A 44,046-nucleotide genomic window follows, 5' to 3' on the forward strand; every position below is an offset into this window, starting at 1 on the left:
ATCCTTACTACTCTTTTATTAAAGCAAATATTTTTACGATTGTCAAGCTTTTTTTATTTTAAGTTTCAATCCGTTAAAAACTTTACTTTCTGACTACTTTTATATTAAAGCAGTTTTTAATTTGTTTGTCAAATCTTTTTTTCAAAAATCTTTTTGCCGTTTCTAGCGGCTACATATATTATTAAAACATTTTTATAAAAAAATGTCAACACATTTTTTTTATTTGCCCGGCCGCTTGATCCGGCTCTCTGTTTTACTTATATATATGATACATTATTTTTTAAGGTTGCGGCGATATTTTTCCCCCCATGCGGCCATTTCACCCAATACCGGCTGCAAAGAAAGCCCCGTCTTGGTGAGCGTATATTCCACCCTCGGTGGAACCTCGGCAAATACTTTGCGCGAAAGAAGTTTGCTTTCTTCTAATTCCTTTAAGTTGCTTGTAAGCACTTTTTGGGAACACCCCACGCTTTTTTTTAATTCCCCAAAGCGTTTGGTGCCTGTCAGCAAATCCCTTATAATAAGGATTTTCCACTTATTGCCGATTAATTTGAGCAACACCGCCACCGGGCATGGCGGCAAATTCTTTTTTGTAATCATATTATTTATTATACTCTATTAGTTTCTTTTTGGCTACTAGCATACAAAAAAGTGCCTACTTTACAAAAGATACTAATAAAACGCAAAATAATAATGTCAGCCGGGCAAACAAACCGCCCGCTTATGTATAAGGAGATACAACATGAAAAAATTGGATATTAAAAATTATCAAAAAGAAAAAGGCCAGTTTGTAAACGCCAACGGGGCCGAATTTACCGTTAAGCCGGTCATCGCGCAAGAGGACGTTTCTACCTTGCACGCCAACTTTGTGGAAGTGGAACCCGGCCACTTTGCCTATGGCTACCACTGGCACGAAAGAAACGAAGAAGTGTTTTATATTATTTCCGGCACGGCCGCCGTGCAAACCAAAGATAAGGAAATTACCTTGCACGCGGGAGATGCCATTACATTCCCCACCGGGCCGGAGGGCGCGCACGTTATCCGCAACGCTTCCGACAAGGAAAAACTGGTTTATTTGGATTTTGGCAGTGAACACCTGCCGGAAATTTGCCACTTCCCCCAAATCAACAAAATGTTGGTGGTCCGCCAAAACGGCCTTACTTTTTACGACGAACCCGCTAAATAAAACCTTAAAACCCCGCCCGGCAAAGCGGGGTTTATTTTGCTTGCCAATAGGGTAGAAATCGGGCATAATAATAAAGATAAACACGGAGATAAAAAATGAAAATTAAAATTCAAGACCCGAACCTTTCCATCATCAGCCATTTGTGGATTTTCTATCTATATATCTTTATTTTTTCACTTATTTTTATTCCGCTGTTTTTGAAAGATGCGCTTTCTTGGGCCGCATACAACCAGGTTGCCCGGGAAATTTGCGAAGGGAACGGCATGATTTGCTTACTGGCCGCCAAAGCGTTCCCCTGGGCGGCGCTGGCCCTTTTGGGCGTGAGCTTTCACCTTATATATAAGGCGTTTTTTTCTGCCGACGCCAAACGCAACCGGGTCCGCACGCTGGAACTGCGGCCCGAAGGCGTAAAATTGGAATACACCAAACAAACAATGCCCGTCTTACTACCGTACGCGGAAACACAATTTGTATTAACGGTAAAGTGTGCCACGGTATCCACCCGACACGGCACTTTTCCGATAGTCCGCTTTTGTGATTTTTCTTTTTCACAAGGCACTCAAACTTACTCGTTCCGGCACGCCCGGATAAACCCCTTTTCCGCTATCACTAAACTGCTAGGAGCAGAACACGCTTTCAAAAAGTTTGAGCTGAAAGTGGAGCCGCTTTCGGAAAAATACGCGCACTTGCCGGAGGACAACCCGCTCCTTGCCAAGGTGGAACAGATGAATCCTTTTTCGGATAACCGCGCGGCGGAGATTATCCGCACCCGCCTGGAAGACTTCCGCAAATACGGGCTTATTTGCCGGTTTTCCGACGAAAACCGCTCTTTGTTGATGTATTTTTCCTTTATTTTTTTGTTTGCCTGGGGTTCCCTGGCGGTGCTTGCTTATGTACTCCGAGATTTCATTATGTTTTGTTGTTTTTTGCCGTTTTTGGTTTTGGCGCTTTGTTTCTTTATCCCGTGGTATAAAGATAACCGAATTGCCAAACAACTGGCCCGCTTGAAAGGGAAAAAATAATTTTTCCGTTTCCGGCGCTCCACGCCCTAATCAACCCTAAAACAGGGCGGGCGGAAAATTTTGTGCAGGATTTACAAACAGGAGATAAGAATGAAAATCAAAATCAAAGACCCCTCCACCTTATTTGGTGCCCACTCTTGGATTGCCTTGCTATATATTATTTTTTTTATGCTCGCGCTCAGCCCTTTAATGTGGGAAAAAGGTTCCTTTTCCTGGGCCGCGTACAACCAATTAGCTTTGGAATTTTGCGAAGGGAGCGGGATTGTTTGCTTGCTGGCATTCAAAATATTCCCCTGGTTGGCGTTAGCCTTGGTGGGTTTAACGATTTACCGTATCTATACAATATTTTTTTCGCCGAAGCGGCCCAAAAATAAAATCCGCACCGTGGAATTTTTGCCCGAAGGCGTACAGTTGACCTACACCAAACAACCGCGGCCCGTTCTGCTACCGTACGGGGAAACACAATTTATATTAGCGGCAAAATGTGCAACGGTGGCTAACAAGTTCTGTTCTTTTCCAAAGGTTATATTCTGTGAATTTACTTTTTTACAAGAAAATAAAACCATTTCGTTTCTGCACTACGAAAAGAATGCTATAAAAATGATTATCAACCTATTGAAAAAAGAAAATGCTTTCAAAAAGTTTGAACTAAAAGTAGACGCCGCTTCGGACCTTTCCAAGTATACTACTAAGGTTAATCGTTCCCAAGCCTCCAAAGGAATTATTGGCGCCATATTTGAAGAACAAGCGGCAGATTCTATCCGTGCCACGTTGGAAGATTACCGCAAATATGGCCTGATTTGCCGGTTTAGCAAAGAAGAACGCGAAACACTTGTGTATTTCTTCTTTGCACATCTTATTTTGAGCGGCATGATTGGATACGAGTTATATAAACAACCAAGTGTTACGCGTATTGTATTTGTGGCCCTTTTTCTATCTACTGGTTTATTGTTTATCTACCTTTGGTACCGAGATAACCAAATTGCCAAACAACTGGCCCGCTTGAAAGGAAAAAAATAACCCCTTTTAGGCTTTTACTGGGCGCACAATTTATTTATAATATAGGAAAGCAAACACCGTTTGCCACCGCCCGCACGGGCACAAGGGGGAACCATGGATATTAACACCTTAAATAAACAAGTTCAGCAAGAGAGCCTTTTTCTGCAAGACTTAAAACGCGAAGTAGGCAAGGTAATTGTAGGGCAGGAAGATTTACTGGAAAAAATGCTCGTGGCCCTGTTGGCCGACGGACACATTTTAATTGAAGGCGTGCCGGGTTTGGCTAAAACCCTGGCCGTAAAAACGCTTGCGCAAGCCATCCACGCGCAGTTCCAGCGCATCCAGTTCACGCCGGATTTACTGCCGGCCGATATTACGGGCACGCTGATTTTCAACCCCAAAGACGGTGTTTTTTATCCCAAACGCGGGCCGGTGTTTTCCAACTTTGTGTTGGCGGACGAAATTAACCGTTCCCCGGCCAAAGTGCAAAGCGCTTTACTGGAAGCCATGCAGGAACGCCAAGTGACCATTGGCGAAAAAACGTATGCGCTCCCGGCGCCGTTTATGGTGATGGCAACCCAAAACCCGGTAGAGCAGGAAGGCACTTACCCCCTGCCGGAAGCGCAAGTGGACCGCTTTATGCTTAAAGTGTTGGTGTCTTACCCCACGCGCGAAGAAGAAAAACTGATTTTGGAACGCATGGCCTCCCACCAAAAGTTGGCCGTTAATACCAACGTGACGCCGGAAATGATTATGCGCGCCCGCCAGGTGACCGACGGAATTTATGTGGACGAAAAAATCAAAAATTACATTGTAAATTTGGTTTTTGCCACCCGCGAACCCAAAGAGGCGGGGCTTGAAAAATTATCCTCTTTTATTGCCTACGGGGCCAGCCCGCGCGCAACTATTTTCTTAACGCAGGCGGCCAAGGCGTATGCGTTCTTAAACGGGCGCGGCTACGTCACGCCGGAAGACATCAAAGCCATCGGGTTAGATGTACTGCGCCACCGCGTATTGCTCACTTACGAAGCCGAAGCCGAAAACGTGACGGCGGACCAAATCGTCAAACAGATTTTTGAAGCCGTAGACGTGCCGTAAACGGTGCCTGGGGGCAGTATGGATACCGCGGAAATCCTAAAAAAGGTACGCCAAATAGAAATTCAGACCAATAAACTGGTGTCTGAAACCTTTGCCGGGGAATATTTAAGCGCATTTAAGGGGCAGGGTATTGAATTTGCCGAAGTGCGCGAATACACCCCGGGGGACGACGTGCGCGCCATTGATTGGAACGTGACGGCCCGCACCGGCGTACCGTTCATCAAAAAATACAACGAAACCCGCGAACTGACCCTGGTTATCGCCTGCGACGTTTCCGCCTCCCAGCGTTTTGGCTCGGTAGATAAACTAAAACAGGAAACCGCCGCCGAACTGGCCGCGCTGTTTGCCTTTTCCGCCATGCGCAATAACGATAAAGTGGGTCTGCTTTTATTTTCTGACAAAATAGAGCTGTTCGTGCCCCCTAAAAAAGGCAAAAAACATATTTTGCGCTTAATACGCGAATTGGTAGCCTTTGAGCCGCAGGGCCGCGGTACGGATATGGCGCTTGCACTAAAAACACTGGTGCAGGTGTTGCGCCGGCAAGGGATTTTGGTACTGATTTCGGACTATTTGTCCCCCCTGGAACAATTTGAAAAACCGCTGAAACTGGCGGCTAAAAAGTTTGATTTAATCCCGGTAGTCGTCACGGATAAACTGGAGCGCGGCCTGCCCGCGTGTGCGGCGTGCATGACGGTAGTAGACCCGGAAACCGGGCAAGAGGGCACCCTGGCTTTAACCGCCGCCATGAACGAGCGCTTGCAGGAAGATGCCCGGCAACGCACGGAAAATTTGACGAAACTTTTTAATCCCTTAAAAGTGGAGCCGATTACCGTGGACACCGCCCAACCGGCGGCCGACCCGGTAATTGCGTTTTTCCGCCGCCGCACCCGGCAATTAAAGAGGTAGCATGAAAAAATATATCACTTTAGTTTTGCTTTTTATGGCAGCAGTAGCCGGGTGGAGCCAAACGGCCGCCAAACAAGGGGCCGCCCAACCGCAAACGGCTCCGCAAGCCGCCGCGCCCGCCGGGGCACTTACGCCGGGGCAGGCCCCGCAAACAAGCCCGCAAGCCACCGCGGCGCCGGGGGTGGAATTTGCCCTTACGGAGCAAAAAATGCCCACGCAAGGGGTCTTTGCCGCGCCGCAAGAGGTGGTGTTTTCTTTTGCCTACACGCCGGATTACCACATTGTGCTGGACGAAACCTCCCTGCCAAAGGACTTTGGTTTTACCGCCAAACAGGGCGAAAGCAATTCCCCGGGCACTTATACATTCACTTTAACGGCGTTGCCGTTTACCTTAAAAGAGGCGCACTTTACCCCCCTTACTTTTCTTTTGCAAAACCAAGAGGGCAAAACGGTGGCCCGCCTGCAAACGGACGAAGCCACCTGGAACATCTCTAACGCCCAAACATTTAAGAAGAAAGACTTAAAAGAAATCCGCGACCCGCGCGCCCCGTGGAACTGGCTGTTGTGGGTGGCTGTTTTCATGGGCCTGGCCCTGGTGGCGGCGCTTATTATTTGGCTCGTTCTGCGCCGCAAAAACAAGGCTCTGCACATAGCTTTGCCGCAGGATAACCGCCCTTGTGACGTAATTGCCCTTTCTAAATTAGATGCGCTGGTGCAAAGCGGGCTGTGGGAACGCCAAGCCTACAAAACCTTTTATTTAACGCTAACGGATATTCTGCGTGAATACCTACTCAAACGCTTTGGGTTGGATACTTCGGCGGATACGTCTTTGGAAATGTTGCGCCGTTTGAAAAACAGCCACCAGGAACTCATTACGCCTTTGCTACCCCAACTGCGCCAGTTTTTAAGCTCCAGTGATTTGGTAAAATTCGCCCGCGCCGTACCGCCGGAACAGTACCGCAACCGGGACGTGCAAACCGTGCGGGAAGTGGTACAAAAAACACTCCCCCCTAAACCGGAGGCCCACTAATGCTTACTTTATTTTTAATTTCCTGCGGCGCATTAATTGCGGTATTGTTAAGCTCGCTACTAATCAAAACACCCGCCAAATGGTTTCACGCCCTCCTGGCCGGGGTAGCGGCCTGTATGGTTTTCTTTTTAATTGCGTTGTGTTTACAGCGCGTTTTTAAGGGCATAGCGGATTTTGTAAACCCGTGGGCGCTTTTGTTGGTTATCTTGCCGGCCGGCCTGCTGATTGCCAAAACCCTTTGGAAACAATCCTTCACCCCGCGCCTGGTTTATTCCCGCACCGCCGTATTGGCCGGAGGAAAAAACCTGCGCGCGGCACTGACCGAATGGCTCCCCAACCTGTTGTATGCCTTGGCGCTCACCCTGCTTGTGGTGGCATTGGCGCGGCCCGTATCCGTGGACCGCACCATTCTGCCGCCGACGGAAGGGATTGATATTATTTTGTTAATGGACGTTTCCGCCTCTATGCAACGGCAGGATTTCTACCCCAACCGCTTTACGGCGGCTATCCGCACGGCCGATAATTTTGTGCAAAAACGCTTAAATGACCGGATTGGCCTGGTGGTTTTCTCCCGCGCGGCTATGTTGCAGGCCCCGCTAACCCTGGACCACGAAGCCATCCGGGAACTTTTAGGCGCGCTCCATTTGGGAATTATTGACCCCAACTACACCGCCATTGGGGACGGTTTAGGGGTGGCAACCGCCCACTTAAAAGACAGCCAAGCCAAAAGCAAAGTGATTATTTTGCTGACGGACGGCGCCAATAACGCGGGCTCCATTGACCCGCGTTTAGCCGCCAAAGCCGCCCAGGCGTACGGTATAAAAGTGTATACGGTGGCTACCGCCAGCCCGCCGGGGAGCGGCATTTTTTCCAGTAATGAAGAAGAAATTGACGAAAGCCTGCTGTTGGAAATTGCCAACGAAACAGGCGGCAAATTCTACCGCGCTAAAAACGAAATGGAGCTTTCCAAAATTTACAATACCATTAATGAATTGGAAAAGACGGAATTTGCCCAAAGCATACAAACCAGCCAAAGCGATTTTTACTTGCCTTTTGTATTGGCGGGACTGTTGTGTTTGGGGTTGGGAATTCTGCTGGAAAAATTAATTTTAATCCGGGTGCCTTAATATGGAATTATTCGGTAAACCTATCTTTTTTATTTATTTTTTATTGGCCGCCGGGCTGACGGCCGCGGTGCTAGCGTTGGGAAAAGCGCGTAAAAACCGCATTATCAGCGCTTTGTTCGGGGCGGGAGCGTATCAAAAATTAACGCACGCGCTCCGGCTCAACCATACGGTAAATACCTGCTTTTTATTTGCCGGGCTGTTCTTTTTATTTGCGGCACTGGCGCGCCCCCAATGGGGAACGGAAATCGTACAGGCCCAAGGCCAATTTGCCCAAACCGTCATAGCGGTAGATGTGTCTGCCTCCATGAAAGCGCGCGATTTAACGCCCGACCGTTTGGCTAATGCTAAAAGTATGCTTTCTATGTTGGTTTCCAACTTAAAAGAAGAAAGAATCGGCATTATTGCGTTTACGTCGCAAGCGTTTATCCAATGCCCGGTGACGACTGACGAAGAAGCCTTAAAATACTTTATATCTTCCCTGCGGGCGGATATGCTGCCCGTGCCCGGCACCGCGCTTGCCAAACCGGTGGAATTAGCCGCGCGGATGTTAGCCAAATATCCCGGGCAAAAAGCGTTAATTTTGCTGACCGACGGCGAAGACCACGAAAAAGAGCAACTAAAAGCGGCCATTACGGCGGCGCAGAAAAACGGTTTGCGCGTAATTACTATCGGCATCGGCACGCAAGACGGAGAGCTGATACCGGATAAAGTGGATGCTACCGGCAAAGTGTTGGAATATAAAAAGGATAAATCCGGCAAAACGGTGGTCAGCAAATTGGACGAAAACGCCCTGATTGAACTGGCCCGCGCCACCAGCGGGGCGTACATTCACTATTCCACCCCCGCCCAAGTAGCCGCGCAGGTGGAAAAGAACTTAAAAGATTTAGATAAATCCACCGTTTCCGCCGGAGGACGGGCCCGCTATAAAGACCGCTACCAAATCCCGCTGGCGTTGGCTATTTTATGCTTTACCCTTTGGTTAGCCTGGCCGGCGCGCCGCCAAACCGGGGCGGTGGCGGCCGTAAAAAAGGTACAATAAAACTATGAAAAAGATTTTTTATACTTGCCTGACCCTTTTATTCAGCTCCGCCGCCATGGCCGGGGCCGCCGGGGATTTGGCTTCCGGCGGGCGCTTGTATAAAAAACAAAAATACGGGCAAGCGCTCCGGGCGTTCCAACAAGCGTTGCGCCGCCAACCGGGCAACCAGGAAGCCTTATTTAATATCGGCGCCGCCCATTACCGCTTAAAAGAATACCAATCTGCGCAAAGCGCCTGGAGAGCCGCCACCAAACAAAACGGCAAATTCACGCAAGACGCCCAATTTAATTTAGGCAACGCCTTTTACCGCGCCGACGATATGGATGGCGCTATTGCCGCGTACCGCCAGGCCGTTTTACTTAATCCGCAAGATAAAGAGGCCGTACACAACTTACAACTGGCGTTGGAAAAGAAACAGCAACAATCGGACTCCAAAAACCAGCAGAATCAAAACCCGCAAAACGATTCCCAAAACAAAGGCCAAAGCGGGCAAGGGGAACAGAACGAGCAAGGCCCGGCCCAACAAGACCCGCAACAACCGCAACCCCGCCCCGACCAAATGAAACAAGAAGAAGCCGACCGCGTGACCCAAATGGCTAAAGAAAACGAATACCGCCGCCCTATGCAAGCCACGTCCGCCGGGGGAGCCACGGTAGAAAAGGATTGGTAAAAAGATATGCGTAAACTTTTATTTTTTCTTTGGTGTTTTACCGCTACCGCCCTGGGGGCCGTCACGCTGACGGCTACGGTAGACAAAACCAATTTATCGTTAGATGACGAGCTGACCTTAACGGTGGAAATACGCGGGGCGGATATGAACTCCGCACCGCAGTTGCCCAGCCTGCCCGCTTTTAATGTCTATTCGCGGGATGTTTCCGCCATTAACATCAACGGACAGCAAACCAACACGTACCGCTATGTAATGTTGCCGCGTTTCCCCGCCAAAGCCACAATTGGCCCGGTCCGCTTTTTATATAACGGGCAAGAGTATCAAACGCAACCTATCAGCGTGAACATTTACCGCCGGATGCCCGCCGGGAAAACCGCCGGGGGCTCCGCACAAACCGGGGGCACCGCGCACACCGGGGGAATCCGTTTTGTTTCCGGCACCAACGCCAATAGCGGGCGCCGGGCTTTCGCGCCGGACCCGTCCCTTCCCCCCGCCTTAAATGCCGTTAATATGCAGGCGGAAGAGCGGGCCGGAAAAGGCTTTTTTATGGCGGCCGGGGTAAGCAGTTTATCGCCGTATGTCAACCAACCGGTAGAATTAATCGTGCGGTTTTATTATGCCGAGGCGTTTATAGACCAAGCGCCGTACAGCTCCCCCACCGTCAATAATATCTTTATGGAGCCGGTGGGCGCACAAACGGAAGGCACCCAAATTTTACGCGGGCGGATGTACCGCTATGTGGAACAAAAATATGCGCTTTCCGGCGTGAGCGCGGGCAAAGCCGTTATCGGCCCGGCCATGGTAAAATACCGCCTGGGCACCAACAATATGTTTTCCGCCTTTGACCGCCTGTTCGGCGGCGCCGCGGTGAGCGAAGAAAAAGTAGTCCAAACCGACCCCATTACCTTGCAAGTGCGCGCCGTGCCCGAAGCCGGCAAACCGGGCAGTTTCTATGGGGCGGTAGGCTCCGGCTTTACGTTAGCCGCCCAGGCAGACCGCACCCAGGTAGAAGCCGGCGAAGCCGTCAACCTGACCATTACCGTACGCGGGCCCGGCAACTTAAAACCCACCGCCGACTTAAAAATGCCGCCCATACGCGGGTTTAAGGTATATGATGTGGCGTCTAATTCCGTGGCGGTACCTACTGCCAACGGCACCCAAAGCGTAAAAACATTCACCACGGTTTTGGTGCCCGCGGCCGCCGGAATTTACACCATTGACCCGATTGAATGGAGCTATTTTAATCCGCGCACCCGGAAATATGTGACCCTGCGCACCCAACCGCTTTCCATACAAGTATCCCCGGCCACCCGCCAAAATACAGGCTACAATTTTGCCGGGGGCCCCTCCGATAATAACGGCATTAAACGCCTGGGAACGGACATACGCTACTTAAAAACTTCCCCGTTTGAACCGGCATACACGGGGCTCGCTACGCTAGGGAAAGCCAAATTTTGGCCGGTTGTATTTTTATTGGCCCCGGTTTTGTGCTTGTTGGGAGCCACCTTGGGTAAAAAATCCCTGCGGGCCAAACGCCCCTTATTAACGGCGCATGCGGCCCTTAAAAAAGCCACCACGGAAGCACAAATTTCGGAAGCGGTATCCGCTTTCTTGTTGCAACGCTTTAAGCTAAATACCGGCAGTTTGCAACTGCGGGAAATGATGCAAGCCCTGCAAAAACGCGGGGCGGATAAAGCTACGTTGCAGGCATTTTTGGCCCTGTGGCAACGCTTGGATGCGGCCCGGTTTGCCCCCCAACAATTAGGGCAAAACGAAACACAAGCCTTGGCCGCGCAAACGTGGGCTTTACTCAAACAATTAGACGGGGAGGCGCGCGCATGAAAAAATGGATATTGGCACTGGTAATCAGCATGGGGGCGCCGCTTTTTATATGGGCCCAAAATGCGGACAGCGCGGAAGAATACTACCGCCAAGGCCGCTACTCCGCCGCCCTGGGCGCGTACGAGGAACAACTGAAAAATGCCCCAAACAGCCCCTATCTTTACTACAATATAGGTAATTGCTATTTCAAAATGGGCAGTACCGGGTTGGCCGTAGCCAACTATTACCGGGCGTTCCGCCTGGACCCGCGGGATGAGGACATCCGCCATAACTTAAATTTGGCGTTGGAATCTGCCGGAGAAAAATTAGTGCCCGGCGGTGTGCCGGAAGTTTTGCATAAAGTTTATTTTTATTTTTCCGCGGCGGAACTGAAAGGGTTAAGCGTGCTGGCACTGGGGGTCTTTTCCTTACTGGCGTGCATTTGGCTGCTCAAACGCCGTTTGGGCCGCACCACGCTGGTTATGCTGGCCGTTTGGGTGGTAATAGCCGCCTGGGCCGGGAGCGTAAAGCGCCTGGAACAGGAAAACTGGGCGGTAGTAGCCGTGCCCGCGGCCGAACTGCGCAGTGGCCCGGGAATGAACTTCCCGGCCAGTGCCAATTTGTCGCAAGGGCATTTGGTCGTGGTGCAGGATACCCGCAACGCCTGGCAGGAAGTAGTAGTAAAATCCCAGGGGTTGCAAGGTTGGATGCCGGCAGACAGCCTGGAAAAAATTTAACATATTATAAAGAGGTGCTTATGTTTCTGGAACAAGAAGCGGACGAACTGATTAAAGCCGTAAACTATGTGAAAGAAAACCTGGCTAAACAGACGGAAGACTTAGCCGCCGAAATTATTAAATGTTTCAAAAACGGCGGAAAAGTAATTTTAATGGGGAACGGCGGGAGCGCGGGGGATGCCCAGCATATCGCCGCGGAATTTGTGGGCAGATTTAAGAAAGAACGCCCCTCTCTGCCGGCGTTGGCGTTAAATACCAACACTTCCACCTTAACCGCTATCGGCAACGACTATTCCTATGATGTAGTCTTTTCCCGCCAGATTGACGGGTTTGCCAAACCGGGGGATGTGGTTATCGGTATTTCCACTTCCGGCAACAGCCGCAACGTCTATTTGGCGTTGGCGCTGGCCAAACAAAAAGGGTGCTTTACCGCCGCGTTATTAGGTAAGGACGGCGGCACCATTAAAAACATAGCCGATTTACCGTTAGTAGTAAAATGGCCCAACACGCCCCGCGTGCAGGAGTGCCATATCTTTATAGGACACAGCGTGTGTGAATTAGTAGACCGCGCTTTTTAACCGTTTATGAAAATAGCTGTTGGAAATGACCATGCCGGTTTCCCGTTGAGAGAAACCGTTATCTCTAAGATAAAAGCTCTGGGCCACGAAGTGCTGGATTGCGGAACTACCGTACCCCAACGCGTGGATTACCCGGATTTTGCCTTCAAAACCGCCGCGTTGGTGGCTGAAGGTAAGGCGGACCGTGCCGTACTCATCTGCGGCAGTGGGATTGGTATGTGCGTAAGCGCCAACAAAATAAAAGGTATTCGCGCCTGCGTCTGCCATGACGACTACTCCGCCCGGCAAGGCGTAGAGCATGACAACCTGAATGTGCTTTGCCTGGGGGCAAGGGTAATCGGCCCCAGCGTGGCCGAAACCGTACTGGAACACTTTTTGGGCGCCGCTTTTATGGCGGGAACCCGCCACGAAGAACGCTTAAATAAAGTGCTAGCGGTTGAAGAACAAAATTTTAAGTAATCTAAAAAAAGGAATAACACGATATATGAATACAAAAGAAACACCGATGGCCGAAGGTATCATTCGCGAGGGCCTGATTAAACTGGACGGACTAAACTTTAACACCAAATTTTGGGCTAAAGATGCGTCCTTGTGGAAGCAAGATAAAGAATCCCAGGAATTTATCGTCAAATTCCTCGGGTGGCAAAAAGTATACAACTGGACCTTGGAACGCGCGGAAGAAATTTTGGCGTTCGCGGCCGACGTAAAACAAAATTTTAACCATGTGGTAGTAATGGGTATGGGGGGTTCCTCCCTGGCGCCGGAAGTTATCCGCACCGTATTCGGCAAACAAGCCGGCTACCCGGAACTGATTGTATTGGATACCACCAATGCGGATTGGATTAGCGCCGCCCGCGCCAAAATTGACCCGGCCAAAACGCTGTTCATTTTTGCCAGCAAATCCGGCGGCACGGTGGAGCCGTCTTCCCAATATGCGTTTTTTAATGACGAAGTTAAAAAAGCCGGCGTAAAAGACCCGGGCCAAAACTTCTGTGCCATTACCGATGCAGGCACCGGCCTGGAAGCATTAGCCAAGAAAAACAAATTCCGCAAAACGTTCATCAACCCTTCCGATATCGGCGGGCGCTTTTCCGCCCTGTCTATGTTTGGTATGGTGCCGGCGGCCTTAATGGGTGTGGACATTGTAAAACTGTTGGAAACCGCCAAAAAAGCGGCCGAAACCTTCGGCCCGGAAGCGGAAATGAAAAACAACGCGGCTTTACAGTTAGGCGCCTTTATGGGGGCCAGCTATGCCAACCACTCCAAAGATAAACTGACCATTTTGGCCCCGAAAGAATTAGCCGCCTTCGGCTTATGGGCCGAACAGTTGGTGGCGGAATCCACCGGCAAAGAAGGCAAGGGCGTGGTGCCCGTGGTGGGCGAAGGAATTGCCTTGCATTTTGACTACCGCGAAGACCGCATTTTTGTACATATTTCCTTGGATACGGAAGATGACAAGCGGGTGCGCGGCGTGACGGCGGATTTGGCCGAACGCGGCTACCCCGTTATGACGATTACCATGAACGACGTGTACGAACTGGGCGCCCAATTCCTGCTGTGGGAAATTGCCACGGCGGCGGCGGGAGCCATTATGGCTATCAACCCGTTTGACCAGCCCAACGTGCAAGCGGCAAAAACGCTCACCAAACAAATTTTGGGCAAATTGGAATCGCACGAAATCACGGACGAAGAACTCTACAAACCGTTTATGGTTGCCAAAGATTTGGAAGCCGAAGTAAAGGCAGACAATATCGCCCAAGATGTATTCTCCATTTTGGAAAGCAACGATTATATCGCCATTTTGCCGTATGTGTATCCGTCGGCGGAAGTGGAAAAAGCCTTGCTAGCACTGCGCGATAAAATTTTATCCCGCACCAAACGCGCCGTATTGTTTGGCTATGGCCCGCGCTATTTGCACTCCACCGGCCAGTTGCACAAAGGCGACGGCAACAACGGGGTGTTTATTATCCTGTCGGCCGACCCGGAAAACGACATCCAAATCCCGGGCCAGCATTACACCTTCGGGCAACTGTGCGCCGCACAAGCCTTGGGTGACTTCCGCGCCTTGGAAGAAAAAGGCCGCCGCGTAATTAAAATCCACCTCACGAAACCCGTGTTGGATGCGATTAACAACTTAAGCGCCAAATTCTAACTAAAACCCACAGAAAAGGCGGTCTTAACAGGGCCGCCTTTTCTTTTGAGCCCATGACACAAAAAGTATTTTTGCAAACCTTTGGTTGCCAAATGAATTTGGCCGACTCCGACGAAATGTTCAACCACCTGCGGGCACGCGGCGCCCAAAAGGCCCAAACGCCCGAGGAGGCGGACATCATTTTGGTAAATACCTGCACCGTGCGGGAACACGCCGAACACCGCGCCGTATCCTTTTTAGGGCGCCTGGCTAAATGGAAAAAAGAGCGCCCGGGCCGCATTATTATTTTTGCCGGATGCGCGGCCCAACGGTTGGGAAACCAATTAAAAAAAGAATTTCCGTTTTTGGATATTGTCGCCGGGGCCAAAAGTATGGATACTTTTTCCGCCCTGCTGGATAAAAGCGGACTCTTTCCCCCCGCCCAAGAAGTTTTGCCCCCGCAAACGGAAGGCTTAACCGGCTATGTGACCATTATGCGCGGGTGTGATTTCCGCTGTACTTACTGCATTGTGCCGTATGTGCGCGGCGGCGTAAAATGCTTACCGCACGAACAAATTTTGCAGGAAGCGGCCCAAAAAGCCGCGCAAGGCGCCAAAGAAATTATGCTTTTGGGCCAAACGGTAAACGCATACCGGGACGGCAACGTCAGCTTTGCGGATTTATTAAACCGCGTCAGCCAAGTGCCCGGCGTGGAGCGCGTGCGGTTTATGAGCCCGCACCCGGCCTATATCACGCCGGATTTTTTGGCGGCCGTGCGGGATAACCCCAAAATTGCCAAACACATCCACCTGCCTATCCAAAGCGGCTCCACCGCCGTTTTGCAGGCGATGAAACGCGGCTACACGCGGGAAATTCTGCTTGAAAAACTAGCCGCCTTAAAAGCGTGCGGCATGACGGTATCCACGGATATTATCGTCGGTTTCCCCACGGAAACGGAGCAGGACTTTCAAGACACGCTAACCCTGGTGGATGAAGCCCGGTTTTTTGCCGCCTATTGTTTTAAGTATTCCCCGCGCCAAGGCACTCCGGCCGCCCAAATGGAACTCCTGCCGGAACAAACACTGGAAGAACGCCTGGATATTTTGTTAAATAAAGTAAGGGATTTAAGCGCACGCGCTTACACTGCCCAAGTGGGCACGCACCAACAGGTGCTTATGGAAACCGAAAACAAGGGCCGTACCTCTAACAATTTTTGGGTAAAGACCACAAAAAATTATAAAATAGGCAGTGTGGTACCCGTGGAAATTACCCGCGCGGACGGCACCCTTTTATTTGCCAAGGAGTAAATATGAATAAGAAAAATTTTTCCGAAAAAAGACGTCACCCCCGCATGCCGGTCATCAGCAATTTGATTGAACCCGTCAACCTGTTTTACAAAACGCAAGACGGAAAAGAAACCAGCCTGGTGGCCATACTGGCGGATTTATCCGCTTCCGGCATGCGGATGATTAGCTTTTTGGGCGCTCCGTTGGCGGACCATTTTTCCATCAGCCTGCAGTTGCCAGGCACGGATAAAATGGAAATTGATGCCAAACTGGCGTGGGTAAAACAACGCGAAAACGTATACACCATTGGTATTGAGTTTACCAAAATCAATGACAAATACGCCAAGATGATTAGCGAAATGGCCGACGATTTTAACGATTGCGACACCCGCATTTTGTTAAAACTGCCGGATGTGTGCGTGCCTACCTGCAAATGCTGGCAGATTTGCAACAAAATCCAAAAAGACGAATCTTTATTTGAAAAATAAGGCGTTTTTATTAAACAGGGCCGGAGGGAACTAAAACTCCCCCGGCCCTTTTTGCTTTATATTTATTAAAATATGTGTATGAAACCCATTGTTATTTGCGGCCCCACCGCCTCCGGCAAGACGGAACTGGCCCTGTTTTTAGCCCGCCGCTTGGGCGGAGAAATTATCTCGGCCGACTCCCGCCAAACCTACAAATACCTGACCGCCGGAACCGCCAAACCCGCCGGGCAGTGGCAGGCGGGGCGTTATTTGGTGGAAGAAACCCCCTATCACTTAGTAGATTTTTTAGAGCCGCAAGAAGTTTTTAATGCGGGCGCTTTCGTGCAAAAAGCCCGGCAGTTATGGCTGGAAAATCCGCAAACGCCGTTTATTTTTGCCGGGGGAACCGGGATGTGGTTGCAAGCCTATTTTGTGGGTATGGATAATCTGCCCCCCTCCACTCCGCAAACCCGCCAACGGTTGGAAGATTTACTGGCCCGGCAAGGCAAAGAGGGCGTACACCGCGTGCTGGAAACCTTGGACCCCCAAAGCGCGGCGCAAATTCCCGCAGGCAACATTCAGCGCACCATGCGCGCGGTGGAGCTTTGTTGGCTGACGGGCAAAAAAGCCAGCCAAGTCCGCTCGGGCAAATTCCACACGTTGCCGGACCCGCAAAAAGCGGCGTTTGTGTACTTGAATTGGGATAAAACCGCCCTGGACGAACGTATCCGCCTGCGCACGCAAGCCATTTTTGAACCGATGTGCCGGGAGGCCCAAGCGCTCCTCGCGCAAGGCGTGCCCCCGGAGGCCCCGGCCCTAAAAAGTTTGGGCTATCCGCAAGCCCTGGCCTATTTGGAAGGCCGCCTGAACGCACAAGAAGCGCAAGAGCAAATCCGCCTGCTCACCCGCCAATACGCCAAACGCCAACGCACTTGGTTCAACCGCTACACCAACGCGTTGCGGCTAGACTTGCAAACCGTGCCCGATTTTAACCTGCCCGAACTGGCGGAAAAAATCTGCCGTTTTGCCGGGATATAAAGAGATAAAACGCCCCGGGTTTTCGCCCGGGGTTTAGGGTGCGCCGTATATAAAAAATCCACCCGCCGTACAGGCCGGGCGGATAAATCTGTTTCTTTTTTATTTTTCCCAATACTGGTCGCCGGACTTGGTCCAGCCGAAAGATTTACAAATTTTAGTGCCCAAAGTGTCATTACACCCTTGGCCGGTGGCCACCCAACAAAAGCCTTTGCCGGCATTGGTATCCCCGGAATAATCCAACATGATTTCATAATTATTACACATTTTACTGCGGTTGGACGCCGCCACACGGTTTCCGCCGTGCAACAGCAAATAACTGTTTCCGGTATTGGCATAAGAAATGCTTGCATTATCCGCCGCGGCAGTGCCGCCGGCAGGCATTTCTATATCCAATTCATCAAACCGGGTAGCATAGCGCCCATTGGCTAAATAAAATGTTTCCTGCGCATTTTTAATACTGCGGGAAAGCGTTATCATTTCCGTATACCGCGCTTTTGCCACCGCCACCGTATATTGCGGCAGTGCCACCCCGGCCAATATGCCGATAATTAAAACAACCACCAATAATTCTATTAATGTAAAACCTTTCATTTTTTCCTCCGGCTTAAAAGCTAAAAGCCATTATATCAAATAAAGAAAGCCTGCGACGCGGGCGGCAAACTTTATAAAATAAAAGTATGGAAAAAGTTATTTTGGTGGGAGCCCGCCTAAAAAATGCCCCGGTGGAAGAATATTCCCTGGCCGAGTTAAAGCGTTTGACCCATACCGCCGGGGGCACGGTATTAAAAACGGTTCAAGTGCGCCTGCAAGCCTTTAATGCCGCCACGCTTATCGGGTGCGGCAAACTGGAAGAACTGGCCCTGGAAGTACAGGCGCTGGAAGCCGACACCGTTATTTTTGATGATGAAATTTCCCCCGCCCAACAAAATAATTTGGAAGAAATCCTCCCCGCCAAAGTGATAGACCGCACCCGCCTGATTTTAGATATTTTTGCCCAACGCGCCCGCACCCAGGAAGGCAAATTACAGGTGGAACTGGCCCAATTAAAATATTTATTGCCCCGCTTGGGCGGCAAGGGCACGGCGCTCATGCAACAAAAAGGCGGCATTGGGTTGCGCGGCCCCGGGGAAACCAAACTGGAGTACGATAAACGCCGCCTGCGCCTGCGCATCAGCAAACTGGAAAAAGAAATAGACACCGTAAAAGCCGGGCGGGAACTGCGCCGCCAACGCCGCAGCCAAATCCCCCTGCCGCAAATTGCCCTGGTAGGCTACACCAACGCCGGGAAAAGCACCCTCTTAAACGCGCTGACCCACACCCAAAGTGTATATGCGGATGATAAACTTTTTGCCACGTTAGACCCCACCACCCGCCGGGTGCGTATGCCCAGCGGCGGGGAAATGCTGTTTACGGACACGGTGGGATTTATCCAAAAATTACCGCACAGCTTGGTCACGTCTTTCCGGGCCACGCTGGAAGAAACCGCTTTTGCGGACGTAATTTTGCATATCCAGGATGCGTCTTCCCGCAAGCGCACTGCACAGGCGCAAACCGTCTGCCGGATTATTACGGATTTACAGGCCCAGCACATCCCGGTTATAGATATTTTTAATAAGGCGGATTTACTTTCCCCCGCGCGGGCGGAATTATTGCGCGCCCAAAACCCAAACGCCGTTTTCATTAGCGCCGCCAACGGGGCCCACTTGCAAACTTTACTGCGCCGGGTGGAACAAGCCATCAGCTATAAATGGCAAGTCCGCACGCTTACATTGCGCGCGGACCAATTAAATAAAATCGGGGCCGTTTATGAAAAATCCCTGGTCATTCACCAAACCCCGCAGGCAGACGGCGGCTTGCAATTAACCGTTATGGCTACCGTAGGGAACTACCAAAGTTTACAAAAACACCTTAATTAGCTTGGGCGTTATCCAAGGTTTTAATAATGCGGGTAAATTTTTCGTTCGTCAGTTCGGCCGCCTGCGGAACCGCTCCCACAGAAAACACCCCCGGCACATGGCCGCGGATAAAGGCGGACACCGCACTGGTAAACCCGGTAAACACAAAATACGCATCCGCATTTTGCAAGGTGGAAACGGCCTTGCCGTCGGCATCCTTAAATTGCATACGGTTGCCCTTGCCGGTAAAAGACATAGACACCACCCCCACCAACTGCCCGTCCGCCGTAAACACGCCGCCGCCGGAATTGCCTTGCCGCACGCCGAAATCGGTAGATACAAAATGTTGGAGTTCGCTGATAAAATACGCTTGCCCGCCGGCGTTATACAGCCAGGATACGCCGCCGTTTTCCACCCGGGGAACGGCAATAGCGGGCGTTAAGCGGGCCGATACGGCGGCATCAAACGTCAGTAGCCGCGGGCGCTTGGCGTTCCACTGGGCGCGGGATTCCGGGTAGACGTCCAGTTGTTTTTCAAACTGCTCCCGCGAAAAACGCTTCCCGCCGCGCGGGGCAAAAAAAGCCCAATCCCGCTCTTGCGGGGCCAGGCGGATGAGCGCCACATCAAAACTACTACTGCGGTTTTGGCGCGGATTATACCCCGGGAAAATAAACACATTTTTCTTTTGCGCCCCACTGCGCACGCGCACTTGGGCGGCCAAATCATCCTGTGGGGCGGAAACTACATCCACCTGTACGGTGCAATTTTGGTTATTGCGGCAGAAATCATACACACAATGCGCCGCCGTAAGCAGCCAATCCGGCGTAATGCGCACGGCCTGGCATTGGGCGCTCATCAGTTTTTCGGAAGACGTTTCGTCCCCCCATACGGTAATGGCTTTTTGCACCAAAAAGGCATCTTCGTTTACGGCAATATCCGCCTGTGCCTGCGCCAAGGCGGCACACAAAACACACAAAAAGGTTAAAAAATAATATTTTATTTTCATACTTACAGTGTATATAAAAAATGCAAAAAACGCCACTTTATCCGCATAAGAGCCCAACCTAACCCCCAAAATTTAATATAATGATTTATATGACTATTACCCTGTTAATTTTAATCAGCTATTTCCTGGGAGCCGTTCCGACCGGCTACCTGATTGCCAAGAAAACCATGGGCATAGACATCCGTGAACACGGCTCCGGCAACCCCGGCGCCGCCAATGTGTACCGTACCGTAGGCAAATGGGCCGGGGTCAGCACGTTTTTGGTAGATGCCTTAAAAGGGTTTATTCCCGTTTGCGCGGCCTTAAAATTGTGCGCCGGGCACCCGTACCGTTATTGGGTGGCTATCGCGTGCGGCACGATTGCCATTTTGGGCCACATGTGGACGATTTATCTTAAATTCCGCGGCGGCAAAGGGGTGGCTACCTCGGCCGGCGTTTTTGCGGCTTTGTTGCCTATTCCCACCGCTATTGCGTTTGGCGTATTTGTAATTTGCGTGGCCTTGTGGGGGCGTATTTCCATCGGCTCCATTTTTGCGTGCGTGGCGTTGCCTATTGCCAGCTTTTTTATCGGCAAGCACCCCATGGGCGTAAACGTCATGGTGACGGCCATTTCCCTTTTGGTTATTTACAAGCATGTACCTAACATTAAGCGCCTGTTGGCTCATAAAGAGCTAAAGTTTGAAGACGGCGCCAAAAAGAGAAAAGAAAATGTCCATCCATAACATTACCGTTTTCGGCGCGGGGATTTGGGGCAGTGTAATTGCCCAACATTTAGCTAAAAAAGGCTACCGCGTGTCTTTGTGGGAATATTCCGAGCCGCTGCTCAATGTATTAAAAACCAGCGGCACGCACCCGAATATTCCCAATTTTAAGTTGCACGACAACATCCGCCTGACCGGGGACGTTGCCGAAGCCGTGAAAGATACGGATATGCTGGTGTTTGTGATTTCTTCCAAAGCTATCCGCGCGTTCTGCCGGGAGCAATTAAAACCGCTCCTAAACGGCAAAGCGGTGCCTGTGGTCAGTGCGTCCAAAGGCATTGAAGATAAATCTTTCAAAACGATTTGTGAAATTGTGGAAGAAGAACTGCCCCAAATAAAAGGGATGGCCCTGGCCTTTAGCGGCCCGAGCTTTGCCTTGGAAGTAGCGCAAAATGTGCCTACCAAAATTATGTTGGCCGGAACGGACGACGTTTTGACCGGGCAAATTGCGCAAGTATTTAACGGGGACCCCATTATTGTAGTGCCCGCTAAAGACCGCCGCGGTGTGGAATACGGCGGGGGCATTAAAAACGTGTTAGCCATCGGGTGCGGCGTGATTGACGGTATCGGTGACGGCGCCAACGCCAAAGCCGCCCTGATTACGCAAGCCCTGGCGGAAATGAACGATATTACCGTCAGCCAAGGCGGCGCGGCCAATACCGTGTACAGCCTAGCCGGGTTTGGTGACGCCATTTTAACAGGTATGTCCGCCATTTCCCGCAACCGCCGCTTGGGCGAAAAGCTGGGCGCCGGCCTAACGCTGGAAGAAGCCAAAAAAGAAGTAGGCACTATTGCCGAGGGCGTAAATACCGTACAAAGCGTGTATGATATTGCCCGTAAAAACCATTTACAAACCCCCATTATAGATGCCATTTGGCAAATTGTTTGCCAAGGCAAAAAGCCCCATGTATTATTACATGCCATGGGTTTTACCAACCGGGGCAATAAATAGGAAGGAACGATTGTTATGAATAAAGATGATGTGATACGCCATTTAACCCGCCACGTATTAGACAAAAAACAGGCTAAAACGTCGGTAGATAAAGTATTTGAAATTATTAAACACGGCCTGAAAAGAGATGGCAAAGTAGTTATTAGCAATTTTGGCTCTTTCCATTTGAAAATGGCCCGCCCGGTCACGCGCCACAACCCCAAAACCGGGGAAAAGGTGCAAGTGCCCGCCAAGCAAAAAGTACGGTTTAAGCCGTCCGAAAATCTGCTTAAATAAGTATTTTTTCCGTCTGCATTATATATACATGAAAAGCCCCCGGGTTTATTTGCCCGGGGGTTTTTATAGTCAAACCATATTTTACAATACTTGTTTTAAGGTGAGTGGCAAGGCAGACTTTTGAACCGCCTTGGCGCTGTGGGTGTTTATTTTTTTATCCAACCCGAAGATATTTACCCGGTATAACACCAATAAATGGCCGTCCTGGGTTTGCACGTCATCAATTTCAAACACTTTATCCGGCAAGTTGCTGTCGGACTCCAACACCACCACCATTTGTTTGTTGAAATCCACTTGCGGATATTCCCCGCGGGCGGATTGTTTGAACTTTTTATAATCGGCGGTACTTTTGATAACACGCGCTTTGACGGGAGCATTAATCATGGTGATTTTGCTTTCTTCGCCCGCCGCAACCGGGGCCGGCTGAACGCCCGTGGAAACCACGCTGGCACCGTCCGGCAAGGTGACGGAGGTGGTTTTGACCGGGGTTTCTTCTTCGCCCGGTTCCGGCATACGCAGGGCAATACCCGCCATACCTTCCACCTTAATTTTGGAAAGTTGGGAAGAAAGCTCCGCCGAATCCACATACTCCGGCTCTTTTACTTCCACCACGCCTTGCGCCGGGGAGGCACCTTTCATATCCACCACTTGCACGCTTTCCCCCGCGGGCGCAAGCGGCATTTCCCGGGGTTCTTCCGAGGAGGCAGAAACGCCGGGGCGCACGGCAAAGTGCATGACCAGCATCCCCAGCGCAAATACCGCAATAAAAGAAAGCCCCAACAGCACGGTTTTTTTGTTCATATTATTTCTTCTCGTATTTGGCTACAATTACGGAGCGCAAACCGCCGCGCGGCGTAAACGTACCCGTGACGGTGGCCTTTTTGGGGTGGCAGGCTTTTACCACGTCATCCAAAATTTTATTGGCGATATTTTCCATAAAAATACCCATATCGCGGTATTCCAACAAATAATATTTCAGAGATTTTAATTCCAAGCACAATTCATCCGGGATGTATTCAATGGTAATGACCCCAAAGTCCGGCAGGCCGGTTTTCGGGCAGACGGAAGTAAATTCCGGCAGCTCAATTTTAATATTGTAATCGCGTTTATACTGGTTCTGCCAGCATTGGATTTCCGGCAATACAGCATCCGCGTTTTTCCGCGCGTGGGCGGTGGTATAACCAAAATCAATATCGTTCGTCATTTTATGTTTAATAACCTCACTGAATTAAAAAATATCAAAGCGGCTCCGCCCGTCAGCCCGCCGGGTATTATATACCACGCCAGGGGCTCCCGGGCCACAAAAAGCACATAGGCCGCCAGCGCGCCGCCCGCTAAAAAGGATAATACCAAATTAGCCGTCACCGCGCGACGCATTTTTTTATGTAATGCAAACAAATCCGTAATGGCGGATAAATTCCCCCGCTTGATAATAATATCCACCCAATTATTATAGACGTTGCGGCCCGAAAAGAACACCAGGCTCACGTCCGAGCGCAACAGGGCAATAATATCGTTGAAACCGTCCCCCACCATGGCTACTTTTTGGCCCAACGCCCGCAAGTTGCTTACAATTTCCGCCTTGGTTTGCGGGAGTACATTAAAATTCATTTTTTCTATGCCCGCCTGGCGCGCCACCGCCCCCACGGAATCTTCGTTATCGCCGGAAACGACAATCACCTCTTTCTTCCGTTCATGCAGGAAAGAGACCATTTCCGCCGCCCCGGGGCGCAAGGTATCGGACAAAACAAAATAACCCAAAAACCGGTCATTTTTAGCCACGCAAATTAACGGGTTTTGCCGGGAAGTATCTTCCACCCGGGTTTGGATTCCCCGCTCCAACAGCCAGCTTTCCCGCCCGCACATAATTTTATCCCGCCCGCAAACTGCCAAAACGCCCATGCCGGGCAATACGTCAAAACAGGTTAATTTGCGGGTGCGGACTTTATGCTGGGCGACATACAAATTGACCGCTTTGGCAAAAGGGCCGTCCACCTGCTGTTCCGCCGCGGCGGCCGCTTCCAACAGTTGTTTTAAGGCCACCCCTTGCGCGGCAAACACCCCGCTTACGCGCAACTCCCCATACGTCAGCGTGCCGGTTTTATCAAAAAATAACGTCTTTGCCTCCGCCAAGCGGTGCAGAGCCTCCGGGTTTTGCAATATAATCTGGCGGCCGCGCGCCCCGCCCCGGGCAAAAAGTTCTGCCAACCAGACGGAAAACACCAACGCGGGCGAACACGCAAACGCCAACACTATCAAAAAAACCCCGCTATAATGGGCCCAATCCGGCTGTGCGGCCGTATATAGCCCCCACGCATAAGCCGCCCCCGCCAACACCACGGCAGACGGCACGAGCCATGCGCTGGCTTTATCCAGCGGGCTAACGCCGGGGGAGCGGATAATTTCGCTATTTTTTACGGCGTCTACAATCCCCATGACGGCAGAGCGGTTTAACAACCCGGTGACGGTAATATACAAATCGTCCGTTTTATTTAAGGTGCCGGCAAACACGCGGCTGCCCTTTCTTTTGGAGGCCGGCAACATATTGCCGGTAATAATGCCCTCATTAACGGCACTGGTGCCCTTGGCTACCAGGCCGTCGCACGGGATACGCTCCCCGGGGCGCACCAAAATCAAATCATCCGGGCGCAACTCCCGCGCAAACACTTTATATTGTTTCCGCTCCCGCAGAACACGGGCGGATTTAGGTAAAAAATCGTCCAATTTTTTAATAAAAACATGGGTGCGCTCCTTCTTTAACACTTCCCGGCGCATTACCCACAACGCCAACACGGTAAGCAGGGCACATTCCCCATATAAATTTTCCGGCAATCCGGCAATAGGGCGGGCCGTAAAAGTTTTAAGCAGAGAATACGCAAACGCGGCGGAAACAGACAGGCTCACCAAACACGCAAAGCTGATACGCCCGGAAGCGGCATCCTGCAACGCGGCGCGGTGAAAAACATCCGCACAGAACAAATACATACATAAGGAAAGAATAAAAATACCCGTACCGGCATAATCGCCCGCTACGGCAAACAGAATAAGCCCGCACAAAACTACGGCTATTGCCAGCCGGGTTGTAAAAGAGCTGGACGGTATGGCAAATGCCGCAGAACGGACAGAAGAAGGGCTCGTCATAAAATTGAATTACAGGAAACGGCGCGCCACTACCGCCTTGCGGCCGGCATCCGTGCGCATCATTCTCATTTTATACTCGTATTTAGCGGCATGGGCCGGGTCCAACTTGCGGGCCACTAAATAGTTAGCCACCGCCCCTTGCGGGTCTTCCAGCGCCAACATATCGCCCATCAAATCGTACGCGGGCACATATTTGCTGGCAAGCTCTTTGGTTTTGGCTAACATACCTAACGCGGTATCCGTTTCGCCCCGTTGGAACAGCAGTTCCCCCATATAATAATAGGCCAGGGCATAGGTGGGTTTTAAGTGGGCGGCTTGTTCAAAATCGTCCATGGCGTTGGCGTAGTATTTCATTTTGGCAAACGCGCGGCCGCGTTCCAACAGAGCCCGGGCAGACGGCCCCTGCAGGCGCAACAGGGTGGTATAGTCCGCCACGGCGGCCTCGTAATCGCCCAATGCAAAATAAGCCAGCCCGCGGTTCAAGAAAAACATGGGATAGTCCTGCCGGATATTATACGCTTTGGCAAAACTGGTTAGGGATTCCGTAATCAGCCCTTGTTGGTAATAGGCAATACCCAGGTTCATCCACGCCATAAAATATTTGGGGCGGATATTGGTGGCACGCTGTAAATAATACACCGCGTCCGAATAGCGGCCCATATCCAGGAGTAGCGCGCCCAAATTGTTATACGTTTCCGGCACGTTGGGGGCACCCTCCAACGCTTTGACATAATCCTGCTCGGCCAGTTTTTGGTTTTTCAGGCGTTCCCGCGCGGATTTGGTTTTCAGCCGTTCAAACAGTACCCCGCGGTTGGTGCGCGCGGCAATATGCTTGGGGTTCTGTTTTAATACCGCCGTATACAACTGGATAGCTTTGGTAAATTCGCCTTTATCGGTAGCCAGTTGGGCTTGCTTAAAAAGTTTATCCTGCTTGCTGGTGCAAGCGGCTAATAACAAGATAGAAACAGCCAAAACCAAACATTTTTTCATTTTTCCTCCTGCGTTTTTTTAGCCGGCTTTAATAACGCCACCGCCAGCAAAACACCGCCTATGGTAATGAAAGAATCCGCCACGTTAAAAACGGGCCAAACCCTAAAATCCAAAAAATCCACCACAAAGCCTAAACTTATTCTATCATAAAGATTGCCCAACGCTCCGGCAAAAATACATAAAGCCCCCCATTTAACCAAAGGGCCGTTTGCCGCAAGCTCTTTCCAGCTGTATGCCAAATAGGCCAAAACCGCTATCATCACCCCAATAAGCAGTAAGTTGCCGTTTTGCATAAGGCCAAAGGCCATGCCGGTATTTTCCACATAGTGCAACCGGAAATACGGGAAAAACTCCACATCCCGCATTTGCAAATAAGCCAACGCCCACACCTTGCTGGCGCGGTCCAACGCGATGATAAGCGCGCCAAAAATCCACACGGCCTTATTAGCCGCTAACCAGTTTTTCAGCGCGCTTAATGCGTTAGACACCGGCAGGCTCCTCGGCGGGGACGGTTAAACCTTCCCGCTCCAATACGGCGGCACACCGGGCGCACAAATCCGTATGTTTGGGGTTCGCGCCAATGTCTTCTTTCCACTGCCAGCAACGCGGGCATTTGGTGCCGGGTGCGTGTACGGCTTCAATCGTCAGTTCGTCGGCGCCGTCTTGTACGTCCACCGCCGACACAATGGCAATTTCCGGCCACAGGGCTTTTGTTTCCTGCAAAAATTGCTTCATTTCCGGGCTGGAAGTTTTGAAAATCACTTTGGCTTCCAAAGAGGCCCCGATAATTCCTTTTTGGCGGGCGGTTTCCAGCTCTTTTTGCACCAGGTCGCGCACGTCGCGAATTTTGTTCCATTTTTCTTCCAATTTTACATTGGGAACCATGGACGAATTGCACGGCATATCGGACAAGAAAATGCTGGCAGGCAAACCGGCCCCCGCTTTGGTTTTAAGCAATACCTGCCACGCTTCTTCCGCCGTGAACGAAAGCACCGGCGCCATCAGTTGTAGCAAGGTTTGCACAATTTCCGCCAGCGCCGTTTGCGCACTGCGGCGGGAATGGGCACTGGCGCCCAACGTATACAAGCGGTCTTTGGAGGCATCCAACATAAAGGACGACAAATCCAAAATGCAGAAGTTCGCCACCGCACGCATAGCTTGGCGGAAATTAAAGGTTTCGTAGCCTTTACGCACTTCTTGGATTAAAGAATCCAAACGGCCGAGCATATATTGGTCCATTTCCGTCATATCGGCCGGGGCCACGCGGTGTTGGGCCGGGTCGTAATCAAACAAGTTGCCCAGCGCATAGCGGATGGTATTACGCAATTTGCGGTAAGTATCCACCGGGCCGCCTAAAATTTCGTCGGAAATGCGCACGTCTTCCTGATAGTCGGACAGCGCCACCCACAGGCGCAAAATATCCGCGCCGAATTTATTGATAACGTCTTCCGGCGCCACGCTGTTGCCCAACGATTTGTGCATGGGGCGGCCGTTCTGGTCCAGCACCATCCCGTGCGTGACAATGTTTTTGAAAGGCGCTACGCCCTCCAAGGTGAAAGACGGAATATAAGAGCTTTGGAACCAACCGCGGTGCTGGTCGGAACCTTCGGAATATACATCGGCCGGGAAGTCCAACCCGCGGTCTTTCAATACCGCCGCCCAAGATACGCCGGAATCCAACCATACATCCAAAATGTCGGTTTCTTTGCGGAAGTCTTGGCAGCCACATTCGCAGGTGTACCCTTGCGGCATTAATTTTTCCACCGGGTCCGTGAACCAAAAATCGGAGCCTTCTTTCATAGCGCGCTCTTTAATAAAGGTAAACAGGTTATGGTCTGTTTGCGCCTTGCCGCATTTTTTGCAATACAAAATGGTGACGGGTGTACCCCAGAAACGCTGGCGCGACAAGCACCAATCCGGGCGCAGGCCAATCATGGCGCGCATACGTTCTTCGCCGCCGGCCGGGTAAAATTTAACATCTTTTAAGCCGTCCTGCAATTTTTGGCGCAGGCCGTCTTTATCAATGCTCATAAACCATTGTTCCGTAGCGCGGAAGATAATGGGGTTATGGCAACGCCAACAATGCGGGTAGCTGTGCGTGATTTTTTGTTCTTTAATCAGCGCGCCCAGTTCGTCCAGTTTTTGCACCATTTTGGGGTTGGCTTCAAAAACGTGCATTCCTTCAAAAAGGCCGGCATCTTTGGTATAGCAACCCTTTTCGTCCACCGGGCAGAAAACGTCCAGGCCCCATTGTTTACCGGCGCGGAAGTCGTCCTCCCCGTGGCCGGGCGCGATATGCACAATACCCACCCCGGCATCCATGGTCACAAAGTCCGTCCAGATGATGGGGTTTTCCTTACCGGAAAGCGGGTGTTTGTAGGTGAGGCCCACCAGTTTGGCACCGGGCACTTTGCCGGCTTGGGTCACTTCCAACCCGGTATTTTTTACAAATTCTTCGGCTAATTTTTCGGCCACAATGTAGTATTCGCCCGTTTTGGAGTCTTTCAAAATGGAGTAGTCTTCCGTATTGGAAACGGCCGCCGCCATGTTGGACGGAATCGTCCACGGCGTAGTGGTCCACACCGCTAAAGACACCGGCTTTGAAAAGTCCAACTCGCCAAACACTTCCACCGTGGGGTGCGCCAAACGGAAGCGCAAATAAATAGAGGTGGATTCCACATCTTTATATTCGGTTTCCGCATCCGCCAAAGCGGTTTCACAATGCGGGCACCAGGTAATGGTTTTTTGGCCTTTATAAACGTAGCCTTTTTCAATCAAATCCAAAAACACGCCAATCGTAATGCCTTCGTAGCGGGGGGACATGGTCAGATAGGGGTTATCCCAATCCGCCTGTACGCCCAAACGCTTAAAACCCTGGCGCTGTATATCAATAAATTTGGCGGCAAATTCACGCGCTTTTTTGCGGAAAGCGGGCACATCCGTAATGTGCTTTTTATCTTGTTTTAATTCTTTAAGCAGCGCCTGTTCAATCGGCAGGCCATGGCAGTCCCACCCCGGCACATAAGGCGTATAACAGCCCATTAATGCCCGGCTTTTAAGCATAATATCCTTAATGGTTTTATCCAATGCGTGCCCAATGTGTATTTTACCGTTGGCGTAGGGCGGGCCGTCGTGCAGAATAAAGTGGCGGCCGGCTTCGTTCTTTTTAAGCATCGCCTGGTAAAGGTCCAGTTTCTTCCAAAAATCTAAAATGAGCGGCTCTTTTTGCACCAAGCCCGCACGCATAGGAAAATCCGTCTGCGGTAAAAGTACCGTGGCGGAATATTTATTTTTACTGTTTTTTGCCATGAGAAAAAATCACTCCGTATATATATTAAGGATATTTATATTATAGAAAATTTAAGGGGGATAGAAATGCTCTTTGCCTATTAATTTTATTTGTCCGTTTGCTTGTGTAAATATGCGTGCAGTTTGGAAATGGTTTCCCGGCTGACGGTATGCTCCATTTTGCAGGCATCAATATCGGCCGTGCGCGCACTAACGCCAATCACTTCGCGCAAAAAGCGGCTTAAAATAGCGTGGCGGCGCTTGACGTCTTCGGCCACCGCGCGCCCTTGGGGGGTCAGTTCCACGCCCCGGTACGGTTCGTGCCTTAAAAAGCCCATTTTAACTAGCGCGGCCACCGCGCCCGTCACGCTGGGGGTTTTTACGCCCAACATATCCCGTATATCCGTAATGCGGGCGCGGCCGTTGTCGCTAGCTACCAACAAAACGGCTTCCAAATAGTCTTCCATATTGGACGATAATTCCTGCACCATATATTCCCCCCGAAAGTTAAGTTATACTAACTTGTATTATGGCAAAAATGCCCCCGCCACGGCAAGCACTTGCACTTGGGCAAATTGTTGTTATAATAAAAGTATCCCAGTTAGGAGAATATTATGGACACAAACGCTTATACCGCGCAGTTTTTGGAAAAGTTAATCCAAAAAGACCCCGCCCAACGGGTATTTCATCAAGCCGTGCAGGAAGTTGTTTCTACCCTCACGCCTGTTTTACAGCAAAACCCCAAATATATCAAAGAGCGCATTTTGGAGCGCATTACCGAGCCGGAACGCACCATTATTTTCCGCGTGCCGTGGCAAGACGATAAGGGCGAAATTCACGTCAACCGCGGTTTCCGCGTGCAATACAACAGCGCCTTGGGGCCGTATAAAGGCGGCATGCGTTTCCACGCCACCGTCAACCAGGACGTGCTGAAATTTTTAGGCTTTGAACAGGTGTTCAAAAACAGTTTAACCACGCTCCCGCTGGGTGGCGGCAAGGGCGGCAGTGATTTTGACACCCGCGGCAAAACGGACAGCGAAGTTATGCGTTTTTGCCATTCTTTTATCAACGAACTTTACCACCATATCGGCTATCATACCGACATCCCCGCCGGAGATTTGGGTTGCGGCGCGCGGGAAATCGGCTATATGTTCGGCCAGTACAAAAAACTGACGAACGATTTTACCGGCGCGTTTACGGGTAAAAAACCCAACTGGGGCGGAAGCCTTTTGCGCCCGGAAGCCACCGGCTACGGGGTGGCGTATTTCGCGCAAGAAATGCTGCGCCACAAAGGCGATAGTTTAGAGGGCAAAACGTGCATTATTTCCGGCGCGGGCAACGTGGGCATTTACACCATGGAAAAGCTGACCCAGCTGGGGGCTAAAGTGGTGGGCCTCATGGACTACGACGGCAGTATTTACGACGAACACGGCATAGACGAAGAACGCCTGGCGTACCTGAAAGATTTAGTATTTGTGCGCCGGGGCAGTTTGAAAGAGTACGACAAAAAATTCCCCGGGGCCCACTTTAGGCCCGGCAAAAAAACGTGGGATATTCCGTGCGATTACGCCTTCCCCACCGCGTGCGAAAACGAGCTGGACGGACAAGACGCCCAACTGCTGATTAATAACGGCTGTAAAGGCGTTTGCGAAGGCTCCAATATGCCCTGCACGCCGGAAGCGATAGAGCGCATTAAAGCGGCCAAACTGTTGTATTCCCCCGGCAAAGCGTCCAACGCGGGCGGGGTGGCGGTATCCGGCCTGGAAATGACCCAAAACAGCATGCGCGTATATTGGACCCGCGAAGAAGTGGAAAAATACCTCCAGCGCATTATGAATAGTATTCACCAAAACTGTTTGGAAGCCGCCGCTATGTACGGCATGCCCGGGGATTATATGGCCGGGGCCAACATCTTCGGCTTCAAAAAAGTGGCAGATGCCATGATTGACCAAGGGCTTGTGTAAGACCGTTTGCCCCCGCATTTTGAACCCCCGCACACCGTTAGGCGTGCGGGGCTTTTTGCGGCGCGGAAAAATTCCCTTAAAAATCCGCCGGATTTTAGGCGCCCCTCATATTTCAGCCTGCCACCACGCATTACGGTAGTAAATAGTTTTTTTAGAGGCTCCTAAATAAAAAAGGCCCGCGCTCCCAAAGGGAACACGGGCCACAAACAACCGATACCCCAGATTCTGTCAACCCTTGCGGGCTGTGATAACCATTACTCTAAGCGGCCTACTTGGTCACGAACGCGGGCAGCGTGTGGACCGGCTTGGCCTTGCTCCATGCGGGGTTTACCGTGCCATAGCCGTTGCCGGCTATGCGGCGGGCTCTTACCCCGCCATTTCACCCTTACCCTTGCGGGCGGTATACTTTCTGTTGCACTTTCCGTCCAGCGGGGATATGGCCCCGCCGTCCCGCCTTTTCAAGCGGCGCACTGCCTTGTGGAGTCCGGAAGTTCCTCCCCTGGAGCCGGAACCGGCCCGGGGCGGTTATCTGGGTTGTTTGTAAATCTTAAAAATTTTACCAAATGCCGCGCACAATTAAAAGCCACCGAATAAATCCGGCTGTTCGGGCGCTTTGTTTTTTTTGGCGGGCGTGCGCGCTTCCTGCCGCACCACCGGCTTTACTTCCACTCCGTTTACGCTATTATCCGGGGCGGAAGGCGTTAAAATTTCTTCGTCTTGCGGCAGGCGGACAATCGGGTTGAAACCCAACGATTGTTTGGCATCCATGGCTTTGTTGGCCAGGGCGTCCGGCGCTTTGTTTAAGTGGCGCAAAACGTGTTGGATATGGATAGTAAACCGCGCCGCCAACTTGCGGATAACCGCCATGCGGGCCGCTAAATCCGGGTGTTTTATTTTATATTCGCCCAAATACTGCTTAACCAGTAATAAAGAATCGGATTGGATAAATAATTCCGTGGCGCCCAATTCCCCCGCTTTAATCAGGGCCAATTTTAAGGCAGTGTATTCGGCCTGGTTGTTGGTGCAGTGCGGCATAAAATGCCCCTCTTGCGCCAAAATTTTACCCTCCGGGCTGCAAATGACATACGCCGCTGCGCCGGGGCCCGGATTGCCGCGGCTGCCGCCGTCTATATTTATCTTTATTTTCATACGTTATATTTTAGCAAATATACAAAAAATTGCGCCGGCGCCGGCTATATTATCGTATAATAAAAAAGTTATTTATTTTAATAAAAAAGGCAAATACTTATGCTTAAATTCAAAAAAAGAAAATTATTAAAGCTCAAATTAAAATGGGGCCTTTTGCCCGCAGTTATCTGTGCGATTGCGGCGGGCATTGTGTGCGGGTTGTTTTTCCCGCCGTGGCTGACCCGCGTATTTATTACGGTAAACGGCCTGTTCGGCAATTTTTTAGGGTTTATTATCCCCCTGCTGATTGTGGGTTTGGTGGCGCCGGGAATTGCGGAATTGGGCCGCAGTGCGGGTAAAATGCTGTTTATTACCACCGTTTTGGCCTATGGGTTCACCTTGGCGGCGGGTTTTTTCAGCTATGGGGTGGCAGACCTTACTTACCCGTGGATAATTACCGCCGCGGACCGCATTACTTCTTTTGGGCAAGCCGTGGCGCTAAAACCGTACTTTACGATTGCCATGCCCCCGCTTATGGACGTAATGACCGCCCTGGTATTAGCATTTACCTTGGGGCTGGGAATGGCGGTAATTAACGGCAGCCGCCTGAAAGGGGCCATGCAGGATTTTAGGGATATTATAGACCATGTGATTGTGGCGGTAATTATTCCGCTCCTGCCGTTGTATATTTTCGGCATTTTTTTGAATATGACGGTTGGCGGGCAAGTGGCTACGGTGCTGGGCGTATTTGCCAAAATTATCGTGCTGATTTTTGCCATTACCGCCGTAATGCTGGTGTTGCAATTTACGCTGGCGGGATTGGTGGCGCACAAAAATCCGTTTTCTATGCTTAAAACCATGATGGTTTCCTACATGACGGCTTTGGGTACGCAATCTTCCGCCGCCACTATTCCCGTCAACTTAAAACAGGTGGAAAAATTAGGCGTGCAAAAAGAAATTGCCGGCTTTGTGGTGCCGTTGTGCGCCACCATTCACTTATCCGGAAGTACCATGAAGATTGTGGCGTGTTCCATGGCTATTTTTTTAATGCTGGGCCGCCCGTTGGATTTCACCCAATATGCCGGATTTATTTTTATGTTGGGAATAACCATGGTAGCCGCGCCCGGCGTGCCCGGTGGGGCCATTATGGCGGCACTGGGTATTTTGCAAAGTATGCTGGGGTTTGGGGAAACGGAACTGGGGCTGATGATTGCCCTGTATATTGCCATGGACTCTTTTGGCACCGCTTGCAACGTGACGGGTGACGGCGCGATTGCCGTATTGGTCAACAAAATTTACGCCCGCCACCCGGTGATACCGGCGCCCATGCCCCCGCAGGAAACCACCGGCAACCCGCAAGGCGTACATATCGGATAAAGGCCGTTCTTCCTATCACAAATAAAACACACCCCCGGCGCACTTTTTACAGGCCGGGGGTTCTTTTTACTCACAAATTTCCCATTTTTCTATTATGCTTCTTCCAACGGTTTGGGCGGCAGGGTGTCCGGCACCGGGGCCGAAAGCGGAATGGTAAACCAGAACGTGGACCCTTGGCCCAAGCCGGCGCTTTCCACGCCAATCGCGCCGTTGTGCGCGTTTACAATTTCCTGCGCGATGGAAAGGCCCAAGCCCCAACCTTGTTTTTTTACGTTGCGGTCATTACCCGCCTGGTGGAATTTTTGAAAGATTTTTTCCTTTTCCCCATGGGAAATGCCGGGGCCGTTATCGGACACGGAAAAAAACAAATTTCCGTCTTGCGTGTAATAACGCACTTCCACACGCCCGCCGGTGGGGGCAAATTTAATGGAATTGCCCAACAAATTATTTAACACTTGCGAAATACGGAACCGGTCCGCATATACGGTAATTTCTTCCGGGAATTCGTACGTTTGCAAAAAAATGCCTTTTTTCTGCGCATTGACCGCCTGCAACGCCACCACGTCCGTCACCAGGGCATTAAACACAAAGCTCTTAAAATCCATTTTGAATTTGCCGGATTCTATCATGGAAATATCCATTAAATCCGCCATCAGCAAGTTCATATTGTCCGTAGCTTTGATAATGTTATTCAGGGCAATTTGGTCACTGTTGCCCGTACCGCCTTGGGGGTTATCCATCATCAGTACAGACGTAAAACCCTGAATGGAAGAAAGCGGCTGGCGCAAATCGTGCGCGACGATAGACATAAATTTACTGCGGATGTCGTTTAAGCGGTTGAGTTCCTGGTTGGAAAGGCGCAGTTTTTCCACCATACCTTCCAAAATATTCACTTTGCCGGAAAGTTGCTGTTGCAAAGAGGCAATTTGCTGTTGGTAATTATGCTCCGCTTTCATAATGGTACGGTTCATTTTTTTAAGCACAAATTTGCGCGTTATCCAATACGTCAGCAAAGAAAGCGATGCCGCCACCAACAACGAGTAAGAAACAAACATTTCAAACATACTCATAAGGCTATACCTCTCAATCTATTTTTTCCCCCAGCACTTGTTCCAACCGGGCGCGGGAAACAGCCCCCTCCCGGATTAAATGCGCGGGATGCTGTGCCAAATTAATTACGCTGGAGGCCACCGGGGAAAGCGTGCCGCCTAAAAAAATATAGTCCGCTTTGCCGTCAAACGTTTGCAGAATGTCCTTTTCCTGCGTGAGCGTAGGCTGGCCGTGTAAATTGGCACTGGTGGAGGCCAGCGCCCCCCCCATTTGAGTCATTAATTCTACTAAAAAACGGTTCCCGGAAACCCGGATTCCAAGCGCCGCAAAGCCGCGCAGGAGCGGTTGCCCCGCCGCATTGGCCGGTAAAATAACGGTTAAAGCCCCGGGCCAAAACGCTTGCGCCAGTTTTTGCGCTTGCGGGCCCCACTGCGTAATGGCTTTGGCCTGTTCCACCGTACCCGTTAAAATCTGCAACGCACTGCCTGCCGGGCGGTTTTTAAGGGTGTAAATGCGGGAAATGGAGTCCTCGTTAAACGCATAAGTACCTATACCGTATACCGTATCCGTCGGGAATACCGCCACCGCGCCGCGGGCTATATCCTGCGCGGCGCGCGCCAGTTGCACGTCCGTCAAATCGGCGGCGTTAAAAATCTGCGTCTTCATTTTTTTCTTCCTTGTGGGGGCGGTCTATAATCATTACAAATTCCCCCTGCACTTTATGTTTTTTGCCCAAATCCGCCGCCAAACCGGCCGCCGTACCGCGGAGCCATTCTTCGTACACTTTGCTGAGTTCCCGCGCTAAAATAACCGGGGTATCTTCCCCCAAGGTTTTGGCAATCAGCCCCAACATTTTAATCACGCGGTAGGGCGATTCATACACCACCACCGGATTGCCCACGCCATACGCGCCGGATAACAATTTGGCCGCGCGCCCGGGCTTGCGGGGCAAAAAACCCAAAAAGGTAAACGCGCCGCCGGTAATCCCCGCCCCGGCTAATGCACACGCCACCGCGCTGGGGCCGGGCAAGGACGAAACTTTAATCCCTTTTTCTACCGCCGCTTTTACGAGCCGCCACCCCGGGTCGGAAATACACGGGGTTCCGCAATCGGACACCAACGCACACGTTTTGCCGCTTTCCAATACTTCCGTGCAACGGCGGATAGAAAAATCGTCATTTTCGTTATAACGGAACGTCGGTTTAGAAATGGCAAAATGGGAAAGTAAAATTTGGGTGCGGCGGGTGTCTTCGCACAGCACGGCATCACACGTTTTTAATACCTCTAACGCGCGTAGGGTAATATCTTGCAAATTCCCGATAGGGGTGGGCACAATATAAAGCATATATAAAGTATATAAAAAAACACGCCGCCAAAAACAAATACAAAAAAAATTACCCGCTTATAAAGCGTTATTTTGTAAAATAATAGTTTGTTATTTATATTAGAAAAAGAGGTAAAAACAGGAAGCAATGTCTAGGATTTTATCCAAAATCAAGTTAAACACATTCGCCATTATTTTGGCCATTATCGGCGTAGTAGCCGTTATGACGTGGATTGTGCCCAGCGGCGCGTATGAAAAAATTGAAGTAGACGGCCGCCAAGTAGTAGTTGCCGGAACGTATCACCCGGTGCCCGCCAATCCGCAAGGGTTGTTTGATGTATTAAAAGCCCCCATTCAAGGTTTTTCCAACACGGCGGAAGTGGTGGTGTTTCTGCTGGTTATCGGCGGGGTGTTAAGCGTGGTAGAAAAAACCGGGGCCATTGCCGCCGGTATTCAAGCGGCCAGTGCGTTTTTCCAACGCCGCCCGAAACTGCGCTTCTTGTTTATTCCTTTGGGTATTATCACTTTTTCGCTCTGCGGGGCCACCTTTGGCATGTGCGAAGAAGCCCTCATCTTTATCCCTATTTTTATCCCGTTGGCGCTTTCCCTGGGGTATGACTCTGCCCTGGGTACCGCCATTCCGTTCATTGGGGCGGGCGTAGGGTTTGCGGCCGCGTTTACCAACCCGTTTACGGTGGGTATTGCGCAAGGTATTGCGCAAGTGCCGCTGTATTCCGGCATTGGCTACCGCTTTATTATTTGGGTTATCTGCACCAGCGTTGTAATTACCTGGTTAAGTTTCTATGCGCGCAAAATCCGCAAAAATCCGCAAGCCAGCCTGACTTATGATTTTGATATTGAAAAACGCAAAGAGCTGAAACTCAACAAAGAAGAAACCCGCATGACCCGCCGCCAAAAACTGGTACTCTTGGCCTTTGGGTTAGGCATGGTCGGGCTAGTAGTGGGCGTATTAAAACCGCAAATTTGCGATATGATTAAAGGCATGTGGGGCGTGGACTTAATGGAAATGCTCCACTTGGAAGCTACCGGCTGGTACATTACGGAAATTGCGGCCTTATTTTTAGGTATCGGCTTCTTGTGCGCCGTCCTCGGCCGGATGAAAATGAGCCAATTTAACGACGCCTTCTTTGAAGGGGTGCGCGGTATGGCGGAAATTGCCATGCTGCTCTGCTTTGCGCAAGCCATTGTGCTGATTGCCAACAACGGGCATATTTTGGATACACTGCTGGAGTATATGTCCGGCATGATTAAACATTTGCACCCGGTGTGCGCCTCTTGGGCGGCGATGGTGTTGCAAACGGTGATAGACTTTTTTATTCCGTCCGGCTCCGGCAAAGCGGTTTTGACCATGCCCATTTTGGCGCCGCTGGCGGACTTAATCGGCATTACGCGCCAAACCATGGTGCTGGCCTTCCAACTGGGCGGAAGCTGGATGAATATGGTAATTCCCACGGACCCCGTGACGATTGCCGCCATCGGCTTTGCCCGCATTGCTTACGGCAAGTGGCTTAAATGGATGTTGCCGCTGCTGGTGCTGATGTATTTATTATCTTTTGCTTTATTAGTGCCGCCGTATTTAATGAAGTGGCAATAATTGATTTTTTATCCCGCCGCAATTTTTGGGGCTACACCCCTTGTTTGAGCCGGCGGGATAATTTTATGTAAAACAAGCCTTACCGAAAGAGGAAAACAAAGAAAAAAATGAAAAAACTGCTGTGCAACACTTACTTCCTGGTCTTTACCATTATGCTGTTTGTAGCGGCGCTGACCTGGATTGTACCCACCGGCCAATACAACCGCGTGGAAAAAGACGGTAGAACCTATGTACAAGCCGGCTCCTACCATAAAGTATCCGCCAATCCGCAAGGTATCGGCGTATTAAAAGCCCCCGTGGAAGGGTTCACCCAATGCGCGGAAATTATTGCGTTTATTTTAGTAGTAGGCGCGCTATTTACCGTTATTGAGCGGACCGGGGCCATTAATACGGTCATCAAAAAAATAAGCTATTTCTTTTCCACCCACCCCCAATACCGCAAGTTTTTTATTCCTGCGTGTATGTTTATGTTCTCGCTGTGCGGGGCGCTGTTTGGTATGGAAGAAGAAACACTCATTTTTATTCCCATATTTATCCCGCTGGCTATTTCCCTGGGGTATGATACCGTGGTGGGAATGTCCATTCCGTTTATCGGGGCGTTTACGGGCTTTTCGTCCGCGTTCGTCAACCCGTTTACGGTGGGGATTGCCCAAACCATTGCCGAACTGCCCATGTATTCCGGCTGGGAACTGCGCCTGGGCATTTGGTTTTTGTTTACCGCGGTAGTGGCTACCTTCTTCAGCATTTATGGAGAACGTATCCGCAAAAACCCGACCAAAAGTTTAACCTATAAAATGGATTTGGAAAAACGCGCCGAACTGCAAGTGATTAATGACGTAGTGGTGGACGATTCTTTCCGCCTGACCCGGGCGCACAAACTGGTGTTGGCTTCGTTTGCGGCGGGTATGGGAATCCTGTTTTTCGGCATTATCAAATACCAGGGAAATTGGTATATGACGGAAATTGCCGCCGTATTTTTGGGCGTGACGGTTGCCGCCGCGTATTTCGGCAAACTTACCGTCAACCAAAGTACGGATGCCATTATTGCCGGGGCGCAATCCATGGTAAGCGTATGTATTTTAATGGCGCTTGCGCGCTCCATTGTAATTGTGGCCACCAACGGCTATATTTTAGATTCGTTCCTGCACTCCATGACTAAAAGTATCGGCCTGTTGCCGTCCGTTTTGGCTCCGCAAGCTATGTTTATCATCCAAACGGTACTTAACTTTTTTATTGCCTCCGGCTCCGGCCAAGCGGTTTTAACTATGCCGATTATGGTTCCGCTGGGGGATTTGGTGGGTGTATCGCGCCAGGTGGTTATTTTGGCCTATCAGTTTGGGGAAGGTTGGGGCAACCCGATTATCCCCACGGCTCCCGTCACCATGGGCGCCTTGGCCTTGGCGGGGATTTCCTACCCCCAATGGGTAAAATGGTTTATGAAGCTGGAACTCATTTTAATTGTTTTATCCATGCTGGTACTTATCCCGGCGTATTATATTTGGTAAAATAAAAGGGGTCCTTCGGGGCCCCTATTTTTTGAAGGATGTACCTATGCTTCCCCAACTAACCACCTTAACTTATTTGGCCTGGCAAGACTGGACCGTATTTTTTTTAATTTTGGCACTTACGGCCGGCGTGGCTGTTTACGGCAATATCCGCTTGAAAAAAGGCGGCAACAAAGCTCTGGATTACCTGCTGATGGGCCGCCGCCTGACACTGCCCCTGTTTGTAGCCACCCTGGTAGCCACCTGGTACGGCGGCATTTTCGGCGTGAATGAAATTACGTTTAACTACGGCATTTACAACTTTGTGACACAAGGTGTTTTTTGGTATGCGGCGTATATTATTTTTGCCTTGTTTATTGCCAACAAAGTGGCGGCCTACCAGTCCGTCACCCTGCCGGATTTAGCCGGGCGGATGTTCGGCCCCAAAGCCGCCAAAACCGCCGCTATTTTTACATTTTTTTATATTACCCCCATCGCTTATGCGTTAAGTTTGGGGATGTTCTTAAATATGGTGTTTGGTATCAGCATTTTGCAAGGTATGATACTCGGCACGCTGTTTTCGTGTTTGTACTCGGTATGGGGCGGGTTTAAGAGTGTGGTATTTTCCGACGTGGTGCAATTTACCGTAATGTGCCTGGCGGTACTGCTGGTGGCATTATTTTCCGTACATACCTTTGGCGGGTGGAGCTTTTTGAAAGCGAACTTGCCGCCCGGGCATTTTACATTAACCGGCGGAAACGGCATTATGAACACGCTGATTTGGGGCTTTATTGCGTTATCCGCACTGATTGACCCCAGTTTCTACCAACGCTGTTTTGCGGCAGAGTCCCCGGCAGTTGTAAAAAAAGGCGTTTTAATTTCCACCTTTATTTGGTTTTGTTTTGATTTATGCACCACGGCGGGCTCCCTGTACGCGCGGGCCTTACTGCCGGATGCCCAACCCGGGGAAGCCTACTTCTTTTACGCCATACAACTGTTGCCCACCGGGCTGAAAGGCTTGTTTGTGGCCGGCATTTTAGCCATTATTTTATCCACCTTAAATTCCTTTTTGTTTATTGCGTCCAATACGTTAAGTTTTGATTTATTAAGAAGCCGCTTCAAAAATGTGGTATTATCCAACCGCATTTCCCTGTTTGCCGTGGGGGCGCTCGCGGTGGTGGGGGCGGCTGTTTTTAAGGGCAGTTTTAAGGAAATTTGGCTCACGCTGGGCTCGTACTTTTCGGCCTGTTTACTAGTGCCTATTTTAATGGGCTACCTTTTCCCGGGGCGCATGACGGATAACGCCTTTGTGACGGCCTCCCTTACCAGTGCGGCCGGAATGACCCTCTGGCGGTTTTTGCCGGTATTCTTGCGCCACGCCCAGAATGATTTTGGCCGGGGCTTATCCGGCGCGGCGCAAACATTAGCCCCCTTTTACATCGGGCTTCTTACCGGCCTGGCCGTTATTTTTATATACTGTTTAGGGAACTATGCAAAACCTGTCAAACGTATTACTTATCGGTAATGGCACCTTGCCCGGGGCCGCGTTGTTAGAGCGCCTGGCCCGGCAAGCCACCTTTATTTTAGCCGCGGACGGCGGGGCCGACAAAGCCCGCGCGGCGGGCATACAGCCGGACCTGGTAATTGGGGATTTGGATTCCCTGGCCTCCGCGCCGGAGCAAGTGTTGCGTGTCCCCCGCCAAGATAATACCGATTTGGAAAAAGCCCTGGATTGGCTCACAGCCCACCGCGCCGGGCGCGTGTGCATTGTGGGCAGTGTGGGCGGACGGTGGGATTTTTCTATTGGGAATTTTCTATCCGTTTATTCTTATTTGCCTGCGCTGGATATTTATTTTGCCGGGGACGGCTGGAAAATTTATCCGCTTGTGCAGGGCACGCAAAAGGCCGTGCGGCCGGGGGCGCGGGTGAGTTTAATTCCGTTTACCGCCTGCACCCGGGTAAATTTGAGCGGCACGCAATACCCCTTAACCAATGCACAACTGGCCCTGGGGCACACCGGGCGCACCTTGAGCAACTGCGCACAACAGGCGCAAATAACCGTGCAGTTTGAAAGCGGCTTTATGCTTTTGTATATAGAAGATTAACAGACTTATTACCGAAAAAGCCTCCCATTGGGGAGGCTTTTTTGCGTGGTGCGGATAAAACCAAAATGTAAACTTAAAAGTGTTTCTTGCGGAATTTTTGGGCCGGTTTCCAACCGCCGTCCGCCGCCTGAACCACATACGCGCGGGCTTTTTCCGTTTGGCCCAACGCCCAATAAACAAGCCCCAAATGATACGCAATTTCCGGGTTTTCGTTCACAAAAGCGGGGTCAATCCCTTGTAAAATATCCAACGCGCGCGCATATTCCCCGCGCCGGTAATACACCCACCCCAGCGTATCCTGGAAAGAGCCGTCCTGCGGTTGCAAGGCTAACGCTTTTTCCGCCATTTTTTGGGCTTTTTCCAACCGGGTATTGCGCTGGGCCAAACTGTACGCCCATAAATTATAAGCCGGGGCGTTATCTTCTTCCTGCGCCAGAAGGGCTTGCAGTTGGGTTTCCATTTCTTTATATTTTTTTAAGCTCTCCAGCGTAAACGCATACGCCAGGCGGGCATCCGCATATTCCGGGCGGGCCGCCAGTATTTTTTTAAGCACCCGCGCCGCCGCACGGTGTTGGCCGGCATCTTGCAAAGCCAACGCATAAAAATAGCCGATTTCCACACTGCCGTCAAACTGTTTATAGGCTTGTTTTAAGGTGTCCAACGCGGCTTGGGAATGGCCCATTTTTTGTTGGTAAAAACTGGCCTGCAACCACTTGCCGGAATTTTTATTATAATCCGCCGCGGCCTGCAAATACTTGAGCGCCTGCGGCCAATCCTGCCGTTGTTCGGCCAGCATAGCCAAAAAATAGTTGGCGTTTACATCCCCGGGGTCTATTTGGGCGGCTTTTTGGTAATATTTTTGGGCGTTTTCCAAATCTTTCCCCACCAGATAAACGGAGCCCATGCGCGTATACATATCCGCACTTTGATAGCCCAATTTTTCCAGTTGTTCGTACTCGCGCAACATAAAAAAGAAGTTGGAAGTCCGCTCAAACAGTTCTGCGCGGCCCAAGTAGGCATCTTCGTAAGCGGGGTCTAAATCGGTGGCTTTGTTGTAAAAGGTTAAGGCTTGTTGCGGGTCTTTCATCCGCCAGTAGTGTTTGCCGAGTTCCACATACACCGCAGGCGCAAGCGCGGGCACTTTTTCCGCCAGGTTTTGCATTTCTTCCACGGCTTGCGGGGTGCCCTCATACGCCAACAGCAGTAAATACTGGTATGCAATACGCGCATCTTCGGGCGACAATTCAAGCGCTTTTTGGTAGGCTTCTTTGGCGGCGGACACTTGTTGCTGTTTTAACAGATAAGCGGCCCGCACCGTCCAATCGTCTTCGTCCGCTTCGGGCGTGATAAAATCGGCATATTTTTCCACCTCCGGCAGGCGGTTTTGCATAATGGCGGTGGCTACAATATTGCGTTTGAGATAGGCCGAATCCGGCGCCAAAGAGAGGGCTTTTTCAAACAAAACAAGGGCCTCGGGGGAGTTATCCCGCTGGGCATACAACCCCTCTACAAAGGTTTTATACAGGGCGGCCTCGCGCGCGCTTTGCGGCCCTAACTTAAACGCCCCCGCAGGCAGGGCGAGCAATAACAAAAATACCCAGCAATGTTTCATAGCATTTTCCCCATTAAAAGCGCATCTGCGGAGCCGTAAAATTGCTTCCGCCGCCCCAATACGGTAAACCCGGCGCGCCGGTACCAGGCTTGTGCCGGGAAATTTTGCGCGTGAACTTCCAGCGTAATACGCTTTACGCCATGCGCGGCCAATGCGGCCAGGAGTTGCGCCATTAATGCCTTGGCAACCCCGCGGCGGGTAAACGCCGGGTCTACGGCGGCATTTAGAATTTCGGCCTCATCCGCGGCGTAGCGGGCGCAAATAAAACCGACGGTTTTTTGTCCGTCACGCGCCGCCCATATTACGGCGCACGGTTGTTTTAATTCCCCCGCAAAGCCGTCTTCCCCCCACCCGGCGGCAAACGGTTGCCGGGCCTCTATGCGGGCCAACTCCTCCGCTTGGGCGAAAACAGCCGGTAAAAATTCCATATTATTTACCTAATAGTTCAAAGCGGGCCGGTTTCAAGTATAGAGGCTCCAACGCATCTTTTTGGTATGCGTCATTTTGCGCCACCGCCACCAAAGTTTCCGGCCGCACAATACAATCCTTAAAATCCGCCAAAGTATAGCGCCCTTCCAGTAAAGTTTCCAACGGCGTATGCTCTTTATCGGCCCCGGCCACAAAAAGCGGCTCCTTGCGGGCGGCCAAACGCGCCAATAATTCTTCGCGCGAGAGCCACTGGGGGGCCTCGCTTTGCGCATTAAAAATTTGCAGGAAGTATTCTTCCCTAAATGCGTGCCACACCACCGCCAAAGAGCCCGTCGGGTTTTGGGCTTTCCACGTTAAAAAGCGTTTACTGGCGGCCACTTGCAGGCGCACGGCTTCAAACACTGTTATTCCGTACACCTTAGCCCCGCTTAAATATTTAAGCATAGAAGCAAACGTAAGCGAAATGCGTATGCCGGTAAAACGGCCCGGGCCGCGGATAATGGCCACTTTGGCG

Annotated in this window: 44 protein-coding genes and 1 other RNA gene; 27 read left to right on the top strand and 18 right to left on the bottom strand. The window is 50.8% G+C overall.

The annotated features are described in order from the left end of the window. Window positions 1-273 precede the first annotated feature (273 nt). Window positions 274-600, bottom strand: coding sequence for a winged helix-turn-helix transcriptional regulator (locus ACQY18_RS01030; protein WP_428038509.1), 327 nt, complete (start codon window positions 598-600; stop codon window positions 274-276). Window positions 601-742: 142 nt separating this feature from the next. Between ACQY18_RS01030 and ACQY18_RS01035 the strand changes: the two genes are divergently transcribed. The 17 genes from ACQY18_RS01035 to miaA all read left to right on the top strand — a co-directional run bounded on the left by ACQY18_RS01035 (window position 743) and on the right by miaA (window position 17,135). Further along, window positions 743-1,186, top strand: a complete 444-nt coding sequence (locus tag ACQY18_RS01035; RefSeq protein WP_428038510.1) for a cupin domain-containing protein — start codon at window positions 743-745, stop codon at window positions 1,184-1,186. A 95-nt stretch (window positions 1,187-1,281) separates the two neighbouring features. Continuing rightward, a complete protein-coding gene (locus tag ACQY18_RS01040) occupies window positions 1,282-2,208 on the top strand; it encodes a hypothetical protein (protein WP_428038511.1) in 927 nt (308 codons plus the stop codon). Between the two features lie 90 nt (window positions 2,209-2,298). Further along, window positions 2,299-3,228, top strand: coding sequence for a hypothetical protein (locus ACQY18_RS01045; protein ID WP_428038512.1), 930 nt, complete (start codon window positions 2,299-2,301; stop codon window positions 3,226-3,228). 93 nt (window positions 3,229-3,321) lie between these two features. Beyond that, the gene (locus ACQY18_RS01050) at window positions 3,322-4,305 is read left to right on the top strand and encodes an AAA family ATPase (protein ID WP_428038513.1); all 984 of its coding nucleotides are present in this window, start codon (window positions 3,322-3,324) and stop codon (window positions 4,303-4,305) included. Between the two features lie 18 nt (window positions 4,306-4,323). Continuing rightward, the gene (locus ACQY18_RS01055; protein WP_428038514.1) at window positions 4,324-5,211 is read left to right on the top strand and encodes a DUF58 domain-containing protein; all 888 of its coding nucleotides are present in this window, start codon (window positions 4,324-4,326) and stop codon (window positions 5,209-5,211) included. A 1-nt stretch (window position 5,212) separates the two neighbouring features. Continuing rightward, complete coding sequence (locus ACQY18_RS01060; RefSeq protein WP_428038515.1) at window positions 5,213-6,241, top strand: hypothetical protein; 1,029 nt, start codon at window positions 5,213-5,215, stop codon at window positions 6,239-6,241. Further along, window positions 6,241-7,368, top strand: coding sequence for a VWA domain-containing protein (locus ACQY18_RS01065; RefSeq protein ID WP_428038516.1), 1,128 nt, complete (start codon window positions 6,241-6,243; stop codon window positions 7,366-7,368). The genes ACQY18_RS01060 and ACQY18_RS01065 overlap by 1 nt, the downstream gene beginning before the upstream one ends. A 1-nt stretch (window position 7,369) precedes the next feature. Beyond that, a complete protein-coding gene (locus ACQY18_RS01070; RefSeq protein WP_428038517.1) occupies window positions 7,370-8,407 on the top strand; it encodes a vWA domain-containing protein in 1,038 nt (345 codons plus the stop codon). Between the two features lie 4 nt (window positions 8,408-8,411). Further along, a complete protein-coding gene (locus tag ACQY18_RS01075) occupies window positions 8,412-9,077 on the top strand; it encodes a tetratricopeptide repeat protein (protein WP_428038518.1) in 666 nt (221 codons plus the stop codon). Window positions 9,078-9,083: 6 nt separating this feature from the next. Next, window positions 9,084-10,919, top strand: a complete 1,836-nt coding sequence (locus tag ACQY18_RS01080) for a BatD family protein (protein WP_428038519.1) — start codon at window positions 9,084-9,086, stop codon at window positions 10,917-10,919. Beyond that, window positions 10,916-11,635: a tetratricopeptide repeat protein gene (locus tag ACQY18_RS01085; protein WP_176777190.1), complete on the top strand. Its 720-nt coding sequence runs from the start codon at window positions 10,916-10,918 to the stop codon at window positions 11,633-11,635. Before ACQY18_RS01080 ends, ACQY18_RS01085 begins: the two co-directional genes overlap by 4 nt. A 20-nt stretch (window positions 11,636-11,655) precedes the next feature. Continuing rightward, on the top strand, window positions 11,656-12,213 hold the full coding sequence (locus ACQY18_RS01090; protein WP_176777189.1) for an SIS domain-containing protein: 558 nt from the start codon (window positions 11,656-11,658) through the stop codon (window positions 12,211-12,213). A gap of 6 nt (window positions 12,214-12,219) precedes the next feature. Further along, a complete protein-coding gene (gene rpiB / locus ACQY18_RS01095) occupies window positions 12,220-12,672 on the top strand; it encodes a ribose 5-phosphate isomerase B (protein WP_428038520.1) in 453 nt (150 codons plus the stop codon). A 25-nt stretch (window positions 12,673-12,697) separates the two neighbouring features. Next, window positions 12,698-14,365: a glucose-6-phosphate isomerase gene (locus ACQY18_RS01100; protein WP_176777187.1), complete on the top strand. Its 1,668-nt coding sequence runs from the start codon at window positions 12,698-12,700 to the stop codon at window positions 14,363-14,365. A gap of 53 nt (window positions 14,366-14,418) precedes the next feature. Then, window positions 14,419-15,651, top strand: a complete 1,233-nt coding sequence (gene miaB, locus ACQY18_RS01105) for a tRNA (N6-isopentenyl adenosine(37)-C2)-methylthiotransferase MiaB (RefSeq protein WP_176777186.1) — start codon at window positions 14,419-14,421, stop codon at window positions 15,649-15,651. 2 nt (window positions 15,652-15,653) lie between these two features. Next, window positions 15,654-16,118 (top strand): PilZ domain-containing protein, encoded by a 465-nt coding sequence (locus ACQY18_RS01110; RefSeq protein ID WP_176777185.1) that lies wholly within the window; start codon window positions 15,654-15,656, stop codon window positions 16,116-16,118. Window positions 16,119-16,196: 78 nt separating this feature from the next. Then, window positions 16,197-17,135 carry a tRNA (adenosine(37)-N6)-dimethylallyltransferase MiaA gene (gene miaA / locus ACQY18_RS01115; protein WP_428038521.1) on the top strand — a complete coding sequence of 313 codons (939 nt, stop codon included), beginning with the start codon at window positions 16,197-16,199 and terminating at the stop codon, window positions 17,133-17,135. A gap of 99 nt (window positions 17,136-17,234) precedes the next feature. Here the strand turns inward: miaA and ACQY18_RS01120 are convergent, their stop codons facing one another. After that, entirely contained in the window at window positions 17,235-17,726 is a 492-nt protein-coding gene (locus ACQY18_RS01120; RefSeq protein ID WP_428038522.1) for a type IV pilin protein, read from the bottom strand. 86 nt (window positions 17,727-17,812) lie between these two features. Here ACQY18_RS01120 and hflX point away from each other — a divergent pair, with 86 nt between their 5' ends. Continuing rightward, complete coding sequence (gene hflX, locus ACQY18_RS01125; RefSeq protein ID WP_428038523.1) at window positions 17,813-19,051, top strand: GTPase HflX; 1,239 nt, start codon at window positions 17,813-17,815, stop codon at window positions 19,049-19,051. On the opposite strand, the gene ACQY18_RS01130 is transcribed toward hflX, so the two are convergent. Continuing rightward, window positions 19,044-20,036: a trypsin-like serine protease gene (locus tag ACQY18_RS01130; RefSeq protein WP_176777181.1), complete on the bottom strand. Its 993-nt coding sequence runs from the start codon at window positions 20,034-20,036 to the stop codon at window positions 19,044-19,046. The genes hflX and ACQY18_RS01130 overlap by 8 nt on opposite strands. An 89-nt stretch (window positions 20,037-20,125) precedes the next feature. On the opposite strand from ACQY18_RS01130, the gene plsY reads away from it, so the two are divergent. Genes plsY through ACQY18_RS01145 form a run of 3 tightly spaced genes read left to right on the top strand, consistent with a single transcriptional unit; the run spans window position 20,126 to window position 22,025 of the window. Continuing rightward, window positions 20,126-20,758 carry a glycerol-3-phosphate 1-O-acyltransferase PlsY gene (gene plsY / locus ACQY18_RS01135; protein WP_176777180.1) on the top strand — a complete coding sequence of 211 codons (633 nt, stop codon included), beginning with the start codon at window positions 20,126-20,128 and terminating at the stop codon, window positions 20,756-20,758. Then, on the top strand, window positions 20,745-21,749 hold the full coding sequence (locus ACQY18_RS01140; RefSeq protein WP_428038524.1) for an NAD(P)H-dependent glycerol-3-phosphate dehydrogenase: 1,005 nt from the start codon (window positions 20,745-20,747) through the stop codon (window positions 21,747-21,749). The genes plsY and ACQY18_RS01140 overlap by 14 nt, the downstream gene beginning before the upstream one ends. 15 nt (window positions 21,750-21,764) lie before the next feature. Then, window positions 21,765-22,025: an HU family DNA-binding protein gene (locus ACQY18_RS01145; RefSeq protein ID WP_176777178.1), complete on the top strand. Its 261-nt coding sequence runs from the start codon at window positions 21,765-21,767 to the stop codon at window positions 22,023-22,025. 81 nt (window positions 22,026-22,106) lie between these two features. On the opposite strand, the gene ACQY18_RS01150 is transcribed toward ACQY18_RS01145, so the two are convergent. From ACQY18_RS01150 to ACQY18_RS01180, 7 genes are all read right to left on the bottom strand, one after another. Then, complete coding sequence (locus ACQY18_RS01150; RefSeq protein WP_428038525.1) at window positions 22,107-22,826, bottom strand: hypothetical protein; 720 nt, start codon at window positions 22,824-22,826, stop codon at window positions 22,107-22,109. Window position 22,827: 1 nt separating this feature from the next. Then, window positions 22,828-23,229, bottom strand: a complete 402-nt coding sequence (gene queF / locus ACQY18_RS01155) for a preQ(1) synthase (protein WP_428038526.1) — start codon at window positions 23,227-23,229, stop codon at window positions 22,828-22,830. Further along, the gene (locus ACQY18_RS01160; protein WP_428038527.1) at window positions 23,226-25,166 is read right to left on the bottom strand and encodes a heavy metal translocating P-type ATPase; all 1,941 of its coding nucleotides are present in this window, start codon (window positions 25,164-25,166) and stop codon (window positions 23,226-23,228) included. The genes queF and ACQY18_RS01160 overlap by 4 nt, the downstream gene beginning before the upstream one ends. Window positions 25,167-25,175: 9 nt before the next feature. Continuing rightward, window positions 25,176-26,156, bottom strand: a complete 981-nt coding sequence (locus ACQY18_RS01165; RefSeq protein ID WP_176777174.1) for a tetratricopeptide repeat protein — start codon at window positions 26,154-26,156, stop codon at window positions 25,176-25,178. Next, window positions 26,153-26,644: a signal peptidase II gene (lspA, locus tag ACQY18_RS01170; RefSeq protein ID WP_176777173.1), complete on the bottom strand. Its 492-nt coding sequence runs from the start codon at window positions 26,642-26,644 to the stop codon at window positions 26,153-26,155. The genes ACQY18_RS01165 and lspA overlap by 4 nt, the downstream gene beginning before the upstream one ends. Beyond that, window positions 26,637-29,465 carry an isoleucine--tRNA ligase gene (gene ileS, locus ACQY18_RS01175; RefSeq protein ID WP_428038528.1) on the bottom strand — a complete coding sequence of 943 codons (2,829 nt, stop codon included), beginning with the start codon at window positions 29,463-29,465 and terminating at the stop codon, window positions 26,637-26,639. The genes lspA and ileS overlap by 8 nt, the downstream gene beginning before the upstream one ends. 86 nt (window positions 29,466-29,551) lie before the next feature. Continuing rightward, window positions 29,552-29,935, bottom strand: coding sequence for a metal-dependent transcriptional regulator (locus ACQY18_RS01180; protein ID WP_428038529.1), 384 nt, complete (start codon window positions 29,933-29,935; stop codon window positions 29,552-29,554). 123 nt (window positions 29,936-30,058) lie between these two features. Here ACQY18_RS01180 and gdhA point away from each other — a divergent pair, with 123 nt between their 5' ends. Then, entirely contained in the window at window positions 30,059-31,408 is a 1,350-nt protein-coding gene (gene gdhA, locus ACQY18_RS01185) for an NADP-specific glutamate dehydrogenase (protein WP_428038530.1), read from the top strand. Window positions 31,409-31,606: 198 nt separating this feature from the next. Here gdhA and rnpB read toward each other — a convergent pair. Both rnpB and ACQY18_RS01195 read right to left on the bottom strand, forming a co-directional pair. Next, an RNA gene (rnpB, locus tag ACQY18_RS01190) (RNase P RNA component class A) lies at window positions 31,607-31,950 on the bottom strand. A 34-nt stretch (window positions 31,951-31,984) separates the two neighbouring features. Then, window positions 31,985-32,557 carry a ribonuclease HI family protein gene (locus ACQY18_RS01195; RefSeq protein ID WP_428038531.1) on the bottom strand — a complete coding sequence of 191 codons (573 nt, stop codon included), beginning with the start codon at window positions 32,555-32,557 and terminating at the stop codon, window positions 31,985-31,987. 99 nt (window positions 32,558-32,656) lie between these two features. Here ACQY18_RS01195 and ACQY18_RS01200 point away from each other — a divergent pair, with 99 nt between their 5' ends. Continuing rightward, window positions 32,657-33,913 (top strand): dicarboxylate/amino acid:cation symporter, encoded by a 1,257-nt coding sequence (locus ACQY18_RS01200; protein WP_428038532.1) that lies wholly within the window; start codon window positions 32,657-32,659, stop codon window positions 33,911-33,913. Between the two features lie 92 nt (window positions 33,914-34,005). On the opposite strand, the gene ACQY18_RS01205 is transcribed toward ACQY18_RS01200, so the two are convergent. Genes ACQY18_RS01205 through rsmI form a run of 3 tightly spaced genes read right to left on the bottom strand, consistent with a single transcriptional unit; the run spans window position 34,006 to window position 36,308 of the window. Beyond that, on the bottom strand, window positions 34,006-34,983 hold the full coding sequence (locus ACQY18_RS01205; RefSeq protein ID WP_428038533.1) for a sensor histidine kinase: 978 nt from the start codon (window positions 34,981-34,983) through the stop codon (window positions 34,006-34,008). Window positions 34,984-34,996: 13 nt separating this feature from the next. Continuing rightward, window positions 34,997-35,629: an L-threonylcarbamoyladenylate synthase gene (locus tag ACQY18_RS01210; protein WP_428038534.1), complete on the bottom strand. Its 633-nt coding sequence runs from the start codon at window positions 35,627-35,629 to the stop codon at window positions 34,997-34,999. Then, a complete protein-coding gene (gene rsmI, locus ACQY18_RS01215) occupies window positions 35,610-36,308 on the bottom strand; it encodes a 16S rRNA (cytidine(1402)-2'-O)-methyltransferase (protein ID WP_176777165.1) in 699 nt (232 codons plus the stop codon). Before rsmI ends, ACQY18_RS01210 begins: the two co-directional genes overlap by 20 nt. A 127-nt stretch (window positions 36,309-36,435) precedes the next feature. On the opposite strand from rsmI, the gene ACQY18_RS01220 reads away from it, so the two are divergent. From ACQY18_RS01220 to ACQY18_RS01235, 4 genes are all read left to right on the top strand, one after another. Beyond that, window positions 36,436-37,902, top strand: a complete 1,467-nt coding sequence (locus tag ACQY18_RS01220) for a YfcC family protein (RefSeq protein WP_428038535.1) — start codon at window positions 36,436-36,438, stop codon at window positions 37,900-37,902. 107 nt (window positions 37,903-38,009) lie between these two features. Beyond that, a complete protein-coding gene (locus tag ACQY18_RS01225) occupies window positions 38,010-39,407 on the top strand; it encodes a YfcC family protein (RefSeq protein ID WP_428038536.1) in 1,398 nt (465 codons plus the stop codon). Window positions 39,408-39,453: 46 nt separating this feature from the next. Next, complete coding sequence (locus ACQY18_RS01230) at window positions 39,454-40,911, top strand: sodium:solute symporter family protein (protein ID WP_428038537.1); 1,458 nt, start codon at window positions 39,454-39,456, stop codon at window positions 40,909-40,911. After that, window positions 40,877-41,491: a thiamine diphosphokinase gene (locus ACQY18_RS01235; protein WP_176777161.1), complete on the top strand. Its 615-nt coding sequence runs from the start codon at window positions 40,877-40,879 to the stop codon at window positions 41,489-41,491. Before ACQY18_RS01230 ends, ACQY18_RS01235 begins: the two co-directional genes overlap by 35 nt. A gap of 73 nt (window positions 41,492-41,564) precedes the next feature. Here ACQY18_RS01235 and ACQY18_RS01240 read toward each other — a convergent pair whose 3' ends face one another. The 3 genes from ACQY18_RS01240 to ACQY18_RS01250 all read right to left on the bottom strand — a co-directional run. Next, window positions 41,565-43,103 (bottom strand): tetratricopeptide repeat protein, encoded by a 1,539-nt coding sequence (locus ACQY18_RS01240; protein WP_428038538.1) that lies wholly within the window; start codon window positions 43,101-43,103, stop codon window positions 41,565-41,567. After that, a complete protein-coding gene (gene rimI / locus ACQY18_RS01245) occupies window positions 43,100-43,531 on the bottom strand; it encodes a ribosomal protein S18-alanine N-acetyltransferase (protein WP_428038539.1) in 432 nt (143 codons plus the stop codon). Before rimI ends, ACQY18_RS01240 begins: the two co-directional genes overlap by 4 nt. Before the next feature lies 1 nt (window position 43,532). Further along, on the bottom strand, window positions 43,533-44,046 hold a 514-nt coding region (locus tag ACQY18_RS01250), incomplete at its 5' end, for a tRNA threonylcarbamoyladenosine biosynthesis protein TsaB (RefSeq protein WP_428038540.1).

This window comes from Candidatus Avelusimicrobium faecicola, from assembly GCA_900540405.1.
In the GTDB taxonomy this organism is placed as follows: domain Bacteria; phylum Elusimicrobiota; class Elusimicrobia; order Elusimicrobiales; family Elusimicrobiaceae; genus Avelusimicrobium; species Avelusimicrobium faecicola.

Excerpts from the sequence above, each read along its gene's own strand:
- ACQY18_RS01030 (WP_428038509.1), bottom strand. The coding sequence starts at position 600 with ATGATTACAAAAAAGAATTTGCCGCCATGCCCGGTGGCGGTGTTGCTC.
- ACQY18_RS01035 (WP_428038510.1), top strand. The coding sequence starts at position 743 with ATGAAAAAATTGGATATTAAAAATTATCAAAAAGAAAAAGGCCAGTTT.
- ACQY18_RS01040 (WP_428038511.1), top strand. The coding sequence starts at position 1,282 with ATGAAAATTAAAATTCAAGACCCGAACCTTTCCATCATCAGCCATTTG.
- ACQY18_RS01045 (WP_428038512.1), top strand. The coding sequence starts at position 2,299 with ATGAAAATCAAAATCAAAGACCCCTCCACCTTATTTGGTGCCCACTCT.
- ACQY18_RS01050 (WP_428038513.1), top strand. The coding sequence starts at position 3,322 with ATGGATATTAACACCTTAAATAAACAAGTTCAGCAAGAGAGCCTTTTT.
- ACQY18_RS01055 (WP_428038514.1), top strand. The coding sequence starts at position 4,324 with ATGGATACCGCGGAAATCCTAAAAAAGGTACGCCAAATAGAAATTCAG.
- ACQY18_RS01060 (WP_428038515.1), top strand. The coding sequence starts at position 5,213 with ATGAAAAAATATATCACTTTAGTTTTGCTTTTTATGGCAGCAGTAGCC.
- ACQY18_RS01065 (WP_428038516.1), top strand. The coding sequence starts at position 6,241 with ATGCTTACTTTATTTTTAATTTCCTGCGGCGCATTAATTGCGGTATTG.
- ACQY18_RS01070 (WP_428038517.1), top strand. The coding sequence starts at position 7,370 with ATGGAATTATTCGGTAAACCTATCTTTTTTATTTATTTTTTATTGGCC.
- ACQY18_RS01075 (WP_428038518.1), top strand. The coding sequence starts at position 8,412 with ATGAAAAAGATTTTTTATACTTGCCTGACCCTTTTATTCAGCTCCGCC.
- ACQY18_RS01080 (WP_428038519.1), top strand. The coding sequence starts at position 9,084 with ATGCGTAAACTTTTATTTTTTCTTTGGTGTTTTACCGCTACCGCCCTG.
- ACQY18_RS01085 (WP_176777190.1), top strand. The coding sequence starts at position 10,916 with ATGAAAAAATGGATATTGGCACTGGTAATCAGCATGGGGGCGCCGCTT.
- ACQY18_RS01090 (WP_176777189.1), top strand. The coding sequence starts at position 11,656 with ATGTTTCTGGAACAAGAAGCGGACGAACTGATTAAAGCCGTAAACTAT.
- rpiB (WP_428038520.1), top strand. The coding sequence starts at position 12,220 with ATGAAAATAGCTGTTGGAAATGACCATGCCGGTTTCCCGTTGAGAGAA.
- ACQY18_RS01100 (WP_176777187.1), top strand. The coding sequence starts at position 12,698 with ATGAATACAAAAGAAACACCGATGGCCGAAGGTATCATTCGCGAGGGC.
- miaB (WP_176777186.1), top strand. The coding sequence starts at position 14,419 with ATGACACAAAAAGTATTTTTGCAAACCTTTGGTTGCCAAATGAATTTG.
- ACQY18_RS01110 (WP_176777185.1), top strand. The coding sequence starts at position 15,654 with ATGAATAAGAAAAATTTTTCCGAAAAAAGACGTCACCCCCGCATGCCG.
- miaA (WP_428038521.1), top strand. The coding sequence starts at position 16,197 with ATGAAACCCATTGTTATTTGCGGCCCCACCGCCTCCGGCAAGACGGAA.
- ACQY18_RS01120 (WP_428038522.1), bottom strand. The coding sequence starts at position 17,726 with ATGAAAGGTTTTACATTAATAGAATTATTGGTGGTTGTTTTAATTATC.
- hflX (WP_428038523.1), top strand. The coding sequence starts at position 17,813 with ATGGAAAAAGTTATTTTGGTGGGAGCCCGCCTAAAAAATGCCCCGGTG.
- ACQY18_RS01130 (WP_176777181.1), bottom strand. The coding sequence starts at position 20,036 with ATGAAAATAAAATATTATTTTTTAACCTTTTTGTGTGTTTTGTGTGCC.
- plsY (WP_176777180.1), top strand. The coding sequence starts at position 20,126 with ATGACTATTACCCTGTTAATTTTAATCAGCTATTTCCTGGGAGCCGTT.
- ACQY18_RS01140 (WP_428038524.1), top strand. The coding sequence starts at position 20,745 with ATGTCCATCCATAACATTACCGTTTTCGGCGCGGGGATTTGGGGCAGT.
- ACQY18_RS01145 (WP_176777178.1), top strand. The coding sequence starts at position 21,765 with ATGAATAAAGATGATGTGATACGCCATTTAACCCGCCACGTATTAGAC.
- ACQY18_RS01150 (WP_428038525.1), bottom strand. The coding sequence starts at position 22,826 with ATGAACAAAAAAACCGTGCTGTTGGGGCTTTCTTTTATTGCGGTATTT.
- queF (WP_428038526.1), bottom strand. The coding sequence starts at position 23,229 with ATGACGAACGATATTGATTTTGGTTATACCACCGCCCACGCGCGGAAA.
- ACQY18_RS01160 (WP_428038527.1), bottom strand. The coding sequence starts at position 25,166 with ATGACGAGCCCTTCTTCTGTCCGTTCTGCGGCATTTGCCATACCGTCC.
- ACQY18_RS01165 (WP_176777174.1), bottom strand. The coding sequence starts at position 26,156 with ATGAAAAAATGTTTGGTTTTGGCTGTTTCTATCTTGTTATTAGCCGCT.
- ileS (WP_428038528.1), bottom strand. The coding sequence starts at position 29,465 with ATGGCAAAAAACAGTAAAAATAAATATTCCGCCACGGTACTTTTACCG.
- ACQY18_RS01180 (WP_428038529.1), bottom strand. The coding sequence starts at position 29,935 with ATGGTGCAGGAATTATCGTCCAATATGGAAGACTATTTGGAAGCCGTT.
- gdhA (WP_428038530.1), top strand. The coding sequence starts at position 30,059 with ATGGACACAAACGCTTATACCGCGCAGTTTTTGGAAAAGTTAATCCAA.
- ACQY18_RS01195 (WP_428038531.1), bottom strand. The coding sequence starts at position 32,557 with ATGAAAATAAAGATAAATATAGACGGCGGCAGCCGCGGCAATCCGGGC.
- ACQY18_RS01200 (WP_428038532.1), top strand. The coding sequence starts at position 32,657 with ATGCTTAAATTCAAAAAAAGAAAATTATTAAAGCTCAAATTAAAATGG.
- ACQY18_RS01205 (WP_428038533.1), bottom strand. The coding sequence starts at position 34,983 with ATGAGTATGTTTGAAATGTTTGTTTCTTACTCGTTGTTGGTGGCGGCA.
- ACQY18_RS01210 (WP_428038534.1), bottom strand. The coding sequence starts at position 35,629 with ATGAAGACGCAGATTTTTAACGCCGCCGATTTGACGGACGTGCAACTG.
- rsmI (WP_176777165.1), bottom strand. The coding sequence starts at position 36,308 with ATGCTTTATATTGTGCCCACCCCTATCGGGAATTTGCAAGATATTACC.
- ACQY18_RS01220 (WP_428038535.1), top strand. The coding sequence starts at position 36,436 with ATGTCTAGGATTTTATCCAAAATCAAGTTAAACACATTCGCCATTATT.
- ACQY18_RS01225 (WP_428038536.1), top strand. The coding sequence starts at position 38,010 with ATGAAAAAACTGCTGTGCAACACTTACTTCCTGGTCTTTACCATTATG.
- ACQY18_RS01230 (WP_428038537.1), top strand. The coding sequence starts at position 39,454 with ATGCTTCCCCAACTAACCACCTTAACTTATTTGGCCTGGCAAGACTGG.
- ACQY18_RS01235 (WP_176777161.1), top strand. The coding sequence starts at position 40,877 with ATGCAAAACCTGTCAAACGTATTACTTATCGGTAATGGCACCTTGCCC.
- ACQY18_RS01240 (WP_428038538.1), bottom strand. The coding sequence starts at position 43,103 with ATGAAACATTGCTGGGTATTTTTGTTATTGCTCGCCCTGCCTGCGGGG.
- rimI (WP_428038539.1), bottom strand. The coding sequence starts at position 43,531 with ATGGAATTTTTACCGGCTGTTTTCGCCCAAGCGGAGGAGTTGGCCCGC.